This is a genomic window from Mesorhizobium sp. M5C.F.Ca.IN.020.29.1.1 (assembly GCF_003997375.1).
Lineage (GTDB): Bacteria > Pseudomonadota > Alphaproteobacteria > Rhizobiales > Rhizobiaceae > Mesorhizobium > Mesorhizobium wenxiniae.
In genome coordinates this window covers 1-40,744 of sequence record NZ_RZSW01000005.1, presented here as the reverse complement: position 1 = coordinate 40,744, position 40,744 = coordinate 1, and the positions used below count along the sequence as shown (strand labels likewise).

The 40,744-nt window shown below is 60.9% G+C and carries 35 protein-coding genes and 3 pseudogenes; 32 read left to right on the top strand and 6 right to left on the bottom strand.

What is annotated here, in order from left to right; genetic code table 11:
• The 13 genes from EOA85_RS38005 to EOA85_RS01140 form a co-directional block, all read left to right on the top strand.
• A partial coding sequence (locus tag EOA85_RS38005; protein ID WP_206523217.1) for a hypothetical protein occupies positions 1-258 on the top strand: 258 nt, incomplete at its 5' end.
• Positions 259-477: 219 nt separating this feature from the next.
• A complete protein-coding gene (locus EOA85_RS01195) occupies positions 478-2,502 on the top strand; it encodes a conjugal transfer protein TraG (protein WP_024502848.1) in 2,025 nt (674 codons plus the stop codon).
• A 116-nt stretch (positions 2,503-2,618) separates the two neighbouring features.
• On the top strand, positions 2,619-3,032 hold the full coding sequence (locus EOA85_RS01190; protein ID WP_127208037.1) for a CopG family transcriptional regulator: 414 nt from the start codon (positions 2,619-2,621) through the stop codon (positions 3,030-3,032).
• The gene (gene trbB / locus EOA85_RS01185) at positions 3,029-3,997 is read left to right on the top strand and encodes a P-type conjugative transfer ATPase TrbB (protein ID WP_091595797.1); all 969 of its coding nucleotides are present in this window, start codon (positions 3,029-3,031) and stop codon (positions 3,995-3,997) included. Before EOA85_RS01190 ends, trbB begins: the two co-directional genes overlap by 4 nt.
• 12 nt (positions 3,998-4,009) lie before the next feature.
• Entirely contained in the window at positions 4,010-4,318 is a 309-nt protein-coding gene (locus tag EOA85_RS01180; protein WP_024502851.1) for a TrbC/VirB2 family protein, read from the top strand.
• Positions 4,318-4,590, top strand: a complete 273-nt coding sequence (locus tag EOA85_RS01175) for a VirB3 family type IV secretion system protein (protein ID WP_024502852.1) — start codon at positions 4,318-4,320, stop codon at positions 4,588-4,590. Before EOA85_RS01180 ends, EOA85_RS01175 begins: the two co-directional genes overlap by 1 nt.
• Positions 4,584-7,034, top strand: coding sequence for a conjugal transfer protein TrbE (gene trbE / locus EOA85_RS01170; protein WP_029354937.1), 2,451 nt, complete (start codon positions 4,584-4,586; stop codon positions 7,032-7,034). Before EOA85_RS01175 ends, trbE begins: the two co-directional genes overlap by 7 nt.
• Entirely contained in the window at positions 7,031-7,756 is a 726-nt protein-coding gene (trbJ, locus tag EOA85_RS01165; protein ID WP_091595793.1) for a P-type conjugative transfer protein TrbJ, read from the top strand. Before trbE ends, trbJ begins: the two co-directional genes overlap by 4 nt.
• Positions 7,757-7,789: 33 nt before the next feature.
• Positions 7,790-9,112, top strand: coding sequence for a P-type conjugative transfer protein TrbL (gene trbL, locus EOA85_RS01160; protein WP_091595791.1), 1,323 nt, complete (start codon positions 7,790-7,792; stop codon positions 9,110-9,112).
• Positions 9,113-9,844 carry a conjugal transfer protein TrbF gene (gene trbF, locus EOA85_RS01155; protein WP_029354943.1) on the top strand — a complete coding sequence of 244 codons (732 nt, stop codon included), beginning with the start codon at positions 9,113-9,115 and terminating at the stop codon, positions 9,842-9,844.
• A gap of 1 nt (position 9,845) precedes the next feature.
• Complete coding sequence (gene trbG / locus EOA85_RS01150; protein ID WP_164746653.1) at positions 9,846-10,859, top strand: P-type conjugative transfer protein TrbG; 1,014 nt, start codon at positions 9,846-9,848, stop codon at positions 10,857-10,859.
• An 11-nt stretch (positions 10,860-10,870) separates the two neighbouring features.
• A complete protein-coding gene (locus tag EOA85_RS01145) occupies positions 10,871-12,085 on the top strand; it encodes a TrbI/VirB10 family protein (RefSeq protein WP_029354947.1) in 1,215 nt (404 codons plus the stop codon).
• Between the two features lie 12 nt (positions 12,086-12,097).
• Complete coding sequence (locus tag EOA85_RS01140) at positions 12,098-12,340, top strand: DUF2274 domain-containing protein (RefSeq protein WP_029354949.1); 243 nt, start codon at positions 12,098-12,100, stop codon at positions 12,338-12,340.
• A 236-nt stretch (positions 12,341-12,576) separates the two neighbouring features.
• On the opposite strand, the gene hemN is transcribed toward EOA85_RS01140, so the two are convergent.
• A complete protein-coding gene (gene hemN / locus EOA85_RS01135) occupies positions 12,577-13,926 on the bottom strand; it encodes an oxygen-independent coproporphyrinogen III oxidase (RefSeq protein ID WP_091595897.1) in 1,350 nt (449 codons plus the stop codon).
• Between the two features lie 151 nt (positions 13,927-14,077).
• On the opposite strand from hemN, the gene EOA85_RS01130 reads away from it, so the two are divergent.
• The 13 genes from EOA85_RS01130 to EOA85_RS37205 all read left to right on the top strand — a co-directional run bounded on the left by EOA85_RS01130 (position 14,078) and on the right by EOA85_RS37205 (position 28,444).
• Positions 14,078-14,821 carry a Crp/Fnr family transcriptional regulator gene (locus tag EOA85_RS01130; protein WP_126105062.1) on the top strand — a complete coding sequence of 248 codons (744 nt, stop codon included), beginning with the start codon at positions 14,078-14,080 and terminating at the stop codon, positions 14,819-14,821.
• 499 nt (positions 14,822-15,320) lie between these two features.
• Complete coding sequence (gene ccoN / locus EOA85_RS01125; protein WP_091595783.1) at positions 15,321-16,940, top strand: cytochrome-c oxidase, cbb3-type subunit I; 1,620 nt, start codon at positions 15,321-15,323, stop codon at positions 16,938-16,940.
• Positions 16,940-17,671 carry a cytochrome-c oxidase, cbb3-type subunit II gene (gene ccoO / locus EOA85_RS01120; RefSeq protein ID WP_091595781.1) on the top strand — a complete coding sequence of 244 codons (732 nt, stop codon included), beginning with the start codon at positions 16,940-16,942 and terminating at the stop codon, positions 17,669-17,671. The genes ccoN and ccoO overlap by 1 nt, the downstream gene beginning before the upstream one ends.
• A gap of 11 nt (positions 17,672-17,682) precedes the next feature.
• Entirely contained in the window at positions 17,683-17,832 is a 150-nt protein-coding gene (locus EOA85_RS01115; RefSeq protein WP_024502864.1) for a cbb3-type cytochrome c oxidase subunit 3, read from the top strand.
• Positions 17,833-17,834: 2 nt separating this feature from the next.
• Entirely contained in the window at positions 17,835-18,698 is an 864-nt protein-coding gene (gene ccoP / locus EOA85_RS01110) for a cytochrome-c oxidase, cbb3-type subunit III (RefSeq protein WP_127208036.1), read from the top strand.
• Between the two features lie 166 nt (positions 18,699-18,864).
• Entirely contained in the window at positions 18,865-20,424 is a 1,560-nt protein-coding gene (gene ccoG / locus EOA85_RS01105) for a cytochrome c oxidase accessory protein CcoG (RefSeq protein WP_127208035.1), read from the top strand.
• Positions 20,421-20,918, top strand: coding sequence for a FixH family protein (locus EOA85_RS01100; RefSeq protein ID WP_029354964.1), 498 nt, complete (start codon positions 20,421-20,423; stop codon positions 20,916-20,918). The genes ccoG and EOA85_RS01100 overlap by 4 nt, the downstream gene beginning before the upstream one ends.
• Entirely contained in the window at positions 20,915-23,203 is a 2,289-nt protein-coding gene (locus EOA85_RS01095) for a cation-translocating P-type ATPase (protein WP_127208034.1), read from the top strand. The genes EOA85_RS01100 and EOA85_RS01095 overlap by 4 nt, the downstream gene beginning before the upstream one ends.
• The gene (gene ccoS / locus EOA85_RS01090; RefSeq protein ID WP_084831491.1) at positions 23,200-23,355 is read left to right on the top strand and encodes a cbb3-type cytochrome oxidase assembly protein CcoS; all 156 of its coding nucleotides are present in this window, start codon (positions 23,200-23,202) and stop codon (positions 23,353-23,355) included. Before EOA85_RS01095 ends, ccoS begins: the two co-directional genes overlap by 4 nt.
• A 177-nt stretch (positions 23,356-23,532) precedes the next feature.
• Positions 23,533-24,510: a hypothetical protein gene (locus EOA85_RS38000; protein WP_127208033.1), complete on the top strand. Its 978-nt coding sequence runs from the start codon at positions 23,533-23,535 to the stop codon at positions 24,508-24,510.
• A gap of 286 nt (positions 24,511-24,796) precedes the next feature.
• Positions 24,797-25,978, top strand: coding sequence for a 5-demethoxyubiquinol-8 5-hydroxylase UbiM (gene ubiM / locus EOA85_RS01080; protein WP_189350574.1), 1,182 nt, complete (start codon positions 24,797-24,799; stop codon positions 25,976-25,978).
• A gap of 272 nt (positions 25,979-26,250) precedes the next feature.
• The gene (locus tag EOA85_RS01075) at positions 26,251-28,056 is read left to right on the top strand and encodes an EAL domain-containing protein (RefSeq protein ID WP_245485552.1); all 1,806 of its coding nucleotides are present in this window, start codon (positions 26,251-26,253) and stop codon (positions 28,054-28,056) included.
• Positions 27,962-28,444 (top strand): transposase, encoded by a 483-nt coding sequence (locus tag EOA85_RS37205; RefSeq protein WP_329609615.1) that lies wholly within the window; start codon positions 27,962-27,964, stop codon positions 28,442-28,444. The genes EOA85_RS01075 and EOA85_RS37205 overlap by 95 nt, the downstream gene beginning before the upstream one ends.
• Positions 28,445-29,047: 603 nt before the next feature.
• Here EOA85_RS37205 and EOA85_RS01065 read toward each other — a convergent pair.
• From EOA85_RS01065 to EOA85_RS01050, 4 genes and pseudogenes are all read right to left on the bottom strand, one after another.
• Positions 29,048-30,073, bottom strand: a complete 1,026-nt coding sequence (locus EOA85_RS01065) for an IS110 family transposase (RefSeq protein ID WP_281033688.1) — start codon at positions 30,071-30,073, stop codon at positions 29,048-29,050.
• Positions 30,074-30,117: 44 nt separating this feature from the next.
• Positions 30,118-31,267, bottom strand: a pseudogene (locus EOA85_RS01060) (IS256 family transposase).
• A gap of 700 nt (positions 31,268-31,967) precedes the next feature.
• Positions 31,968-32,197, bottom strand: a pseudogene (locus EOA85_RS38520) (hypothetical protein); the annotation flags it as partial.
• Positions 32,190-32,837 carry a TetR/AcrR family transcriptional regulator gene (locus tag EOA85_RS01050; RefSeq protein ID WP_127208030.1) on the bottom strand — a complete coding sequence of 216 codons (648 nt, stop codon included), beginning with the start codon at positions 32,835-32,837 and terminating at the stop codon, positions 32,190-32,192. The pseudogene EOA85_RS38520 and the gene EOA85_RS01050, both read right to left, overlap by 8 nt.
• A 107-nt stretch (positions 32,838-32,944) precedes the next feature.
• Between EOA85_RS01050 and EOA85_RS01045 the strand changes: the two genes are divergently transcribed.
• Entirely contained in the window at positions 32,945-33,838 is an 894-nt protein-coding gene (locus EOA85_RS01045) for an NAD(P)/FAD-dependent oxidoreductase (protein WP_127208029.1), read from the top strand.
• 74 nt (positions 33,839-33,912) lie between these two features.
• Positions 33,913-34,005, top strand: a pseudogene (locus EOA85_RS01040) (isoprenylcysteine carboxylmethyltransferase family protein); the annotation flags it as partial.
• Here the strand turns inward: EOA85_RS01040 and EOA85_RS01035 are convergent.
• Positions 34,006-34,470, bottom strand: coding sequence for a hypothetical protein (locus tag EOA85_RS01035; RefSeq protein WP_127208028.1), 465 nt, complete (start codon positions 34,468-34,470; stop codon positions 34,006-34,008). It abuts the pseudogene before it with no gap.
• A 1,070-nt stretch (positions 34,471-35,540) separates the two neighbouring features.
• On the opposite strand from EOA85_RS01035, the gene EOA85_RS01025 reads away from it, so the two are divergent.
• The 4 genes from EOA85_RS01025 to EOA85_RS01010 all read left to right on the top strand — a co-directional run bounded on the left by EOA85_RS01025 (position 35,541) and on the right by EOA85_RS01010 (position 40,385).
• A complete protein-coding gene (locus EOA85_RS01025; RefSeq protein WP_245485550.1) occupies positions 35,541-37,013 on the top strand; it encodes an extracellular solute-binding protein in 1,473 nt (490 codons plus the stop codon).
• Between the two features lie 158 nt (positions 37,014-37,171).
• A complete protein-coding gene (locus EOA85_RS01020; protein ID WP_245485553.1) occupies positions 37,172-38,200 on the top strand; it encodes a sugar ABC transporter permease in 1,029 nt (342 codons plus the stop codon).
• Entirely contained in the window at positions 38,197-39,270 is a 1,074-nt protein-coding gene (locus tag EOA85_RS01015) for a carbohydrate ABC transporter permease (RefSeq protein ID WP_127208024.1), read from the top strand. The genes EOA85_RS01020 and EOA85_RS01015 overlap by 4 nt, the downstream gene beginning before the upstream one ends.
• Positions 39,267-40,385 carry an ABC transporter ATP-binding protein gene (locus tag EOA85_RS01010; RefSeq protein WP_127208023.1) on the top strand — a complete coding sequence of 373 codons (1,119 nt, stop codon included), beginning with the start codon at positions 39,267-39,269 and terminating at the stop codon, positions 40,383-40,385. The genes EOA85_RS01015 and EOA85_RS01010 overlap by 4 nt, the downstream gene beginning before the upstream one ends.
• Positions 40,386-40,744: the final 359 nt, after the last annotated feature.

Here is a 40,744-nt window from a genome sequence, read left to right as displayed (position 1 = left end):
GGGGAACTGCGGCAGCTGTTGGAGGATGAACCCGCTTCCCCACCGATGATGGCGTTCGAGCCAGGGGAACTGCGGCAACTGTTGGAGGATGAACCCGCTTCCCCACCGATGATGGCGTTCGAGCCAGGGGAACTGCGGCAACTGTTGGAAGACGAGCCTGCCTCCACTTGGGCACAAATCAATTCGACCCCACATGCGCGAGCGGACGGTGTTCATCAGCCAGCCCAGGCGCCGTGGCTCCCTGAACGCAGAAGATAACTTTGCGGAGGAGCGGTCACGCAACTGTCGGCGGCGCCGGGCCTCAGGGTGAATGGAAAGGATGGAGTGGCGGATGGTGTCGCGTGAAGGCGCAACACGCGTGCTGACCGACCTGCATACGTAGGAAGTCGTTCATTGCTCCCAAATCGTATGTGAGGAACATTCCTGTCCCGGCTGCGCCGCGCGATGCTAGGTCGCGTTGTTCAGCGGGCCAAGCCGATGACACCTACGAAGCTACTGATCGGGCAGATCGCCGTTGTGTGCGCAATTGTCATTATCGGCGTATGGACGGCAACCCAATGGTGCGCTCAAATGCTGACCTACCAGACGCCTCTCGGCGCACCATGGTTTCTCTTCGCCGGCTGGCCAATCTACAAGCCGTGGAAGCTGTTTGAATGGTGGTTCCACTTCGATGCTTATGCGCCGGAGGTCTTCGACAAAGCCGGTACGCTTGCAGGCGCCAGCGGATTCCTGGGCTGTGCCGCCGCAATCGCTGGCTCGCTTTTGCGCGCGCGACAGCGCGGGTCGGTTACGACCTATGGGTCTTCACGGTGGGCCACGACTCATGAGGTCGAGACGGCAGGGTTGTTACGGCCGGCGGGCGTTTTCCTCGGTAGGCTGAACGATCGCTATCTGCGCCATGACGGCCCGGAGCACGTCATGGCATTTGCGCCGACGCGTTCGGGCAAGGGCGTGGGGCTGGTTGTTCCAACGCTACTTTCCTGGACCGGGTCTGCCATCATTCATGATATAAAAGGCGAAAATTGGCAGTTGACCTCCGGCTGGCGGTCGAAATTCTCGTACTGCCTTCTGTTCAATCCGACCGACCCGAGATCGGCACGCTACAACCCGCTGCTGGAGGTGCGCAAAGGCCCAGATGAGATCCGGGACGTTCAAAACATCGCCGACATCCTCGTCGATCCCGAGGGCGCGCTGGAGCGACGGAACCACTGGGAGAAGACCAGCCATTCACTCCTAGTTGGCGCCATTTTGCACGTGCTCTACGCTGAAGAGGACAAGACGCTGGCCCGCGTCGCCACCTTCCTGTCGGACCCGCAACGCTCGTTTGCCGCAACGCTACGGCGGATGATGACGACAAACCATCTCGGGACGGGGCATAACCCTCAGGTCCATCCCGTAGTGGCCTCGGCGGCTCGCGAACTCCTGAACAAGTCGGAAAACGAGCGCTCAGGCGTCCTCTCGACCGCCATGTCCTTTCTCGGGCTTTATCGTGATCCAACGGTCGCGGCGGCCACTTCGTCCTGCGACTGGCGCATCGCTGACCTAGTGGATGGAGAGCGACCGCTGTCGCTCTATCTGGTCGTGCCGCCTTCGGATATCTCGCGCACCAAGCCTTTGGTGCGACTGATCTTGAACCAGATCGGCAGGCGGTTGACGGAGCGTCTGGAGGGGGACCCGAAGAAGAGCCGTAAGCATCAGCTGCTCATGATGCTGGACGAGTTTCCGGCGCTCGGTCGCCTCGACTTCTTCGAAACGGCGCTCGCCTTCATGGCAGGTTATGGCATTCGCTCCTATCTGATCGCACAATCTTTGAACCAGGTTTCAAAGGCCTATGGCGAGAACAATGCTATTCTCGACAATTGCCACGTGCGAATTGCCTTTTCCTCCAATGACGAACGCACGGCCAAGCGCATCTCGGATGCCCTCGGCACCGCAACCGAACTTAGGTCGATGCGCAACTATGCGGGCCATCGGCTTGCGCCCTGGCTTTCACATGTCATGGTGAGCCGCCAGGAAACCGCGCGCCCGCTCCTGACGCCAGGCGAGGTGATGCAATTGCCGCCGTCAGACGAATTGGTCCTGGTTTCTGGGTTGCCGCCGATCCGCGCCAAGAAGCTGCGCTATTATCAGGATCAGAATTTCACAGATCGGGTGCTGCCTGCGCCGGTGCTGCACGACGGGCCCTATGCGGACTGCCCTGCATCACGCCCGGACGGCTGGACTGGACAAGTGTGCAGCGTCGATAGCCGACTTGCTGCGGACGAGGAAAGCGCCGACGCGCCAGTTGAAGACGAGGGAGGCGTTCAGCAGCAACGCCATCCAAGCCTGCCCGAAGAAGACGTTGTTGTCTCTCAAGAGCCCGATCAGGCCGATCTGTACAAGCCCGCAGACGATGACAGCGAAGCGCTCGCGGACAAGCGTGTCATGGATCGGATTTCCACTGCGGCCCGCGCCTACGGTATCAACGAGGGCAGGGGCGACGATGTCATTCCCGGCTTCTGAAGTCCGCTGAGTTGCAGAGCGCACCTCAGCGTAGATAACGGCCATAAGCAATTTTGAGCGTCTGGCCGATGCTTCTCCCGTCGCCGGCGCAACGCCGGGCCGTCGGAACGAGCCGCATGAAGCCGCACCGCATTCGCCATCAGTTTCTGCTTGAGCCGGAGCTCAGCGAGAAACTGGACAACCTCAGTCGCGATCCGTCAACGACCAAATCAGCGATCGTGGCGAAGGCGATCGAGGCGTTCATCGAGCGGCGTGGCGAGAGCGAGTTCGATCGGCGCTACGGCGTAAGGCTTGACCGGCTCTCCCGCGATCTTGCCCACGTCAGGCGCGATTCCGAGGTGATCCTGGAGAGCCTGGCGCTCTTCATCCGCTTTTCGATCACCCTTCATGCCCACACGCCGGTCCCGGATCGGGCAACGCAGGCTATTGCCCAAGAGCGTTTCGAGAAATTCGTTGAGAAGGTCGGCCGCCAGCTCGCTTCCGGCAAAAAGTCGCTTAGCAAAGACAATGGTGGGGGAGGGGAAGGATGAGCTCTCATCCCGAGGCCGACCACCGGCGGCGTGTCATGCTGCGCACCGCCCTGGGTCCGGCAATCACCGAAGCCCTTGCCGATCCGTCCGTCATCGAGGTGATGGTCAATCCCGACGGTGCGCTGCGGCTCGACCGGCTGGGCGAGGGCCGAGTCAATACGGGCGTGCATCTGCACCCGTCCGAGGCGGAACGCATCATCCGCCTGGTCGCCTCCCATGTGCGGGTCGAGGCGCACGCGGACAATCCGATTGTCAGTGCCGAACTGCCGTCGGGCGAGCGCTTCGAGGGTCTGCTGCCGCCGGTCGTGCTCGCGCCATGCTTTGCCATCCGTAAACCAGCGGCAAAGCTCTACACGCTGGCCGACTATGTCGCGGACCGGATCATGCTGCCGCTGCAGGTCGATGTGCTCAAGAGGGCAGTCCGCGAGCGGCGCAACATCCTGGTCGCCGGCGGCACGTCTTCGGGCAAGACAACCCTTGCCAATGCGCTGCTGGCGGAGGTCGCAGAATGCGACGAGCGGGTGATCCTCATCGAGGACACGCGCGAACTGCAGTGCGCGGCCAGGGACTGCGTGGCCCTGAGAACGAGGCGGGGCTCGGTCACCCTTGCCGATCTCGTGCGCTCAACGCTGCGGCTCAGGCCCGACCGCATCATCGTCGGCGAAGTAAGAGGTGCGGAAGCACTCGACATGCTGAAGGCATGGAACACCGGGCACCCCGGCGGCATCGCCACGGTTCACGCCAATTCGGCGCGCTCCGCACTCTACCGTATCGAGCAGCTCGCACAGGAAGCAGTCGTCACCGTTCCCCGCCGCCTCATCGCCGATGCCGTCGACCTGCTCGTCTTCATCGCCGGCCGCGGCTCGTCGCGCCACATCGACGCAATCGCCGAGGTCACCGGTCTCGACGGCAGCGGCGATTACGCCGTTGCCCCGCTCACGCTTTCGCAACTCCAGCAGCTTTGAAAGGCCTTCCTCATGCGCAAGAAGCTTCGCTTTCTTTCGTCCACAGCGCTCGCGTTTCTTATCACGGCCCCCGTTTATGCCGCCGGCTCCGGCATGCCGTGGGAGCAGCCGCTGCAGCAGATCCTGGAGTCGGTGCAGGGACCGGTCGCCAAGATCGTTGCGGTGATCATCATTATCACCACCGGCCTGACGCTTGCCTTCGGCGACACCGCCGGTGGTTTTCGGCGCCTGATTCAGATCGTCTTCGGTCTGTCGATCGCCTTCGCGGCATCGAGCTTCTTCCTCTCCTTCTTCTCCTTCGGTGGTGGGGCGCTCGTCTGATGGCCGCCGGGGAGCAGCATATCGAGGGCTTCGCAGTACCGGTCCACCGGGCGCTGACCGAGCCGATCCTGCTCGGCGGGGCTCCGCGCGCGGTGGCGATCCTCAACGGTACAGTGGCCGCGGCCATTGGCTTCGGCTTGCAGCAATGGATTGCTGGTCTGGTGCTTTGGATCGCGGGCCACTCGTTAGCGGTCTTTGCCGCAAGACGCGATCCGGACTTCGCCAGCGTGCTTGTGCGCCACCTTCGTCTGAAGGGGTGGCTTGCATGCTGAACCTTTCGGAATATCGAAGCAAAGCCGACCGGCTTGCCGACCATCTACCCTGGGCTGCCTTGGTGGCGCCCGGCATCGTGCTCAACAAGGACGGCAGCTTTCAGCGGACGTTGCGGTTCCGCGGCCCGGATCTCGAAAGTGCGACGGAGGCTGAACTCGTCGGCATTTGCGGCCGGGCGAACAATGCTCTCAGACGCCTTGGCTCTGGCTGGGCATTGTTCTTTGAGGCCGAGCGCATAGAAGCGCTGGGCTATCCGAACTCGCATTTCCCTGACGCCGCGTCGTGGCTGGTCGACGAAGAACGCCGCGCTGCTTTCGAGGGGAAGGTAGCGCACTACGAGAGCCGCTATCATGTGACCTTAGTGTTTATGCCACCGCCCGACGCCCAGGCGCGCGCGGAAAGCGCGCTCGTCGACTCTCATTATTCCCAAGGAGAAAGAGACTGGCGCCAGGATCTGGCGAGGTTCCGTGACGAGACCAACCGCGTGCTCGATCTCTTCTCGGGTTTCATGCCCGAAGTACGCGTCCTCGATGATGCTCAGACGTTGACCTATCTCCACGGCACGATTTCGCCTCGCCGCCATCCTATCATGGTCCCGGAAACGCCGATATATCTGGATGCCATCCTGGTCGATGCGCCGCTTGCCGGTGGCCTGGAGCCGATGCTGGGTGAGCAGCATCTTCGCACACTGACCATCCTCGGCTTTCCGAACCTCACCCGGCCCGGGATTCTCGATGCCCTCAATCATCAGGATTTCGCCTATCGCTGGATGACGCGCTTCATTCCGCTCGAGAAAACGGAAGCCACGAAGACGCTGACGCGGTTGCGCCGGCAGTGGTTTGCCAAGCGCAAATCGATCGTGGCAATCCTACGCGAGGTCATTACCAACGAGCCGGTCCCGCTTGTCGACAGCGATGCCGACAACAAGGCGCTCGATGCCGACGAAGCCCTTCAGGCATTGGGCGGCGATCATGTGAGCTTCGGCTATCTCACCACGACCGTGACGGTGTGGGGCGAGGATCGCCAAGCCGCTGCAGAGAAGCTTCGCGCGGTCGAGCGCATCATCAATGGGATCGGTTTCACCACGATCCGAGAAGGCGTCAATGCGGTCGAGGCTTGGCTCGGCTCATTGCCTGGCCATGTCTACGCTAACGTTCGCCAACCGCTCGTTCATACTTTGAACCTTGCCCATCTCATGCCGCTGTCGTCGGTTTGGGCCGGTCCTGCGACAAACGAGTATCTCGCGAAAGTCACCCAAACCGAAGCGCCACCGCTTCTCGTTGCCGAGACCAGCGGGTCGACACCGTTTCGGCTTTCCACCCACGTCGAAGATGTCGGCCACATGCTGGCTGTTGGTCCGACCGGCGCCGGCAAGTCGGTTCTGCTTGCTCTGATTGCTCTGCAGTTCAGGCGCTATGCCGGCGCCCAGGTTTATGTCTTCGACAAAGGCAATTCGGCCCGTGCTGCAACACTTGCCATGGGTGGAGAACACCACGCGCTAGGAGCGGACGGTTCCCTTGCCTTTCAGCCACTGCGCAGCATCAACGACCAGGCTAGCCGAAGCTGGGCGGCCGAATGGATCGCCAGCCTTATTGCCCACGAGAACGTCACCGTCACGCCGGAGGTGAAGGAGGCTATCTGGTCAGCGCTGGCCAGCCTTGCCACCGCGCCGGCGCAGGAACGCACACTGACCGGCCTTTCGGTCCTGCTTCAATCCAATGCGCTGAAGTCCGCATTGATGCCCTACACGCTCGACGGTCCCTTCGGCCGCCTGCTCGATGCCGATCATGATGGGCTGGCCTTGTCGGATGTGCAGTGTTTCGAGACCGAGGAGCTGATGCACAGCCAAGGCGCTTTGCTGCCGGTGCTTACCTATCTGTTCCAGCGACTTGAGGAACGGTTCGACGGACGGCCCACGCTGATCATGCTCGACGAGGCGTGGGTCTATCTCGACAATCCGCTGTTCGCCGCCCGCATCCGCGAATGGCTGAAGGTGCTGCGAAAGAAGAACGTGTCGGTTGTCTTCGCTACGCAGTCGCTGGCTGATATCGCGGGCTCTGCCATAGCGCCGGCAATCATCGAAAGCTGCCCGCAGCGCATTTTCCTTCCCAATGATCGTGCCGTGGAACCCCAGGCGCGCACAGCCTACGAACGCTTCGGTTTAAGCGAGCGGCAGATCGAATTGATCGCCCGCGCCACGCCGAAGCGTCAGTATTATCTGCAATCGCGCCGCGGCAACCGTCTGTTCGAGCTCGGGCTTGGCCCCATCGCTCTTGCGCTTTGCGGTGCTTCCGATCCGGCCACGCAGACTCTGATCGACAGGATCCTGTCCGAAGACGGGCAAGGCAGCTTTGCCTCGCAGTTCCTGATCGCGCGCGGCCTCGATTGGGCCGGCGAACTTCTCAAGCAATTCCCTCAACCAGACAAGGAGCAATTAGCATGATGCGGCGACGCCTTCTCTCCGGCCTGATCACCGTTTCCCTGATCGCCAAGCCTATGGCCGACTATGTGCAGCCCGCCTACGCCCTTATCGTGTTCGATCCGTCCAATTATGCGCAGAACGTGCTGACGGCCGCGCGCGCCCTGGAGCAGATCAACAACCAGATCCAGTCGCTGCAGAATCAGGCGACCATGCTGCAGAACATGGCGCGCAATCTTCAGCGTCTGGATTTCTCTTCCGTTGGCCAACTCACCGGTTCGCTCCATCGCATCGACGGCTTGATGGACCAGGCGAGTGGCCTCAGCTTTGATCTGGGCAAGCTTCAAGACCAGTGGCGCAGCCAATATCCGGAAAGCTACGACGCCACGATCAAGGTCAGCGATGTGGCGAGTGCTGCGCGCGAGCGTTGGCAAAGCGCCATGCAGGCGTTCCGCCAGACCATGGGGGTCCAGTCGCAAATCGTCGAGAACGTCCGCGCCGACGGCGATCTGCTCGCCGATCTCGTCAACCGCAGCCAAGGGGCGGCCGGTGCGCTTCAGGCAAGCCAGGCCACCAACCAGCTGATAGCGCTTTCGACAAAGCAGCAGATGCAGATCCAGACGCTGCTCGCAACGCAGTTTCGAGCTGAGGCCGAGGATGCCGCCCGCAAGGCCCAGTCAGAGGAAGCCGCCCGCGAGATGACGAAGCGATTCTTGGGTACCGGCTCGGCTTATCCCGGCAATTAATCACGAGTTCATCACGACGAGGAAGGCAGCGGCATGAACGACCTTGGCGTCATCGATCGCTTCATGGAGACCTTCATCCGCTACATCGACAGCGGGTTCGGTCTGCTCTCGGGCGACGTCGCCTTCCTCACTACCATTCTGATCGGCATTGACATCACACTTGCCGGCCTGGCGTGGGCGCTCGGCGAGGAGACCAGCGTTCTCGGCCGGCTTGTCCGCAAGGTGCTCTATGTTGGCGTCTTCGCCTTCATCCTGAACAATTTCAAGAACCTCGCCGATATCATTTATCGTTCTTTTGCCGGTCTCGGGATTAATGCGTCGGCCGGCAATCTGTCGGCAGACAATCTCCTGCGCCCGGGCCGCATTGCCGCGACCGGTTTCGAAGGTGCTTGGCCAATGCTTGACCAAGCCAGTCAGCTCCTGGGCTTCCCGGAAATCTTCGGCAACGCACTGACCATCTTCGTGCTGCTGATGGCCTGGTTCCTGGTCATCATCGCCTTCTTCATCCTTTCCATCCAGCTTTTCATCACCATCCTTGAGTTCAAGCTCACCACGCTGGCAGGTTTTGTTTTGGTTCCATTCGCACTTTGGAACCGTTCAGCGTTCCTGGCCGAACGCGTGCTCGGCCATGTTATCTCGTCAGGCATCAAGGTGATGGTGCTCGCCGTCATTGTCGGCATCGGCTCCACGCTCTTCGGGGAGTTCGCTTCCGCATTGCAAGGCAAGGAGCCGGATCTGGCCGCTGCCATGTCCCAGGTACTGGGCGCACTGGCACTGCTTGGCCTTGGCATTTTTGGGCCGGGGATCGCGTCGGGTCTTGTCTCAGGCGCACCGCAGCTTGGCGCGGGCGCCGCCCTCGGCACGACCGCGGCGGCAGCGGGTGTATCACTCGTTGCTGGAGGCACGGCATTTTCTGGCGCGCGTATGGCAACCAGCGGCGGTCTCGCCGCCATCCGCGCCGGCACAACAATGGGATCGGCTGCTTCCACGTCCTGGCAGATCGGGCGCGCAACCTCGCCCGACGTTGGCCTCTCCGGTGTGGCTGCTGGAATGCATGGTGTAACCAGTGCCGCTGGCGGCGCTGCTATACGCGTAGCGCGATCCGCCACTGCAAGTGTTGGGCGCAACGCCGATGCCGGGCGCGATGCCGCGTGGACCGCGACCGGCGGCACGCCGACCGCGTCAATGACCGAACGCTCTGCCGGTTCGGCCACTGTTTCGGCGCCGACGTGGGCAAGGCGCCTACGTTCTGAACAGACCGCCCGTGCACATCGCCACGCTGCCATGCAAGCTGTCCGAGACGGAGACCGGCCGGGAGGCAGCGCCAACCCCTCTCTCAACGACAAGGATGACTAGATGCTCTTCAAGCGACCCGTGCACCGTTACGGCAAAACACCCGAACCGGTCACGCCGTATCAAAAAGCCGCCCAGCTGTGGGACGAGCGCATCGGCTCATCTCGACTGCAGGCCAGGAACTGGCGGCTCATGGCCCTTGGGTGCCTGGCCTTGGCGACCGGACTTTCCGGCGGACTCGTATGGCAGTCGATGCAAAGCCGTGTCGTGCCTTACGTCGTCGAGGTCGATGGCTTCGGCGAGACGCGCGCCGTCGCGCCGGCAATCCGGAATTATGAGCCCTCGGATGCTCAGATCGCCTGGCATCTCGGCCGCTTCATCCAGAATGTCCGTTCCGTTTCCACCGATCCGGTTTTGGTACGGCAGAACTGGTTGGCAGCTTACGACTTTGCTAGCGATCGCGCAGCGCTCTTCCTCAACGAATACGCCAAGGCGAACGACCCCTTCGGTCAGATCGGAACGCGCAGTGTCTCGGTACAGGTCACCAGCGTGGTCAGGGCCTCCGAAAGTTCATTCCAGGTCAAATGGACCGAGCAGGTGTTTGAGCGCGGAAGCCTTGCCAGCACGATGCGCTGGACTGCGATCCTCACGATCGTGATCCGCTCGCCAAGCAATACGGATCAGCTGCGCAAGAATCCGCTCGGCGTCTTCATCAACGCCATTGACTGGTCACGCGAGCTCGACAGCGCCGTCCCACCCCCCCTTTCTCCGACGGAGTCCACCAATGAAAGATAAAATGTCACCGATTCGTGCCGTGCTGATCCTATCGGTGTCGGCAGCGGTCGTTTCCGCTTGTGCATCGAAGAAGGTGCCGCCGCCTGAGATTTCCTATGACGCTGCTGACTTCAAACCGGCCGCGATCGAGAAGGCGCCGGAGAGGCCGATTAGAATTGTCGAGGTGCCAAAACCACTGCCGCTGCCTGGCCAATTGCAGCCCGAGTCCGGCAAGGCCGAGGACAAGCGCCCCCCTGAAGAACGCGTCGCTGATGCCAACAAAGCCGCGACCCAGCAACCCACCAAGTACGGGTATGTTAATGCCGTGCAAGTCTACCCCTTCACCGATGGCGCGCTTTATCAGCTCTATGCCGCGCCGGAGCGCGTGACCGACATCGCTCTGCAGCCGGGCGAGAAACTAACCGCCGTGTCGGCTGGCGACACCGTGCGCTGGGTCATAGGCGATACCGCAAGCGGCACCGGTGACAATCAGCGCACCCATGTTCTGGTGAAACCCTTCGCGCCGGGTCTTGCCACCAATGTCGTCATTACGACGGACCGGCGGACCTATCATTTGCAGCTTCAAAGCACCGAGAAGACAGCAATGGCGGCAATCTCCTGGACCTACAGCCAAGACCAGATCATCGCGCTTCGCCAGCGCAATGCTCAAGCCGAGGCAGTTACACCGGTCGCGTCGAATATCGCGCTCGAAAACCTTCGCTTTCGCTACTCGATCAGTGGCGACACACCGCCCTGGAGACCGACGCGAGCCTTCGACGACGGCAGCAAGGTCTATATTGAGTTCCCTCGTCGCATAGATCAGGGCGAGGCGCCACCACTCTTCATCGTCGGCGCAGATGGGAGCAGCGAGCTCGTCAACTATCGCGTGCGCGGCAACTATTACATCGTCGATCGGCTCTTCGCCGCGGCCGAACTTCGCCTCGGCACCAAGCAGCAGCAGGTGATCCGCATCAGCAGGATTGACGACAGGCAACCGCTACGGCGGATCTCGCTCTTTTCGCGTTCCAGCCGGTGAGGTGAGGGCTCATGATCGAAAATTCCCGCTCTGGCATCCCGCCGAAACTGGATCCCGAGGAACTGCAGCTTCGGGCCTCTCCCCGCCGCGTGGTGCGGTTCAGGCGCGGTGTGATCATCGCGATCGCAGCGCTCGGATCCGGCGCTGTGTTCGGCGTTGCCATGATGGCGCTCCAGGGGCCGGCCCTTCGCATCAGGGATCAGGCGGAAGATCTCTACAGCACTGAGCGCAAACCAACCGTCGAGGGACTCGATACGCTTCCCCATGACTATTCCGGCATGAAGCCGAAGCCTCCCGTCCTTGGGCCACCTTTGCCGGGCGACCTCGGTCGCCCCATCCTCGAGCGGCAGCGCCAGCTCGGCATCGTGCCGGGCCAAGACATCTCGGCCGAGGAGCAGCGTCTAGCGCAGCAGGCGATCGAAGCGCGTGAATCGCAGGTGCTTTTCCGCGTCGAAAATCGAGCTCAACAGACAGATGTCGGTGAGAGCGTGCAAACTGCTCAGCATCCATTTGAGGCACTTCCCCAATCCGAAGCAGCACGCGCGTCAGCCTCGGTGGCGCCGGCGGAAGGCGACCAGAACAATCAGCAGCGAAAGCTTGATTTCCTCAGCCAGCGGAGCACTGGCGGGATCTACAATCCGCATGCGCTGCAGACGCCGATCTCGCCGTATCAACTGATGGCTGGCAGCGTGATTGCCGCCAGCCTGATCACCGGCATCAATTCCGATTTGCCGGGCCTTGTCGTCGCGCAAGTCACCGAGAATGTGCACGACACGGTCACGGGCAACATATTGCTGATTCCGCAGGGCTCACGTCTTATCGGCGTCTACGACAGCGTCGTCGCGTTCGGGCAAAAGCGAGCGCTGCTGGTCTGGCAGCGCATTCTGCTGCCCGACGGCTCGTCGGTCGAAATCGACAATCTGCCCGCGAGCGACACCGCCGGCTACGCAGGGCTGGAAGACAAAGTCGATTTCCACACCTGGCAGCTGATCAAGGGGGTGGCGCTTGCCACATTGCTCGGTGTCGGCACGGAATTCAGCCTCGGCGAAAACGAGAGCGATCTGGTCAAGGCGATCCGGGAATCAGCCCAGCAGAACGCCAGTCGAGCCGGCCAGCGCATCACCGAAAAAAACCTCAATATCCAGCCCACCATCATCGTCCGCCCAGGTTGGCCACTGCGCGTCATCGTGCACAAGGACATCGTGCTGCGGCCATACGCGAGTTGAGCAGGAGTTACCATGGCTGACCTGAAACTTGGAAAGCTTCCAGACCGAACAGCTTCGAAGATCACCATTACCGTCAGCGCGGAGCTGGGCCAAACACTCAAGGAGTATGCTGCACTTTACCGTCAGACCTATCGTCAGTCTGAAACCGTGGCAGAACTCATCCCTTTCATGCTGGCGGCGTTTCTGGAAGGCGACCGAGCCTTTGCCAAGGCCCGAAAAGAAGGTCTGCCGACGGAGCTTGCCGAAAAATCGTGACTCCTCCGCTAGAGGCAGCTGGAACATTGCCTAGCTGTCGCGGCCTACCTGCTCTTCGCGAAGCATAGGATCAAACACCTTGGAATGCAGGTATGCGTAAGAGAGGATGTGGAAGGAAATACCGCGCAACAGCCTAAGTTTGCATTTTCGATTGGATGCGGTAGTCGCCTATGAGCGGTCAAAATGAAACGCAGCTGGTTCGCGATCGACCAAACGGCGAGCGCACTGTGCTTTGCTCAGACCGCCACCGAGTGCCTCGCCGTTCCCCCTTTGAAATATGTATCGAACTTGGCCGCGATGGTTCGAACGAAGGGGCGACTTTCAGCCCGTACGACGAAACTGTCGCCATCGAATTCAAGCGCTCGGGCAGGATCGTGGAGGGCGATGGACCTCGAGCGATGAAGGAGCTTCTCGCCGGCTTTGCCGAACCGCTCCACCAGATCGACTGCCGAGAAGGCAAAATCACACATCAGCCGCTCGATTATCCAGCCACGGACGCGATCGTCGTCGGAAAGGGCAACGCCCCGGACGGCAGCCAACCCGCCATCCGCAACCATGCGCCCGTACCCGGCAGTCGAAGCCATGTTCTGCACGTAGCCTTGGCGAAAACGACCGATGGACGAAGGGCCAAGTCCGATCAGTGTCGGGCAGCGATCCTCGGTGTAGCCCTGAAAATTGCGATGCAAAACCCCTGCGCGGGCCGCTATGGCCAGCGCATCGTCGGGCTTCGCGAAATGATCGAGTCCTATTGCCTCATATCCCTTAGCGACAATTGCCCGCGCCGCGAGTTGAGATTGGGCGAAACGCTCGGTGGGACTCGGCAGCCATGCCTCGTCGATCATCGTCTGATGCTTCTTGAACCAGGGCACATGTGCGTAGCCGAACAGAGCCATCCGGTCTGGTTCCAAGGTCAGTGCCTGCGCCACCGTGGAACAGATCGTCTCGCGTGTCTGATTCGGGAGCCCGTAGAGCAGGTCCAGATTGACCGATTCAACGCCCCGCGAACGAACCCCGTCGACGACTGCCTTGGTCTGCAAAAAACTTTGCTCACGATTAATTGCTTTTTGCACTTGCGGATCGAAATCCTGCACGCCGAGGCTCGCCCGCGTTACGCCGATTTGAGCAAGCGCATCAAGGCGCGCCTTGTCCATGTCGTTGGTTCCGATTTCGATGCTGACCGTAGCATCCGGGAGAAGGTCGAAGCTGTCCCGCAAGGCCGCTCCAAGAGCAACCATGTCATCGGGCCTCAGCATCGTTGGCGAACCGCCACCGAAGTGGATTGCACGGACATGTGCCTTGCCGCTCACCAGACCGGCAATCGTGACGATTTCGGCATTCAGCGAGCGCAGATAAGCGGCCACCGGTTCATATTGGTGCGTCTGCTTGGTGTGGCAGGCGCAGAACCAGCAGAGCTTGTCGCAGTAAGGAATGTGCAAATACAGCGAGATTTCGTCGCCACTTTCCAGCGCCTCCAACCAGCCACGGTAAATGGCAGCATCGACCCCGGAATGGAAATGCGGCGCCGTCGGATAGCTTGTGTAGCGTGGGACGTTCTCGCTGAGTTTGACAGCTATTTCCGATTGCATCTCGCGTTCACCGTGTTGCCCGCCGAACACTGCACGCATCGCTGAAGCAGACCCTGATCTCGATCAGCCGCGCGCATGGACAAACCGCCGCAGGACTTCTCTACCCTGGATGGGTATCCTGCCGGCAGTTAGGATCGGGTAAAGCGAACGCATGACCTTTCGGCAAGACATTCATACTTCCGGCATTCCTGTTCTTTGCCTCCCTTGCGAGGCACGGCGTCGCGGTGTCTGCGGTGCGCTCGATCCAGACAATTTGGTTGGGCTCGCCAAGACTTGCTCGCGTCGCCGGATCGAGTCAGGAATGGAGTTGACCGGCGAGGCACAGAACGTCGACAGCTACTCGAACGTGCTTTCAGGCGTGGTAAAGCTATCAAAGAGCCTGTCGGATGGGCGCCAGCAGATCGTCGGTCTCCAGTTTGCACCGGATTTTCTGGGACGTCCTTTCAAGGTGGAAAGCTCGATCAATGCGGAAGCGGCAACAGCAGTCACGCTGTGCTCGTTTCCGCGAGCGGCCGTCGAACGGATGATGAAGGCGTCACGGGAATTCGAGCATCGCCTGCTCAAACAGACGCTGAATGAACTCGATGAGGCGCGCGAGTGGATGGTGACGCTGGGGCGCAAGACAGCTCCGGAAAAGGTGGCGAGTTTTCTCCTCATGATGGCCCGGAATATCGATTCCAGTCTCGACGCGGCTTCCAGGTCAGCGTCCTTCGATCTGCCGCTGACGCGTGCCGAAATCTCTGATTTCCTTGGAATTACCAACGAAACCGTGAGCCGCCAACTGACGCGATTGCGGGCTGACGGGGTGATTCGGATTGAGAACGCACGCCATGTGACGGTGGACAGCATAAGCCGTCTGGAGAAGCGCTGTGGCGGCGGACGCGAGCGGCCCTAAGCGGCGAGGCCCATGTCGCATGGCTCCGGGGCGGGCCGTGCTTGCCTTCTAATGCGATGTCGCCGCGCCTTCGAAGAAGCGGCGTCACGGTCGAGACAGACAGCTTTCGGGCTTTGATAGGGACGATGACCAATCGCCAGGTGTGTTTCGGCACATACCGGCGAAGCACGGTCCTTAAGCTGCCACGGCTCGGCCGAACGATCGCGTTCGTTTCCAATGGGATCCGAACAACGTTTGGCAGGGCATCGGCAATAGCATCCAACGCGTCGCAGAGCCTCAGCTTTCGCCTCAATCGATCGCGTCTGCGCCCGCCCAACCCAGGGAACGCCTTCCATGAGGGGGTGAGCCCGCGCTGCGTTCCTCGTTCATTCGCCACCTGCTGATTGCGCCGCCGACACAAAATCGTGCGGCCTGACATAGATCAGGGCGAGGGGGCGGCGGCTGCGCAATTAGTGCGCTGCGGATTTGGCATCCACCAGATTCGAGATCGGGATCTGCAATGAAATTCGGCACCGAGATCGTCCTTCTAAGCGTGTTCGCTTTTGCGGCCCTGGTGGCCGCCGGCTTCGGCGTGGATGAACCTTTCCGCCGACATATGTGGGTGTTGTTCTTCGCAGTGGCTGGTTTCACTGCGATCCTGTTGCGCAACACGGAGTTCAAGCCAGCAGCTCCGATTGACCCATCCGCTTACATGGATGGTCCGATCCGCTACGGCGCGATCGCCACCGTGTTCTGGGGTGTCGTCGGGATGCTGGTCGGCGTGGTGATCGCGCTTCAGCTCGCCTATCCCGATCTCAACATCCAGCCCTGGTTCAATTTCGGCCGTTTGCGGCCGCTGCATACATCCGGTGTCGTCTTCGCCTTCGGTGGCAACGCGCTGCTTTGCACGTCTCTGTATGTCGTGCAGCGCACCTGCCGCGCCCGCCTCTTCGGCGGTGATCTCGCCTGGTTCGTCTTCTGGGGCTACCAGCTGTTCATCGTCATGGCCGCGACCGGCTATCTGCTCGGCATCACCGAGGGCCGCGAGTACGCCGAACCCGAATGGTATGTGGATGTCTGGCTGACCATCGTCTGGGTCGCCTACCTCATTCTGTTCCTTGGCACGATCCTGAAGCGCAAGGAACCGCATATCTACGTCGCCAACTGGTTCTACCTGTCGTTCATCGTGACCATCGCGATGCTGCATGTGGTCAACAACCTGTCGATGCCAGTCTCGTTCCTGGGCTCCAAGAGCTACTCCGCCTTTTCCGGGGTCCAGGACGCGCTGACCCAATGGTGGTACGGCCACAACGCGGTCGGCTTCTTTCTCACCGCCGGCTTCCTTGGCATGATGTATTATTTCGTGCCCAAGCAGGCGAACCGGCCAGTCTATTCGTACCGGCTGTCGATCGTCCATTTCTGGGCGATCATCTTTCTCTACATCTGGGCTGGCCCGCATCACCTGCACTACACCGCCTTGCCAGATTGGGCGCAGACGCTCGGCATGGCGTTCTCGATCATGCTGTGGATGCCGTCCTGGGGCGGCATGATCAACGGCCTGATGACGCTGTCCGGCGCCTGGGACAAGCTGCGCACCGATCCGATCATCCGCATGATGGTGATGGCCGTCGCCTTCTATGGCATGTCGACCTTCGAAGGCCCGATCATGGCGATCAGGGCGGTCAATTCGCTGTCGCATTATACCGACTGGACCATCGGCCACGTCCATTCGGGCGCGCTCGGCTGGGTTGGCATGATCTCGTTCGGCGCAATCTACTACATGGTGCCGAAGCTCTGGAACCGTCACCGGCTCTACTCGCTGCGGCTCGTCACCTGGCACTTCTGGCTGGCGACACTCGGGATCGTCGTCTACGCCTCGGTCATGTGGGTGTCAGGCATCATGCAGGGCCTGATGTGGCGTGAATACGACCAGCAGGGCTTCCTGGTCTATTCCTTCGCCGAAACCGTCGCTGCCATGCACCCATACTACGTCATGCGCGCCATCGGTGGGGCCATGTACCTCTCCGGCGCCCTGATCATGGCCTGGAACATCACCATGACCATCCTCGGCCACCAGCGCGAGGAGGAGCCGATGCCGAGCCCCGTCGCCATCCGACCTGCGCGATCAGGAGCCAGGTAATGGGCTTGATGGACAAACACGCAATCATCGAGAAGAACGCCACGCTTCTTCTCGTTGGCTCGCTGCTCGTGGTGACGGTCGGCGGTATCGTCGAGATAGCGCCTCTCTTCTATCTCGACAATACGATCGAGAAGGTGGAAGGCATGCGCCCCTATTCGCCGCTCGAACTTGTCGGGCGCAACATCTATATGCGCGAGGGCTGCTTTCTCTGCCATAGCCAGATGATCAGGCCGTTCCGCGACGAAGTTGAGCGCTATGGCCACTACAGCCTGGCTGCCGAGTCCATGTACGATCACCCCTTCCAGTGGGGATCGAAGCGCACCGGGCCGGATCTCGCCAGAGTTGGCGACCGCTACTCGAATGCATGGCATGTCGCGCATCTTACCGACCCGCGCTCGGTGGTGCCGGAATCGATCATGCCGAGCTATGGGTTCCTGAAAGACACGCCGATCGACGTGAAGGATTTCTCGACGCATCTGGTCGCCAACAGGCGTGTAGCCGTCCCTTACACCGATGACATGATCGCGCACGCCAATGCGGATCTGGCGGCGCAGGCCGATCCCAATGCCGACACATCAGGCCTTGAGGCGCGTTACCCCAAAGTCAAGATCGGCGACTTCGACGGCAACCCGCAACAGGTCACCGAAATGGATGCCCTGCTCGCCTACCTGCAGATGCTTGGCACACTGGTCGACTTCAAAAATTACGACGAAGCCGCCGGCTACCGCTGAGGAGAACGCTGATGACCTACAATTTGATGCGGGCGTTTGCCGACAGCTGGGGCCTGGTTGCGATGGCGCTGTTCTTCGTCGGGTGCATCGCCTTTGCCCTACGCCCCGGCAGCCGAAGGCTGGCCGACGAAGCTGCCCGCATTCCGCTCGAGGACGAGTGATCATGAGCGACGAGCACATCGATGAGGTCTCCGACGTCTCAACCACCGGCCATGAATGGGACGGCATCAGGGAGCTCAACAATCCTCTGCCGCGATGGTGGGTGATTACCTTCTACGTCACCATAGCGTGGGCGCTCGTCTATACGACCGCATACCCGGCATGGCCGATGCTGACCTCGGCAACCAAGGGCATGCTCGGCTATTCAAGCCGTAAGGACGTCAAGAACGACCTTGCCGCGGCCGAGGCCGCCAAGGGCAAGTATGTTGCAGCCATCCAGGCAAAGAGCGTCTCGGAGATCTTGACCGATGATGCCTTGCGCGAATTCGCGGTCGCTGCCGGGGCTGCCGCGTTCAAGGTCAACTGTACGCAATGCCACGGCTCCGGCGCTCAGGGATCGAAGGGCTTTCCCAACCTGAATGACGATGACTGGCTCTGGGGCGGCAGCCCCGACCAGATCAAGCAGACGATCACGCACGGCCTCCGCTTTGCTTCCGATCCGGACACGCGACTGTCAGAAATGCCGGCCTTCGGCGACATCATCACCGCCGACCAGATCGCACAAGTCAGCGCCTACGTGGCCAGCCTTTCCGGCAAGGTCCGCGATGCAAGTCTGATCCAACCCGGCGCCAAGGTCTTTGCCGAGAACTGCGTCGCTTGTCACGGCGACAATGCAAAAGGCAACAGGGAATTCGGCGCCCCCGACCTGACTGACGCGATCTGGCTTTACGGGTCCGGCGAGACGGCCATCGCCGCCCAGGTTCGTGCGCCAAAGCAGGGCGTCATGCCGGCCTGGGTTGGCCGTCTCGGCGAGATCAAGGTCAAGGAACTTGCAGTTTATGTCCATTCGCTTGGCGGCGGAGAATAGGAATGGAAGCCCTATTCTTCGGTCACCCCTGCCAAGCGGACGAGGCCCGGCGCGAGCCGGGCCTCGACACCATTCCTAATGCGATCTGCACAACCCGGCAAGGCTGTCCTACCGCGAGGCTTTTCGACAGGTGCCCCTGACATTGGCTGGGAAAGTGGAGTTGCACGTGCGTGACAAGACGCAGTTGACACGGCTCGAAACAGAAACTGTCAATGCCGCCAAAACCCGCAAGCCCCTTTATGCCGCGCGTCAAAAGATCTTTCCGAAGCGCGCCTCGGGCAACTTTCGCCGCTTCAAATGGCTGGTGATGACGATCACACTTGGCATCTATTACCTGACTGCGTGGCTGCATTGGGATCGTGGCCCATTTGCCCCGGACCAGGCCGTGCTGCTCGATCTCACCAATCGGCGCTTCTACTTTTTCTTCATCGAGATCTGGCCGCAGGAATTCTTCTATGTGGCCGGCCTCCTGGTCATGGCCGGTGTTGGACTTTTCCTGATTACCTCTGCTGTCGGCCGTGCCTGGTGCGGCTATGCATGTCCGCAGACCGTGTGGGTCGATCTGTTCCTTGTCGTCGAGCGTGCGATTGAGGGGGACCGCAACGCCCGCATGAAACTCGATGCCGGCCCCTGGACCGCCCGCAAGCTGATGCTGCGGGTCTCGAAACACGCCATCTGGCTTGTCATAGGGGCGGCGACCGGTGGCGCCTGGATTTTCTATTTCGCTGATGCACCAACACTTGTGGGCGAGCTTTTCACCGGTACCGCCGCACCTGTCGCCTACATCACCATCGCCGTGCTGACGGCGACGACCTACACCTTCGGCGGCCTGATGCGCGAACAGGTCTGCACCTATATGTGCCCATGGCCGCGCATCCAGGCAGCCATGCTCGATGAGAATTCGCTCACCGTCACCTACAATGACTGGCGCGGCGAGCCGCGATCGCGCCACGCCAAGAAGGTGCAAGCCTCGGGGCAGTCCGTCGGCGACTGCGTCGACTGCAATGCCTGCGTCGCGGTCTGCCCAATGGGAATCGACATTCGCGACGGCCAGCAGCTCGAATGCATTACCTGCGCGCTGTGTATCGACGCCTGCGACGGCGTCATGGACAAGCTCGGCAAGGAGCGTGGGCTGATCTCCTACGCGACGCTCTCCGACTACAACGCCAACATGATGCTGGCGACCGCAGGCGGCTCCAGTTCAATCAATCCGTCGCTGGTCAGGACTGCTGTCGGCACCTTCTCCGATCAGGTGGCGCATTTTCACATTCGCAAGATCTTCCGGCCGCGCACCTACGTCTACATGGGCTTGTGGTCGCTGATCGGGCTGGGCCTGCTCTATTCGCTGCTGACGCGCGATCGGCTAGAACTGAACGTGCTGCATGACCGCAATCCGCAATTCGTCACACTATCCGATGGCTCCATCCGCAATGGCTATAGCGTCAAGCTGCTCAACATGATCCCTGAGCTAAGGACAATCGTCGTCACCATGCAGGGTCTGGAGGGTGCCGACATGGTCGTCGACGGCGACGACATCCCGGCCGGCCGGTCTTTCGCCATCCCGGTCGAACCCGACCGCCTGAAAACGTTGAAGGTCTTCGTTCGCCAACCGGCGGACCAGATCCACGCCCCGGCACAGACCTTCAAGTTCCGTGTCGAGGATAAGGCGAACTTCGAGTCGAACGAGTACGCCGCCACATTCAACGCGCCAGAGGCCGCCAAATGACCGCCAATGCCCAAAAGCCTCGCGAATTCACCGGCAGGCACATGCTGGCCATCATTCTCACCTTCTTCGGGGTGGTCATCGCGGTCAACCTGACCATGGCCACGCTCGCCAATACGAGTTGGACCGGCCTCGTCGTCGAGAACACCTATGTGGCCAGCCAGCAATTCAACAAGGAGGCCGAGGCCGGCCGCGCTCAAGCAGCGCTCGGTTGGACCGGCAAGCTCACCATCGCATGGGGCGAAGTCCGCTACAGCCTCTCCGACGCTGCAGGCAAGCCGGTTCCTCTGCACAGCGTCAAGGTGCTGTTTCGTCATCCCGCCTACGAGAAAGAGGACAAGTCCGTCACGCTCGCCCTCGCCTCCGGCCAGGAGTTCGCCGCCCAGCATATGCCGAAGGACGGCGTCTGGATCGTCGAAGTCGACACCGATGCCGGCCTGACACGACCCTATCGCGACGTCCGCAGGATTATGATTTCTCATGGAGCGCTGCAATGAGCTGTTGTGCACCGGGCGCTGAAATGGCGCTGGATCTGAACGGCGCCACGTCGGTCCTGCCATCCAGCCAGGAGATCAGGTTGGCGAGCCGATCGCTTGGCGATGATCTTCGGCAGACCGATCTTTCAGTGCCGACGGTTCATTGCGCCGCCTGTATCCAGACGATCGAGGCGGCACTTGGAAAGCTCGATCACGTCGAAAGCGCGCGCGTCAACCTGTCGACGAAGCGGGTCGCGGTCCGGTGGCGAGGAGACGAGGTGCCACCCTTCGTCGCCGCGCTTGGCAGGCTGGGCTACGAGGCGCATCTGTTCACACCCGAGGTCGATGACAAGGACAAGACGCTTGCCGAACTGATCCGCGCTGTCGCTGTTGCCGGCTTTGCGGCGGGGAACATCATGCTGCTTTCGGTCTCTGTCTGGTCCGGCGCCGAAGGTGCTACCCGCGACCTGTTTCACTGGGTCTCGGCGCTGATCGCCATTCCTGCCCTCGCCTTCGCCGGCGGAATCTTCTTCCGTTCGGCCTGGAATGCTTTGCGCCATGGTCGCATGAATATGGACGTGCCCATCGCGGTCGGTGTTTCGCTCGCCTATGCCATGAGCCTCTATGAGACGATCAATCATGGCGACCACGCCTATTTCGACGCGTCGGTATCGCTGCTGTTCTTCCTTTTGATCGGGCGCACGCTGGATCATGTGATGCGGGAGCGTGCCCGGACTGCCGTGAAGGGCCTGTCTCAGATGGCCGCGCGTGGCGCCATGGTGATGCGCGGCGACGGCGCGCGCGACTATCTGCCGGTCGGCGAGATCGAACCAGGCATGCGGTTGTTGATCGCGGCCGGTGAGAGGATCCCCGTCGACGGCAAGATCATCCAGGGAACGTCGGATCTCGACTGCTCGCTGGCCTCAGGCGAAAGCACGCCGAAAAACGTGGCGCCGGGCGAAGCAGTACAGGCCGGCGTGCTCAATCTTACCGGCCCGCTGACGATCCAGGCGACAGCCGCCGCAAAGGATTCGTTCCTGGCGGAGATGGTTCGGCTGATGGAATCCGCCGAGGGCGGTCGCGCGCACTATCGCCGCATCGCTGATCGCGTGTCGGCACTCTACGCGCCCCTGGTTCATCTCACCGCCTTCGTGACATTCCTGGGCTGGATGGCGGCGACCGGCGACTGGCACCGGGCGATGACGATCGCCATCGCTGTTCTCATCATCACATGCCCCTGCGCGCTCGGCCTCGCCGTGCCGATCGTCCAAGTGGTCGCGGCGCGGCGGCTTTTCGAGAGCGGTATCATGGTCAAGGACGGTTCGGCCATGGAGCGCCTCGCGGCGATCGATACTGCCGTGTTCGACAAGACCGGCACGCTCACGCTCGGCCAGCCCCGGCTGGTCAATGCGGACTCGATTGATCCGGGCATGCTGGCAATCGCCGCCGACATGGCCGCGCATTCGCGTCACCCGTTTTCAAAGGCCATGACCGGCTTTGCCGCTCCTGGCGGGCAACACAAATTCGATGCCGTCACAGAGCATCCGGGGTTCGGGATCGAAGCCACTGTCGCCGGAAGCACCTGGCGGCTGGGTCGACGCGGATGGGCTGGATGGAAGGCCCGGACCGGAGGTGAAGGCAAACATGGCTATGGTGGAACGGCCCTGACAAAAGACGGGTTCATTGTCGCGACCTTCGATTTCGAGAATGCGCTGCGCGCCGACGCGGCGGCGGCGATCAAGCGATTGAACGATGCCGGGGTGTCGATGCAAATGCTGTCGGGCGATACCGCCGCAGCCTGCGCCGAAGTGGCAAAGCTGCTGGATATCGACGACTTCGTTCCGTGCCTGCTGCCATCGGGCAAGCTCGAACGCATCGAAACCCTCGCGAAAGTTGGGCACAAGGTTCTGATGGTTGGCGACGGCCTCAACGATACGCCGGCCCTGAGCGCGGCGCATGTCTCGATCGCACCGGCCACCGCCGTCGACATTGGCCGCAACGCGGCAGACTTCGTCTTCCTGCGCGAAAGCCTCCTGGCGGTGCCGCTCGCCCTGGGCGTCTCGCGCAAGGCAGGAAACCTGATCCGGCAGAACATCGCAATCGCAATCGTCTACAATGCGGTGGCAGTACCAATCGCCATCCTCGGGCACGTCACGCCTTTGATAGCGGCGATTGCCATGTCTGCCTCATCGCTGCTTGTTATTGGAAACGCATTGCGCTTGCACGGCTTCATGGCGAATGCGACGGTGCAAGTTATTCAAACAGTCAGACGCTCCGCAGTCGGCTATTCGGCACAATCCTCGTGACGACCTTGCTCTATCTCATACCAGTGGCCCTTTTTCTGGGTGCACTGGGCCTGTCCGGCTTCGTCTGGGCATTGCGAAGCGGTCAATACGAAGATCTCGACGGAGCCGCCGAGCGGATACTAATTGATCGGGACGACAAACCGGGACGCTGATTTCAATCCGCTGTGCATAAGATGCGCGGATCCCGCTCGTCAGTCGAGCCGGCTCGGTCGGAGCAAGCTGTCCATGCTCCATGACCAGCTTGACCTAAGCTGCGCACTACATTGATTTGTGAAAATCCACTGTCGTGCGAAGGACTGCCTTCCCATGCACCCAGTATGAGGCGGCTGATGCCGCGAGAGTACCTCGCGCGGCCGGACGAGCTTCGCACTGTGCGCACGGGTAACAAGTTGAGCGTCGCGATCGATCACCCGAGCGTGAACTACCAGTGCCGGTTGATCGTGCCCTGGCTGATCCAGATCAGGGTCATATTCGCATCAGTGGTGCTTTATAGGCCAGTCTTCGAAGGAGAATGCATGACTTATGTATCGCGGCCAGACGCGTCCACCTCTGATGGGGTTGCATGCTTCATTGCCGATCCATGCCAATTTCCGGCCCTGCGCCTTGCAGCAATGCGGTCACCGAAACTCAGCGCAGATCACGGTGTTCCGCACGTGGTATCCACTCGTCACGACGATAATAATAGGCAGAATCCCATGAGCGCCGTTCACATCATCGACTGCCACAACGCGAATGACTACTTCGCCGACAGGGCGGACGGACCGATCACACAGAAGATGCTAAAGACTGTCAACATCCGCGCGGAGCTCCACATTGCTTTGGACCGAAAGCATTTTCGTGAGGCTGTAGTCCAAGCGAACAAGGCGAAGTGCGACGTGCTTCACATCGCTGGGCACGGCAATGGAGACGGGATCGCTTCGTCCAGTGGGCGAGGTAGCCTTCTTTGGGCTGACTTCGTAGAAATGTTCCAAGGCTCGGATCCAGCGCCGAAGATCCTCGTGATGTCAATGTGCTGCGGAGCATCATACGCGTTGGGCCGTGCGTTTTCGAGATCGGCCAAGCGCCCGACGTTGATCATTGGTTCGAGTGACGCGCGCTATTTCGACGACTATGTCGCCGCGTGGGCTTTGCTCTATCGGGGACTGAATTGCAAGGACATCGACATCGAAGCCATGCAGCAGGTTCTTGATGAGATATGCGCGGTCGTGCACGGAAACTTCCGCTACCTTGGCTGGGACGAGGAGCGAGAGCGCTATCTCTTATATCCTCGTAGGAAGGACCGCTTCAACGTCGTGGAGCGTGAGTAGTTATGCGCACGGGTTCCAGGTGGAATGTGGCGATCGATGCGGCGCGGCCGTGGCTGACCAGCGTCGCGAGTGTCTCGCTTGCTGGCGGCGATCTGCGCGGCTGCGCGGCGAAAGGGCGGGATCGGTTAGCCGCATCCACCTCTGAGCGGGTTGCGTGCTTCGTTGCCGATCCATGCGAATCCCCCGGCCCAGCGCCTTTAGGCAATGCGGCGGGCACGGAGCTCAGCGGATGTCAGTCGGCTCAGTTCCACCGTTACACGAGGATAGCCGACGGGATGGCGGCACGCTGATGGGCTCTGACGACAATTTTGACATCGTTGTCGTTGGAGCCGGGCCGGTCGGCCTTTCGTTCGCTGCGTCGCTTGCCCAAAGCGAACTCAAGGTGGCAGTTGTTGAACAGAACACATTCGATAGTCTGGCGAATCCGGCTTTCGATGGTCGCGAAATCGCGCTGACCAACGCTTCGATCAGAACCCTTCGCGAGCTCGGCGCCTGGGATGTCATCCCGGCTTCGGACAAATCAGCAATTCAAGGCGCGCGCGTGCTCAACGGCTCGAGCGCATTCGCTCTTCGTTTCGATCCTCCCAGCAACTCTGGAGAACCGCTGGGGGTTTTGGTTCCAAATTGCCGGATCCGCGAGGCGCTGTTCAAAATCGTCCGCTTGCAGGATCGCGCCCGGCTGTTGTGCGGCCACTCGGTCGTCGATGCAACAAACAGCCAAGAAGGAGCAGTCGTAACGCTCTCTAATGGCGCGCGTTTAACTGCTCGGCTTGTTGTTGCCGCGGATTCGCGTTTGTCCGCCACGCGTGATCTGCTGGGCATCGGCGCCGATATCAACCGGCTTGGCCACTCGATGCTGATTTGCCGAGTGAGGCACGAGCGCGCCCACCACCAGATCGCCATCGAATGGTTCGATCACCATCAGACGATAGCGATATTGCCCCTCGCGGAGGGCGTGTCGTCGCTGCTGCTCACATTGCGCTCAAACGAGGCCTATAGACTGCTTGCCTTCGATGACGATTTGTTCCTGTCGGAGTTGACGAAACTGTGTCGAGGGCGCCTTGGAAAAATGACCTTGGCAAGCAAGCGCCATACCTATCCGCTGGTCACGACCTGGGCGCACAAATTCCGGGCCCCGAGCGCCGCACTCATCGGCGACGCTGCCATCGGCATGCACCCGGTGACCGCTCACGGATTCAACATCGGTCTCAGCAGCCAGAAGCAACTCGCCCGTGGAATCATGACTGCGTGCCGCGACGGCCGCAATGTTGGCGACCCCGACATGCTGCACATATACGAAAGGCGGCTGCGCCTGTCGGCGGCGCCGCTCTACCATGCAACGAACATACTGGTTGGACTCTACTCCAGAGACCACCTGGCGGCACGGCTTGCAAGGCATCTGGGGCTTCGCTTTGCCCAACATGTTCCCCTTGTCCGGCATGGGATTTCGGCGGAGCTCCAGCGGTGATACTGCACCAGCAGTTGCATTTTGCGCGATGTGCTGGGCGAGCGATGGGAGAGAGTGCATCATGCGCCGGAGTAATCCTGCTCCCGACGCTGATCTCCGATTGAAGAATTAACCCCGTCCTTCAGGGGGGCTGCATAGGCTGCGGACAAGCAGGAGTAAGCAAGCTGACCCGTCCAGCCCTGGAAAAAGAAGATCCGCTGGAGGCGAGAATCCTTCAGGACCAGCTCGCTGATCTGAGGGCAGGCCTTTTCGTCTCAATGCCGATAAGCATTGTGCTGTCCGGGCTGATTTTGACCGTGCAGGCCCTTTCCGGGAACGGTCTTGCTGGCGCGGCCTGGTTTTCGGTCGTTAATGCGATAAATGCCGCCCGCCTTGCACTCGCCCGTCATCAGCTGAAGGAACCCGGAGTCCAGGATGATCTGACACGGGTTTGGCTGCGGCTTCGCTGGTTTGGCAGGCTTGCTCTTCTGGCGGGATTCACCTGGTCATTCCTTGCCGTCCTAACGGCTGGGTACACGACGTCTCAAGCATCGCTGCATCTAATAATTCTGGCGGGCATTTCAGCTGGCGCGGTCACGTACGGCAGCTCATATGCTGCGGCAGCGATATACTTCATCACACCGCCACTCCTCATTGCCGCCGCATGCTTGCTGACGAAGGGAACCCTGGAAAACTACATTCTGGCTTTTGCCGTCCTGCTTTTCGAGGGCGGCCTGGCTCGAGCCTCGTTCGTTGGACAAGCGCGCTTCCGTGACGCGAGCCGCCTGAGACATCAAGCCGAGCGGCTTGCCGCGGAAATGGAGCGCAATTCCAGGGAGGACCATCTTACCGCGCTCCTCAACAGGCGCGGCCTCGAACATGCAATCGATCAGTTTGAGAACACTGATGGACCCTTTGTGGCCATGCTGATTGATCTGGATGGGTTCAAATCTGTCAACGATACCTACGGTCACAGAACGGGTGACGAGCTGCTTGCCAGGATCGCCCGCCGAATAGAGGAAGAAGCACCGGAGGGCTCAACGCTCGCCCGCATCGGTGGCGATGAATTCGTGCTGGTTTTTTCCTCGCTTAGAAATTCGCCTTCTCCCAGCAATCTCGCATCCAATCTCATATCCAAGCTTGCTCGCCCCTATCCTGGCGTCGCCTCCGTCCGGATCGGGGCATCCATAGGAATATACTCGGCTAAAAACCCGGGGCTGACGGAAATGTTGTTGCGGGCGGACATCGCCCTTTACACAGCTAAGCGCCGTGGCAGGAACGAATTTTGCCTGTTCGATGCCGAGCTCGACCGGGAACTGCAACGCCGCCAGTCCATCGAACGCGATCTTCATTCGGCGATAAAGACGAGAAGCTTGGGCCCTTGGTTCCAGCCAATCGTAAGACTCGACACCGAAGCTGTGATCGGTTTTGAAGGGTTGCTAAGGTGGTCCCATCCGATTCACGGTTCCATCTCTCCGCCCGAAATCATGACAGCGGCACGCGAAACCGGAATGCTCCAGCTGCTAACTCAAGCTGTATTTTCCGAATGTTGCGCTTTTATCGACGCCTTGGTGAAAGCTGACTGTCGTGATGTTCGTGTGGCGATGAACGTTTCACCGCGCGAATTGGAGGCCGGCGATATCGACGAAATGGTTCTGAATGGTCTGGCGGCAAAGGACCTCCCTGCAACGATGTTCGAAATTGAGATAACAGAAGAATCGCCCGTGGACCCGGACAGGGTCGATGAAAAGCTCGGACGGCTTTCACATGCCGGCATTTCCATCGCGCTCGATGACTTCGGCACCGGCTTTTCCACGTTGGCATCGCTCAAGGACAGTCGGATAAGGAAGGTGAAAATAGACCAGGGCTTCATTCGCGGTTTAGCCAAATCGCGGGAGGATCGGCTGCTTGTCAAAACCGTGATCGATCTTGGTCGGACGCTCGGGATCGAGGTCATGGCCGAGCGCGTCGAGACAGAGGCGGATCGGCAAACTCTGCACAAGCTTGGCTGCAAAACCGCTCAGGGCTTCCTGTTCTCCAAGGCGGTGCCACTCAGCCAAGCGCTTGGTTTGGCAGTTAAAGAGCGCCAGGAGTTGTGACCGGCATCCGCCATTCGCTCACGCGCGCCACCTCGCCGGGTTCAGCGGTATCCTGCAAGTGGATGGCTACTCGGCCTATACCAACCTGGTCAAGGCACGGGACAAAGCCGGCAGCAATGAAACAATCCGGCTCGCCGGGTGCTGGGCTCACCTGCGGCGCAAATTCTACGACCTGCACATCAGCGGGATCTCGCAGGGCCGCGACGGGTTCGATCACCGCCATGACCGAATTGTGGAAGGTCGAGACAAGGTTCGTGGCAAGGATGCTGGAAGCCGCGCCGCGCTGCGTCAGGAAAAGTCCGTGGCCATTGTCGCGAGCCCCTTCGATCTATGGGAAGCGGAACTGGGCAAGGTCTCGGGGAAATCCAAAACCGCCTTGCGGGGCTGACCTTCCATCTGGTCCGTGGTTAGCTGATAGGCGGTTTATTTGTCGTGCAACGTGCTCTTTCAGCCTAAGCTGCTCCACGCGTGGGGTACCAAATGTCAGACTTTCACCTGTATGGGGCGATGATTGTCAAGCTTGATCTTGCTTCGTTTCCTCATCTCCTTGTTCGGCCAACTGGTGACCATCTCCTCGTCCCGACCTTGACTTCGAACTGGCCGCCGCGCGCAGTGGCGGTCAAGGATGGGCCGGGGGCCCATCGCGCAGCGGACTTGTCCTTGACGGTCACGAGCACGGGCGGCAGGCTTGAAAGATCGGGCGCGCGCCATTCGGCAGCCGACGACAGTTCCGAGGGGAGTTCGCCATGAGGCCCAGGCGCGGAGGTCGCGGGGCAGACTTGTATTCGGTAGATCTCAGTTGGATCTAAACCATGATGCAGCCATGCGCATCGGCGGCGAAGCTCCGGGGCGGCGGACCCATTCTACTAGGCGGATCGAATGAAATGACCATGTGAAAATTCGGGTTGCCGCTACCTCGGATCGTCATCGGCAGACCCCGCTACCGGGGCCGCCAATTGGGTTGTGTTCTCCTCTATCCTGCGTGCCCCCATCACGCCGCACGTAAGGTGACGCCCTGCGGCGGCTCGCCCGTGATGACGAGACGCCACAACCCGATCAGCAGCTTGCGCGCCAGCGCCACGATCATCGTCTTGCGCGTGGTTTTGCGCCCGTCGGCCGTGCGCGCCTGGAACCATCGGGCGAGACCACTGTCCTTTTGGAACCGGAGAAAGCGCCACGCCAACTGGATCATGCCGCGCCGGACGCGGGCGTTGCCGGCGCGTGCTAGTCCCTTCTCGCGGCGGCGTTTGCCGCTCTCGTCCGGCGACCCCGTGAGACCGGCATAGCGCGCCACGGCGCGGCGATCGCGCAGCTTGCGGGACAGCATCTCGTGGACCAGCATGTCCGCCGTCTCGACACCGACGCCGATGACCCGCGCCAGCAGGCGAACCATCGCGTGCGGGCCGTTCGCCGCAGCCGGAGCCGCGGCGAGTCGGCGCAGGCGTTCCTGCTCGATCGTGCGGATCTGCTCGCGCACCAGGCTGAGCCGCTCAAGGAAGCGGTAGAGCTCGGCGCGAGTGTTGTCCGGCAGCGGTGTTCCCTCCGCCGTGCGGATGGTCTCGAGCCTGTCCGCCGCCTGGCGCAGGCTCAGCCGGAAGCTGCGGATGCCGAAGCGGGCGAGGATCGCCTTGATGTGGTTGATAATCCGCGTCTTGTCGCCGACCAGGGTCTCCCGCTCGCGGTTCGGCCGCCGCGCGTCCTCCTCTTCGAGCGTCGGGATCGGCGCCATACTGCAATGGCGCTTCTCGCCGCGCAGCCAGCCGAGAAAGGCGCGCATCAGAAGCTCGGTGTCGAGACGATCGGTCTTGGCGCGCCGGTGCTCGCGCGACACCGCAACGCTAGCGGGGTGGATGGCGTAAGCCTCGATACCGCGCGCTCGCAGCCAGCGCGCCAGCCAGAAGCCGTCGCCGGCCGCCTCATAGGCGACGGCGATCCGCTTGATCTGGCGCCCGGTCCGGCCGGCTTCGTCGCGCCAGCGCTGCAGCAACTTCAATAGTGATGGTGCGTCGGCATCGATCTTCTTGAGGGGTTGGCGCTTGAAACCCGGAACAAGTGAGGCAATCAGGTCTCAAGGGTCATGTAGCGCGCCCGCTGCACGGCCCATTCATCATTCTGTTCGAGCAGGAGGGCGCCGACGAGACGGACTATGGCATCGTCATTGGGGAAGATGCCGACGACCTCGGTCCTGCGCTTGATCTCGCCGTTGAGGCGCTCGATCGGGTTGGTGCTATGCAGCTTGGCACGGTGCTCCTTGGGGAAGGTCATGTAGGCAAGCACGTCGGGCTCGGCGTCGTCCATGATGGTGGCGAGCTTGGGCACCTTCGGCCGGATCTGGTCGGCAACGGCGCGCCATTGGGTGCTGGCGGCCTCGGCCGTCTCCTGGGCGAAGGCGGTGGCGATGAAGGCCGAGGCGACGCGGCGGCCGCTCTTGCCGGCATGCGCCAGCACGTTCCTCATGAAATGGACCCGGCAGCGCTGCCATGTCGCGCACAGCACCTTGGTGACGGCCGCCTTGATGCCTTCATGGGCATCGGAAACGACGAGCTTGACGCCGCGCAGGCCCGCGGCGGGTCAGCTTGCGCAAAAACTCCGTCCAGATCGGCTCGGCCTCAGACGTGCCGACCTCCATGCCCAGCACTTCGCGCCGGCCGTCTGCGTTGACACCGACGGCGATGATGACGGCGACCGAGACGATGCGTCCGCCGCGGCGCACCTTCAGGTAGGTGGCATCGATCCACAGATAGGGCCAGTCGCCCTCGATGGGCCTGTCGAGGAAGGCCTTCACCTTGCCGTCGATCTCCTCGCACAGCCGGCTGACCTGGCTCTTGGAGACGCCGCTCATGCCCATCGCCTTGACCAGGTCGTCGACCGAGCGCGTCGAGATACCCTGGACGTAGGCCTCCTGGATGACGGCGATCAGCGCCTTCTCGGCCATGCGCCGCGGCTCAAGGAAGCTCGGGAAGTAAGAGCCCTTCCTGAGCTTGGGGATGCGCAGCTCGACGGTGCCGGCCCGCGTCTCCCAGTCTCTGTCGCGGTAGCCGTTGCGCTGGACAAGCCGCAGTGGGTTCTTCTCGCCATGGGCCGCGCCGGTGGCGGCGCCCACCTCCAGCTCCATCAGCCGCTCGGCGGCAAAGCCGATCATCTCGCGCAGGATATCGGCATCGGGGGTCTTCTCTACGAGCGTGCGCAGGTTCATCATGTCGTTGGTCATCGGTGGTTCCTTCGAATCAGGTTGTGTCAGCAACCCAACCCTACCGAAGAACATCGATGACCGCCGCTGCGCCGCTCGCTCGCTACAGCGCTGTTGAGGGCGCTCGCGAGCGGCTTCGCTATCGCCGACCTACACCACGCGGTGGGACACGACCTCAGTCTTTTCAACAGCGTAAGAATCTGACGGTATTTTTGACGGTACTCACTGGTTGTGTGACTTAAATTAAGTAATTGAAACAATCATGTACGGCCTTAATTGATGATTGAGTGGGGTGAGGGGAACGGCGATGATAGGCGGCTCTAGCGTAGTATTTCGCAGAAAATACAATGATTTGCGGGCAGGGCAGACTGCTAGCCAAGGCACATTATCAATGGAATTGACAAATCTATCAACCATTGAAATCGTTAAGTTTATCGGAGCGCTGGCGCGGCTCGCAGCTTGTAGCAGATCACTTTGACGGTACTTTTGACGGTGTTTTTCGTATCCGACAGAGCATTCTAAAAAGTACCGTCATTCGTTTTTAGGGTTTGACGGTACTTTTCTGTGTGTCAACACTTGAAATATATAACGAAAATGCCTCGTAGCATGACATTTCCGCGCTGACGGTACTTTAGTTATCGACATACATAGTTTCGGCTTTGGCTGCGGTACCGATCGATGTTCCGGACCCGATCGCATATCGTCGGATGGCACCGTCGCATCACCTATCAAATGTTGTCCCGACTGCTGCCGGATCTGCAATGAAGAGAAGCGTCGACCGCATCCAGGCGGGAGCTTGGACCGCGGTAGATGCGAGCGTCTTTTATCGTTGGGAGAAAGATGAGGTGCCGCGATCTGTGCAAGCTCGGCCGCGCGCGCCGGCCCAATATGACGAAGCGCCTGGACCACGGTCCCGGCCAAGCTGCCCGGAGCAATCAAATGCTTATCCGCCCGCGTGGTCGTTGCCACCGTGCGCGGCGATGAACATGGCGACGGCCGACCGGCAATAGGATTCGATTTCGTTGTCGTCCTCTGCTCTCGCCTGATCGAAGCGTGCGATAATCAGGAGATCGGATCCTTTGAAAAGCGCGGCAAACAAGCGGGCAGACCGGAGAGGATCGGGCACGTTCAGAACCGCCTTCGCGTGCAACTGGCGCAACAGGGCCTCGATTTGGGCGATGACATGGGCGGGGCCGGCTTCATAGTGGAGCTTGCTCAACGACTTTTGACTCGTCCTGTCGGCCATGACCATGGCTTCGACACTGCGGACGTCCGGGCGCAACAGCGTGCGAAGCAGGGATGATCCCACCGCCATGAGCTGCTCTTCGGCCGAACCGTCGACGCCTTCAAAAAGGGCCTGTGGTACAAACTGATGGCAGCGGGCCGCAAAGGCCGCGCTGAACAGCGCCTCTTTGTTCTCGAAGTGCCGATAGATGCTGAGCTTGGATATCTTCGCTCGCTGGGCGACCTTGTCCAATGTCGTCGCTTGAAAACCCAATTCCGCAAAGAGTTCGCCCGCGGCGTCGACTATCGTTTGGCCAAGCGTCTCGTTGGCGGGCCGGCCGCGCCGGGCCTGACTATTTTCGCTCACAACAATTCCAGTCCTTGACAGTATCCTAATTCTTGAATTACGATACCATGTAGTATCTGAAATGCGCAAGCCAAGCCCAGCCCAACCACAACACGGAGCCCATCACCATGGATGACGTCATCATCATCGGCGGCAGCTTTGCCGGTCTCGCCGGCGCCCTGCAGCTCGGCCGTGCCCGCCGCAAGGTCACCGTTCTCGATACCGGCCTGCCGCGCAACCGCTTCGCCGGCCACTCGCATGGTCTGCTCGGCCACGATCACCAGCCACCGCTGGACATCCTGGCTGAGGCGCGGCAGCAGCTGGCGCGCTATCCCACGATCAGGCTGGTCAATGCCCGGGCCGACAGCGTCTCCGGCGCCATCGACGATTTCTCCGTCCTCACTGGCGATGGCGAAAGCCTTGGGGCGCGCCGCCTGATCCTGAGCTATGGCGTCGCCGACCAGATGCCTGATGTTCCGGGCTTTGCCGAAGGCTGGGGCACGTCCATCGTGCCCTGCCCCTATTGCGACGGCTTTGAAGTCGCCGGCCAGCATTGGGGCCTCGTCTGGTCCGGCCCGCAGTCGCACAATCAGGTCAGGCTGTTCCACGATTGGACCGACAGGTTGACGCTCTTCGCCGATGGTCACGACATTCCGCCCGATATCCGGGCCGATCTGGCGCGTCGCAACATACCTGTCGTCGAGGGCCGGATCACCGAGATCGCCCATCACGGGGGCCATAGCGCCACCGTCAAGCTCGATACCGGCCCCGATGTCGCGGTCGACATCCTGTTCGCGCATCCGCGCAACAAGCCGTCCGCAAGCCTGCATGAATCACTGGGCCTCGCCACGGTCGATACGCCCCTCGGCGTCGCCCTCAAGGTCGACGAGCGCCGCGAAACCAGCATGCCCGGCATCTACGCCGCCGGCGACCTCGCCAACCCCCTCATGCCCTCGGTCACCACGGCATCATGGCAAGGCGCGATGGCGGGTATTTTCGCCCAGCAGTCGATGCTGGTTTGAAGGCACAGATTGGAGGATGAGCATGGCCGTCGAACCGGACAGCGCGGGTGTGCGCTTCCCTCCGCCCTTCGTTAACGCAGGTGATCGCCCGCGAGGAGCGCTATCTCGAAGCGAAGTTCGGCGACGACTACCGCCGCTACAAGGCCGAGGTTCGCCGCTGGCTCTGACTATTCCGCCGCTGCCGCCTGCGAGGCCTTCTGATAAACCAGCACCGGCTTCCTTGCCGCGACCCCCTCCGGGAAGAAGTTCAGCAAGTGGAGGGCGCGACATTGCACCTTGAACCGTGCTGTCGCTCCTTCGGAGCGGGTGGGTCTTGAGGTGTCCAGTTTATGCTGCCGGGAGTGTCCAGTTTGCACTGCCAGCGATATCCGTTCACCTACAGACGGAGAGGCATGGCGCTTGGATGACGCTGGCGCGGCGGGTCGCGTTGTGGCGCGCGCTGTGGTATGAAAGTTAGCGACGGTACTTTCTTCGTTCGCTGTGAAACCCACCTGAGTTGCCCAAGTGGGTCCGGAAAGGCGATCGACTTCGATAGATACGGAAACCGCACCAAAAATTTTCATGCTATTTTTCCCTTTGAAATCAAGACTGTAACGTTTTGACGGCCCATGGGTCGGCTTCTTGCGCGGCAACGAGTAAAAAACCTAGTTATATCAGTGGCCTAACTAGATTTAGAACAATCGAGTGGGAGTGAGGCGACTCGGCGGCCATATCGTAGGTTGAAAGATTCGGTAGGCCCTCTGCTCTTCGCTATAGTTGATCAAGGTCAGGGTGCTCTCTTCGTTCAATTTGGATGCGGTCGCTCGGCAAGCAAATAGAGTTCGAGTTTGCGGGGTACTCTGGCGCACTATGGAGTGCAATTGGGAGGCTCTCAGAGCCCTTCAGATGTCGCCGAACGAGGGCGCAGTTAGATCCAGCCGATAGGCGATGACCTGCTTGTCACCCGACGCCCTTTCCCAGGTGAAGATATCAGATGCGAGCAGGTCCTATCTGGGGCAGCGGACAAAGCCGCTTCTCTCATACTGGTGGCACGCGACCTTCATAACGGCGGCCGTATGGATGCTCACGAGCGCCACGACGGCTGGGCGCCTTGAGGCATCTATTCAAAAGCAGACGGCCGAACCCGCGGCCGCGCATCTCCGGATGGGCCGCAAGCGTGCGGTCGCCCCCCCAGCCATTGCGGAAGGCCAAGCCCTTGCGCACGCTCGTTTCCATCGATTCATGGAGAGTCGCAGCGACGGGAGCCTGCGTAGCCCAACAGATATTCACAAATTTGCTCACGCGACCTGCGGAGTTGTTCTACAATCTCTGGGCAGGCCCTATGACAAGGACGGCGAAGTCGCCTCCAAGGGCAAGGTCGATGACATGCTGATGGTGAGACTGAAGGAGCACGACTTCTTCAAGCGGCCGATCCCGCGGAGCGCCTGGCGTCTCGACTTCGGCTCCTCCTGTCACGAGCGTAACCGAATATGCGGCTTAAGGAGTCGAGCCAACCCGGCCTTGATGGAGGATCGGCGGAAGGACAGGCTTACGGCTCGAAGACCACAACTGTCAGGAGGGGAACCGCCAGGCGAAAGACACGGCTAGCCTACCGTCTCCGGGCCCAATGATATCTACGTCCTTGAAAAGGCATTGGAATCAATGACACCAGGGTGAGCGAACCAACAAAGGGAGGAAACCAATGTACCACGTTGAAAAAGTTTTGAGCCCACTCCTTCTTGGCGCAATGGCCATGGCCGGCGTCGCGGCGAGCGGGCCTGCGGCAGCGCAGAAAATGTATGACGGCGTCACGGTCAGGATCATGACCCGACCCGGACCGGTTATTGCCCAGCGTCTTGTCGAGCGCGGCAAGGAATTCACCGGGATGACCGGGGCGAAGATCGAGGTCGCCGAGGTCCCGTTCGCGGAGCTGTTCCAGAAACTTCTCACCGACTGGGCGACCGGCACCAACTCCATCGATGTCGGCGTCTTTGCTTCGAGCTGGGCGCCCGAATATGTCGACGCCGGTCTACTCCAGGACCTGACCGACTATGTCGCGAAGGACACCAAGATCGAAATCAACGACATTGCTCCGTTCTTCCGCGAATATAACCAGAAGGTCGGCGGCAAGACCTACCTGATCACCGTCGATGGCGACTTCCAGATGGTCTATTACCGCAAGGACATTCTGGACCAGATGGGCTTGAAGCCGCCGCGCACGTGGGACGAGTATCATGCGGTTGCTGCTGCGACCGACGGCAAGGACCTGAACGGCGACGGCACGCCGGATTTCGGCTCTTGCATGTTCAAGAAGCGGAACGCGCAGTCATACTTCGCCATCATGTCGATCGCTGCCGCCTACGTTCAGACTCAGGGCACCTCTGAGGGCATGTTCTTCGATCCCGCGACCATGAAGCCCTTGGTCAATAACGAAGCCTGGGCTGAGGCCTTCAAGATCTACAAGAAGAACGGCGAATACGGACCACCCGATGAGCTCAACCACGACATCGGTGACACCCGGGCACTCGTCACGACTGGTCGCTGTGCATTGGCCATCGACTGGGGCGACATCGGCCCCCTGTCTCTCGACCCAGGCGGCGAGGCCATCAAGAACAAGATGGGCGCCACCGTCATGATGGGCACCAAGAAGGTGCTCGACAAGGCCACCGGCAAGCTCGTCGACTGCGATGCCACCCGTTGCCCGCATGCGATCGACGGCATCAACTACTCGCCGTTCGCGGCGTTCGGTGGCTGGACTGGCGGGATCAACGCCAAGGCTGACGACAAGGTGAAACAGGCCGGCTATGACTTCCTGTCCTACATGAACCAGGCGGCCCAATCGAATGTCGACGTGACGATCGGCTGGACTGGTTACAACCCGTACCGCAATTCGCAGCTAGACAATCTCGAGCCGTGGATCAAGGCCGGGTTCACAGAGGAGTCAGCCAAGAACTATCTTGGCGCCATCAAGGACAGCCTGAACAACCCCAACATGGCCTCGGACCTCAAGATCCCGGGGACCGCCGAGTATCAGGGTGTCGTGCTTGACCGCGAGCTCGCTCGCTTCCTTGCCGGCGAGATCACGGCTGAAGAGGCGGTGGCGAACGTCGAGACCGGCTGGGAAGAGATCACAGAGCGTTTCGGCCGGGACGAGCAGAAGAACCTGTACAAGTCTTCGCTCGGCATCACAAACTGAGGGTTGAGGGTCAGTGACCTCCGGTACCGGAGCAACGACAACCACGGCTGGGGCGTGTCGCCCCGGCCGGCCTCAATGCTTCCGTCACGACGAGGGCGAGGCTGAACGAGTGGCTCGACCGCCAGTCGCGCCAGCTTTTCATCGCTCCCGCCGTGATCATGATTCTCATCTTCTCAGTGTTCCCGACGATAGCGTCGCTGGTGCTCGCCTTCTCCAACATCCGCCTCAGGGCCGGTTCCTATCAGGTCCAGTTCGTCGGCCTGAGGAACTTCCGGAAGCAGTTCTTCGGCACCGAGCAGTTCCATTTCCTCGGGACCTTCACCAGCATCAGCCTGCTCGGCTGGATCGTCACGATCGCGAGCGCGGCCAGTCTCATCTGGTGGCTCTACCGCTATGCCAAGAGAGACTTCACGATCCTCGGCTTTATTGGCCGGCTGATCACCGCCAGCATGGGATTCGGACTGGCGCTTCTCTTTTCCGCGACGCTGTTCAGCGGCAATCCGTTCGGCACGCTCGGCGTGACCATCTTCTACGTGATCGTCGGGTGCACCATCCAGTTCCTGATCGGCCTTGGCCTCGCCGTTCTTTGCGCACAGCCGATCAAGGGCCGGACCTTCTTCCGCGTCGTCTTCTTCATCCCCTTGATGATCACGCCGATCGGCATCGGCTACAGCTTCCGCATGCTGGCGGACACGACCAAGGGTCCGTTCTCGCCGGTTTGGCAGTGGATCGGCCTCGGTGACTTCGGCTGGGCTAACCATGCCTGGACTGCCCGCTTGTTCATCGTGATCGGCGATTCCTGGCAGTGGATCCCGTTCATCTTCGTCATCCTGCTTGCGGCGCTTGAGAATGTTTCCCGTGATCAGGTGGAGGCCGGCCAGGTCGACGGTGCCAGCGGTTGGCAGGTGTTCAAGGAAATAACCTGGCCGCAAATTGCGCCGGTTGCCGCCACGGTGATGCTGATCAGGATCATCGAGGCCTTCAAGCTTGTCGACCTCCCCAACATCATGACGTCCGGAGGCCCCGGCATCGCGACCGAGTCAATGACGCTTCATTCATTCTTTGCATGGCGGGCGCTGAACCTCGGGGATTCTGCGGCGATCGCCTACCTGCTTCTGTTCGTGACGGTGGTGTTGTGCGTCTCCTTCTTCAATCTCCTCGTCCTCAAGCGATTGAGGCCGGCATGAACACGCAAAACATCCGGATGTCACCCCGGAGATCCCTGCTCAGGCGGTGGTTCGAGCCGAAGTCGATCAAGAAGATGGCGCCGACCACGGCCGTCATCGTCTACGGCCTTCTGATCCTTTGGGCGGTGTTTGTCCTGTTTCCGCTCTATTGGCTCCTGATCACGTCGTTCAAGTTGCCAGCCGACGTCAACGCCGGCCCGGTCTACCTGCCCTGGATCGACTTCACGCCGAGCCTGCATGCATGGCGCGAGTTGTTCGTCTTCGATTACGAGGACACGCTGAGGGCCTACATCAACTCGATCATCATCGCGCTTCTCGCCACAGTCCTTTGCGTCACCATCGGCTCGATGGCCGCCTATGCCTTGGGGCGTATTCAGTACAAGCCCAAATTCGCGACGATCGTTCTCTTCGTTCTCTGCTTGGTCGCGATGGCGGTGGTGGTCGGCCGTTGGGGGGTCGATTGGCGCCTGTCGCTTGCCGTCGCGCTCGCGGTCTTCTTCGTTCTCGCCCGCGCCGTTGGTCGCCATTTCAAGGCCACGCTGGGGAATGGAGATATCCTCTTCTGGATGATCTCGCAGCGCATCCTGCCGCCGATCGTCGCCGTCATTCCGATCTACATGATGTTTCAGAGCGTTCGGCTGCTCGACACCCACATCGCGCAGATCCTGGCCTACGCGGTAGTCAACCTGCCGATCGTCGTTTGGCTGATGCACGACTTCTTCGTCACCATTCCGACCGACCTCGACGAGAGCGCGCAGCTCGACGGCGCCACCCGCTTTACCACCTTCGTCGAGATCATTCTGCCCTTGGCGAAGCCCGGTCTCGCGGCGACGACGCTGCTGGTGCTGATCCTGTGCTGGAACGAGTATCTGCTGTCGCTGTTCCTTTCGACGTCCAATGCGCAGACCATGCCTATCCTGGTCGCCGCCATGAATGCGGGCGAGCGCGGCATCCTGTGGTGGAGCATGGCGGTGGTCATCATCGTCATGATCTTTCCGGTCGTACTGATGGCGCTCGTCCTTCAGCGCTTCATTTCCAGGGGGATACTGTTGGGGGCGGTGAAGGGATGAACGTGGAAGAGAGGGGCATCGACACCGGTCATCGGGCGCAGCGGCTGTCGCTGCGCGGTCTGAACAAATCGTTCGGTGCGGTGCACGTCGTCAAGGATCTCAGTATCGACGTTGCGCCGGGAGAGTTTCTGGTGCTGCTCGGGCCCTCCGGTTGCGGCAAGACCACCGGGCTTCGGATCATAGCCGGCCTGGAAACCGCCGATTCGGGCCAGGTGGTGCTCGGCGATACCGACGTCACCGACATGCTGCCGAAGTACCGCGACGTGGCGATGGTGTTCCAGTCCTATGCCCTCTATCCGCACAAGACCGTCGCCGAGAACATTGATTTCCCGCTGAAGGTCCGTGGTGTGTCGAAGCAGGAGCGGGAGCTCGCCGTCCGCGACGCTGCTGCGCAGGTCCATATGGAGGATCTCCTCGACCGCTACCCGCGCCAGCTGTCCGGCGGCCAGCGTCAGCGCGTGGCCCTGGCAAGGGCCATTGTGCGACGGCCCTCGGCCTTCCTGATGGACGAGCCGCTTTCCAACCTCGATGCGAAGCTCCGCGGCTTCATGCGCGCCGAGCTCAAGCGCATGCAGCACCAGCTCGGGGTGACCACCGTCTACGTCACCCACGATCAGGTCGAGGCCATGACCCTTGCGCATCGCGTTGCGATCATGGACCGCGGTGTGCTGCAGCAGATCGGCACCCCTCGCGAGGTCTATGATCGCCCGGCGAACCTGTTTGTCGCCGGTTTCATGGGCTCGCCGCCGATGAACTTCCTGCGCGGGCGGATCGAGAACAATCGCTTCGAGAGCCAAGGCGTGAGCCTGCCGGTGGCACCAGATAAGGAAACCATGGCCAAGGATGTGGTTATGGGCTTCCGCGCGGAAGACGCCGACATCGTCAAGCCCGGCGCTGGTCTGTTCGATGCTACGGTCTACGCCGCCGAGCCTACCGGCGACGTGACGTTGGTCACGCTCGTGGTGGGCAAGGAGAGCCTGTCGGTCAAGATGCCGAAGGATTACGACATCGACTTCGACAAGGCTGTCGCCGTGCACTTTCCGCTCGATCGAGGCTTTCTGTTCGACGCCCATTCAGGTGTGCGCCTGGCGGCCCGGCTCGTGTCCGTATCCTGACCGATTCTTGCAGGCTCCAAGCCTGCACCTGGTGAACTAGTCTAAGTGCCAGGCGTTGACGGCTACCCTTGGCGTCAAAACCTACACCCTCGATTCGGTGCCCATCCGGATCTTCGATCCGGCGAAAAGGCTAAGTTTTCGACGGTCGTTCTGACGGTCTCAAAAAATCTGAAAAAAAATTCCTATTTAAATGCTGGGATATAATGGAGTAGCTGGAAAGACCTGCGGAGTTCGGCGAAACCGCCATATTTGCTGGAAAAGCATAGGTTATCCGCGATCTTGTTGAATCCATCATCAATTTGGCCTCGGATACGGGCCGGGGAACCTACCGTCAGGTGAATCAGCGTGCTGATGGAATT

What these genes read in the sequence shown, in the direction of transcription:
- EOA85_RS01195 (WP_024502848.1), top strand. Translation starts at nt 478, where the DNA reads ATGACACCTACGAAGCTACTGATCGGGCAGATCGCCGTTGTGTGCGCA.
- EOA85_RS01190 (WP_127208037.1), top strand. Translation starts at nt 2,619, where the DNA reads ATGAAGCCGCACCGCATTCGCCATCAGTTTCTGCTTGAGCCGGAGCTC.
- trbB (WP_091595797.1), top strand. Translation starts at nt 3,029, where the DNA reads ATGAGCTCTCATCCCGAGGCCGACCACCGGCGGCGTGTCATGCTGCGC.
- EOA85_RS01180 (WP_024502851.1), top strand. Translation starts at nt 4,010, where the DNA reads ATGCGCAAGAAGCTTCGCTTTCTTTCGTCCACAGCGCTCGCGTTTCTT.
- EOA85_RS01175 (WP_024502852.1), top strand. Translation starts at nt 4,318, where the DNA reads ATGGCCGCCGGGGAGCAGCATATCGAGGGCTTCGCAGTACCGGTCCAC.
- trbE (WP_029354937.1), top strand. Translation starts at nt 4,584, where the DNA reads ATGCTGAACCTTTCGGAATATCGAAGCAAAGCCGACCGGCTTGCCGAC.
- trbJ (WP_091595793.1), top strand. Translation starts at nt 7,031, where the DNA reads ATGATGCGGCGACGCCTTCTCTCCGGCCTGATCACCGTTTCCCTGATC.
- trbL (WP_091595791.1), top strand. Translation starts at nt 7,790, where the DNA reads ATGAACGACCTTGGCGTCATCGATCGCTTCATGGAGACCTTCATCCGC.
- trbF (WP_029354943.1), top strand. Translation starts at nt 9,113, where the DNA reads ATGCTCTTCAAGCGACCCGTGCACCGTTACGGCAAAACACCCGAACCG.
- trbG (WP_164746653.1), top strand. Translation starts at nt 9,846, where the DNA reads ATGTCACCGATTCGTGCCGTGCTGATCCTATCGGTGTCGGCAGCGGTC.
- EOA85_RS01145 (WP_029354947.1), top strand. Translation starts at nt 10,871, where the DNA reads ATGATCGAAAATTCCCGCTCTGGCATCCCGCCGAAACTGGATCCCGAG.
- EOA85_RS01140 (WP_029354949.1), top strand. Translation starts at nt 12,098, where the DNA reads ATGGCTGACCTGAAACTTGGAAAGCTTCCAGACCGAACAGCTTCGAAG.
- hemN (WP_091595897.1), bottom strand. Translation starts at nt 13,926, where the DNA reads ATGCAATCGGAAATAGCTGTCAAACTCAGCGAGAACGTCCCACGCTAC.
- EOA85_RS01130 (WP_126105062.1), top strand. Translation starts at nt 14,078, where the DNA reads ATGACCTTTCGGCAAGACATTCATACTTCCGGCATTCCTGTTCTTTGC.
- ccoN (WP_091595783.1), top strand. Translation starts at nt 15,321, where the DNA reads ATGAAATTCGGCACCGAGATCGTCCTTCTAAGCGTGTTCGCTTTTGCG.
- ccoO (WP_091595781.1), top strand. Translation starts at nt 16,940, where the DNA reads ATGGGCTTGATGGACAAACACGCAATCATCGAGAAGAACGCCACGCTT.
- EOA85_RS01115 (WP_024502864.1), top strand. Translation starts at nt 17,683, where the DNA reads ATGACCTACAATTTGATGCGGGCGTTTGCCGACAGCTGGGGCCTGGTT.
- ccoP (WP_127208036.1), top strand. Translation starts at nt 17,835, where the DNA reads ATGAGCGACGAGCACATCGATGAGGTCTCCGACGTCTCAACCACCGGC.
- EOA85_RS01100 (WP_029354964.1), top strand. Translation starts at nt 20,421, where the DNA reads ATGACCGCCAATGCCCAAAAGCCTCGCGAATTCACCGGCAGGCACATG.
- EOA85_RS01095 (WP_127208034.1), top strand. Translation starts at nt 20,915, where the DNA reads ATGAGCTGTTGTGCACCGGGCGCTGAAATGGCGCTGGATCTGAACGGC.
- EOA85_RS38000 (WP_127208033.1), top strand. Translation starts at nt 23,533, where the DNA reads ATGCCGCGAGAGTACCTCGCGCGGCCGGACGAGCTTCGCACTGTGCGC.
- EOA85_RS01045 (WP_127208029.1), top strand. Translation starts at nt 32,945, where the DNA reads ATGGATGACGTCATCATCATCGGCGGCAGCTTTGCCGGTCTCGCCGGC.
- EOA85_RS01020 (WP_245485553.1), top strand. Translation starts at nt 37,172, where the DNA reads ATGATTCTCATCTTCTCAGTGTTCCCGACGATAGCGTCGCTGGTGCTC.
- EOA85_RS01015 (WP_127208024.1), top strand. Translation starts at nt 38,197, where the DNA reads ATGAACACGCAAAACATCCGGATGTCACCCCGGAGATCCCTGCTCAGG.
- EOA85_RS01010 (WP_127208023.1), top strand. Translation starts at nt 39,267, where the DNA reads ATGAACGTGGAAGAGAGGGGCATCGACACCGGTCATCGGGCGCAGCGG.